The following is a 56,910-nucleotide window of genomic DNA, read 5'->3' on the forward strand; positions in this document are numbered from 1 at the left end:
GGGCCGCGCGACGCTCGCCGGGATGGCGCTGTCGAACGCGCTCGTCGCGCTCGCCGGTGCGCTGTTCGCGCAGACCCAGGGCGGCGCCGACATCTCGATGGGGATCGGCACGATCGTGATCGGGCTGGCCGCGGTGATCATCGGCGAGACGCTGCTGCCCGCGCGCCGGCTCGTGCTGACGACGCTCGCCGTCGTGCTCGGCGCGATCGTCTACCGCTTCTTCATCGCGCTTGCGCTGAACAGCGAATTCATCGGCCTGAAGGCGCAGGACCTGAACCTCGTGACGGCCGCGCTCGTCACGATCGCGCTGGTGCTGCCGGCGACGCGCAAGAAGCTGTTCGCGCGCAAGAACGGAGGGGCATGACATGCTGTCCGCACAAGACCTGAAACTCACGTTCAACCCCGGCACGCCGATCGAGACGCGCGCGCTGCGCGGGCTGTCGCTCGAGATTCCCGACGGCCAGTTCGTCGCGGTGATCGGCTCGAACGGCGCCGGCAAGTCGACCTTCCTCAATGCGGTCAGCGGCGACCAGCGTGTCGATTCGGGACGCATCGCGATCGACGGCACGGACGTCACGCGGCAGCCCGCGTGGGATCGCGCGCACCTCGTCGCGCGCGTGTTCCAGGATCCGATGGCCGGCACCTGCGAGGCGCTGACGATCGAGGAGAACATGGCGCTCGCGATGGCGCGCGGCGCGCGGCGCGGCTTTCGCGCGGCACTCGACCGGCCGTCGCGCGAGCTGTTCCGCGACAAGCTGCGTCTGCTGAACCTCGGGCTGGAAAACCGGCTGACCGACCGGATCGGACTGCTGTCGGGCGGCCAGCGGCAGGCGGTGAGCCTGCTGATGGCGTCGCTGCGGCCGTCGCGGATCCTGCTGCTCGACGAGCACACGGCCGCGCTCGACCCGAAGACGGCCGCGTTCGTGCTGGAGCTGACCGCGCGCATCGTCACCGAGAGCAAGCTGACGACGATGATGGTCACGCACAGCATGCGGCAGGCGCTCGACTACGGCGACCGCACGGTGATGCTGCACCAGGGGCAGGTCGTGCTCGACGTGTCGGGCGACGCGCGCCGCGGGCTCGACGTGCCGGACCTGCTGCAGATGTTCGAGAAGGTGCGGCACGAGCAGCTCGACGACGACGCGTTGCTGCTCGGCTGACGCGCGGCGGGCGGACCGGCGCGGTGTGCGGGGCGTGGCATCGTGCCGGTTTGCTTGCGGGTTTGGCCGCGCGATCCGGTTCGCCGGCGTGGCCTCGGGGCCGGATGGTTGCGGCGGGTGGCCGTTCGGCCGGCGCGCGCCGGCCACGCCCGGGGCGGCGCGCCGTAACATGATGGATGTGCCGGCTTTTCCCGCGTTTTTCCTCTGACGAAAAGCCGGTTTCGTACCAATACTGTGCGACGCGAGCGCATTGCCATATACTGTATATCCATACAGTTGTGGGTGGCGTCATGCTCGCATCCTCCATTTCTCCCGAATCCCTTCATCCATCGCTCTGGCGCGGCTCGCAGCTCGCGCGCGGCGGTTTGCGCACGATCGACACCGGGTTTGCGCCGCTGTCGGCCGAGCTGCCGGGCGGCGGCTGGCCGGTCGGCGGGCTCGTCGAATTGCTGGCCGCACAGCCGGGCTGCGGCGAGATGCGGCTGCTCGCGCCCGCGCTCGCGCGCACCGTCAGCGCGCGGCGTCCGCTCGCGCTCGTCGCGCCGCCGCAGTCGCCGCATGCGACCGCGCTGGCCGGTCTCGGCGTGCCGTCCGACGCGCTGCTGTGGCTGCGTGCCGGCAGCCGCACCGACGCGTTGTGGGCCGCCGAGCAGGCGCTCAGGACGGGCTGCTGCGGTGCGCTGCTGCTCTGGCAGGACGCGCGGCCCGATGCGTTGCGGCGCCTGCATCTCGCGGCCGCGCGCACCGGCGACACGCTGTTCGTGATGCTGCGCCCGCTGTCGGCCGCGCGGCAGCCGTCGCCGGCCGTGCTGCGCGTCGCACTGCATCCGGTGCCGGGCGGCGTGTCGCTCGACATCGTCAAGCGACGCGGGCCCGCGCGCAGCGAGCCGCTGGCGCTCGATCTGCCGTCGCCCATCGTGGAGAGCCGCTATGCGCGTCTTGCTCGGCATCCATCTGCCGCGCCTGCCGCTCGACGTGTGCGCCCCGCCGCCGTCTGACGGCGCGGCGGACGACACAGACGACGCAGGCTGCGCGGTGCTCGAGCAGGGTGTCGTGCTGATTGCCGACGCGCCCGCGCGGCGGCAGGGCGTGCGCGCGGGCATGAAGCGCGGCGGCGTGCTGACGCTCGCGCCCGACACCCGGCTCGTCGAACGCGATCCCGCCCGCGAGGCCGATGCGCTGCGCGCGGTCGCGCTCGCGTTGCTGCGCTTCTCGCCGTGCGTCGCGCTCGACGACGAAGCGACGCTGATCGTCGACGTCGGCCCGAGCCTGCGCCTGTTCGGCGGCCTGCCGTCGCTGTGCCGCCAGGTGCGCGCGACGCTCGCGGCGCTCGGCTATGCGGCGCGCCTGTCCGCCGCGCCGACCGGGCGCGGCGCGTGGCTGCTCGCGCGCACGGCGGCGCGTGCACGCATCCGGCGCCGCGTGGCCGGGCCGGCTTCGCTCGTCAGGACGCTCGATCGGCTGCCGTGCGTGCTGCTGCCCGACGCGCGCCCGTATGCGGGCTGGCTCGACGGCCTCGGCTGCCGCACGCTCGCCGATCTGCGCGGCCTGCCGCGCGCGGGGCTGCAGCGCCGCTGCGGTCCGGCGCTGCTCGCCGCGCTCGATCGCGCGTACGGCGAGGCGGTCGAGCCGCTCGCGTGGATGGCGGTGCCGCCCGTGTTCGACGTGCGGCTCGAATTGCCGGAGCGCGTCGAATACGCGGAAGCCGTGCTGTTCGCCGCGCGGCGGCTCGTCGTGCAGCTCTGCGGGTGGCTGGCCGCGCGGCAGCTGTCGCTGGCCGCGATGACGTTCGATCTCGAGCACGAGCGCGGCCGCCAGGCCGTGCCGCCGACGCCGCTCGAGCTCGCGTTCGCCGCGCCCGTGCGCGACGAGACGCACTTCATGCGGCTGCTCGGCGAGCGGCTCGCGCGCGTCGAGTTGCCGGCCGCGGTGATCGCGGTGCGGCTGAAGGCCACGCGCGTCGAATCGGTCGCGCCGCCGGCCGACGATCTCTTTCCCGAGCCGGGCGGCACGCGCGAGTCGCGCGCGCGGCTGTTCGAACTGCTGGTCGCGCGGCTCGGCGCGGAGAACGTGCTGCGCGCGGCACCCGTCGCCGATCATCGTCCGGAGGCCGCGAACCGCTGGCTGCCGCTCGAGGCGCAAGCGGGCAAGCCGGCCGGCGGGCTGCCTGCCGTGCCGCCGCGTCCCACGTGGCTGCTGGCCGAGCCGCAGCCGCTCCTGATGCGCGAGAACCGGCCGGTGTTCCATACGCCGCTCCGGATGATGTCGTCGGCCGAGCGGATCGAAGCCGGGTGGTTCGACGGGCAACTGGCCGCGCGCGATTACTACGTCGCCCAGGACGAGGTCGGCGCGTGCTACTGGGTGTTCCTGGAGCGCTCGGGAAGCCAGGTCGAGCCGCGCTGGTTCCTGCACGGCTTGTTCGGGTGAGCGGAGATGGTTGCGGAATTCAGCTGGCTGCCCGATTACGCGGAGTTGTTCTGCCGTTCGAACTTTTCGTTCCTGCATGGCGCGTCGCATGCGGACGAGCTGGTCGAGCGGGCCGCCGAACTCGGCTATCGCGGGATCGCGATCACCGACGAATGCTCGCTGGCCGGCGCGCCGCGCATGCATGTCGCGGCGCAGGCGCAAGGGCTGCCGCTCGTCATCGGTTCGTATTTCGACGTCACGCCGGATGACGTCGCACCGGGCCACGATCCGGGCCCCGGCGCGTTCGGGCTCGTGCTGCTCGCGCAGAACCGCGAGGGTTACGGCAATCTTTCCGAGCTGATTTCGTGGCGGCGGATGGCCGCGCCGAAGGGCACCTACACGTTGACGTCGCGGATGCTGTCGGCACCGCCCGCGGAGTTCGCGCACCTGCGCGGCATGCCCGACTGCTTCGCGATGCTCGTGCCCGCGTATCCGGTGCGCGCCGACGTACTCGATGCGCAGGTCGCATGGTTTCGCGCGACCTTCGGCGAGCGCGCGCGGCTCGGGCTCGTGCAGCTGCAGCGCGCGCTCGATGGCGCGCAGCGCGAGGAGATTCGTGCGGCCGGCGAGCGGCGCGGCGTGCGCATCGTCGCGCTCGGCGACGTGACGATGCACCGGCGCTCGTGCAAGCCATTGCAGGACGTGATGACGGCGATCCGGGTCGGCATGCCGGTCGCCGAGTGCGGGTATGCGCTGGCGCCGAATGCGGAGCAGCACCTGCGTTCGCGGCAGCGTATCGGGCAGTTGTACGCGTCGGACGAGATCGCGGAGACGTGCGCGATTCTCGACGCGTGCCATTTCGAACTGAGCTCGCTGCGCTACGAGTATCCCGACGAGATCGTGCCGACGGGGCTGACGCCGACGAGCTATCTGGAACAGGAAACCTTCGCCGGGGCGGCCGGGCGTTATCCGCACGGGCTTCCGGAAAAGGTCGAGAAGCAGATCAGGCATGAACTCGACCTGATCGCGAGGCTGAGCTACGAACCGTTCTTCCTGACCGTCTACGACATCGTCAAATACGCGCGCAGCCGGAACATCCTGTGCCAGGGCCGCGGCTCGGCCGCGAACTCGGTCGTCTGCTATTGCCTCGGCATCACCGAGGTGAACCCCGAACAGAGCACGATGCTGTTCGAGCGCTTCATCAGCGAGGAGCGCGGCGAACCGCCGGACATCGACGTCGACTTCGAGCACCAGCGCCGGGAAGAGGTCATCCAGCATATCTACGAAAAATACGGCAAGGATCGCGCCGCGCTTGCGGCGGCCGTCTCGACGTATCGCCCGCGCGGCGTGTTGCGCGAAACCGGCAAGGCGCTCGGCGTCGATCCGATGCTGGTCGATCGCGTCGCGAAGGGGCATCGCTGGTTCGACGGCAGCCGCGACCTGCTGCAGCAATTCGCGACGACCGGGCTCGATCCCGACACGCCGCTGATTCGCGCGTGGGCCGAACTGGCGGGACGCTTGCTCAACTTCCCGCGTCACCTGTCGCAGCACTCGGGCGGCTTCGTGATCAGCCGCGGCAAGCTCACGCGGCTCGTGCCGGTCGAGAACGCGGCGATGGACGGGCGGCGCGTGATCCAGTGGGACAAGGACGATCTCGAATCGCTCAAGCTGATGAAGGTCGACGTGCTCGCGCTCGGCATGCTGTCGGCGCTGCATCGCGCGTTCGACCTGCGCACCGCGTGGCGCGGGCCGCGCGAGGACGGCCAGCCGTTCACGCTGAAGCACATTCCGCAGGATGACGAAGCCACCTACGACATGATCTGCCGCGCCGATACGGTCGGCGTGTTCCAGATCGAATCGCGCGCGCAGATGTCGATGCTGCCGCGCCTGAGGCCGCGCGACTACTACGATCTCGTCGTCCAGGTCTCGATCGTGCGGCCCGGGCCGATTCAGGGCGGCGCCGTGCATCCGTACCTGAAGCGGCGCAGGATCGTGGCCGGCGAAGAGGAGGGCGAAGTCACGTATCCGAGCGAGGCGCTCAAGGCAGTGCTCGTTCGCACGCTCGGCGTGCCGATCTTCCAGGAGCAGGTGATGCAGATCGCGATCGTCGCGGCGGGCTTCACGCCCGGCGAGGCCGACGAGCTGCGCCGCGCGATGGCCGCGTGGAAGCGCAAGGGCAATCTCGAGAAGTATCACGACAAGATCGTCGACGGGATGCTCGAGCGCAACTACACGCGCGAATTCGCCGAACAGATCTTCGAGCAGATCAAGGGCTTCGGCGAATACGGCTTTCCCGAGAGCCACGCGGCCAGCTTCGCGAAACTCGCCTATGCGAGCAGCTGGCTCAAATGCCACGAACCCGCGATCTTCGTCGCGTCGCTGCTGAACAGCCAGCCGATGGGGTTCTACGCACCCGCGCAGCTCGTGCAGGACGCGAAACGCCACGGCGTGAAGGTCTTGCCGGCCGACGTCGCGCGCAGCGGCTGGGAAGCGTCGCTCGAAGCGCTGCCCGGCCAGCCGCCGCCGCACGGCCAGCCCGCGGTGCGGCTCGGTCTGTCGCTCGTGCGCGGGCTCGGCGAGGCTGCCGCGCGGCGCATCGAGGCCGCGCGCGCGGCCGGCCCGTTCGAGAACGTCGACGCGCTCGCGCGCCGCGCGCAGCTCGAACGGCGCGATCTCGAAGCGCTCGCCGCCGCGAACGCGCTTGCGACGCTCGCCGGCCATCGCCGCGATGCACTGTGGCAGGCCGTCGCCGCGGCCCCCGAACGCGATCTGCTCGCCGCCGCGCCGATCGACGAAACGGAGCAGCCCGTGCTCGGCGCGCCGTCGGAAGCCGACGACATCCTCGCCGACTATCACACCACCGGCCTCACGCTGAACCGCCACCCGGTCGCGCTGCTGCGGCCCGCGTTGCGCGCGCAGCGGCTGTCGTCCGCGGCCGAGTTGCGCGACCGTCCCGACGGCCGGCTCGCGCGCGCGTGCGGGCTCGTGATCGCGCGGCAGATGCCGGGCACCGCGAAGGGCGTGATGTTCATGACGCTCGAGGACGAGACGGGCTGCGTGAACGTGATCGTGCGGCCCGAACTGCTCGCGCGGCAGCGCCGCGAAACGCTCGATTCGCGGCTGCTCGCGGCGTCGGGCGTGTGGCAGGTCGTCAGCGACGTGAGGCATCTCGTCGCGCAGCATTTCGAGGATCTGACGCCGCTGCTCGGCGGCCTGCGCACGTCGAGCCGCGAGTTCCACTGACGCGGCGCGCCGGCACGCCGCCCGCGCGCTGCCGCCGGATGCATACCAGTCGATCGAACTGGTTCTATCCCGGTATCGTTTTCGGCGCTCCAAACCCGGCAAATCCGGCACCGGAACTGTCCCCTTGCAGACCAATCCGGGTAAATCCCTATCCCGCATCGCGTTGTAAACAAAGGCTTTCCCGTGACTAAAACACTTGACGGGCAAGGCTTCCGGCGATTTTTGCACCGCTAATACCAGTTCGTTGACTGGTATTATGGTGGTTATATAATGCGTTCACTTTCGACGGTCCGAGATCGTCGTCCGACACCCGGAGGCACATGGAAACCGGCTGGTCCGAACTGGCGCCCGATCCCCTCGACGACACGCCGCTGTATCTGCAGCTCGCCCGCAACCTGGCGTGCGCGATTCACGCCGGCGCGTGGCGGGCCGGGGAGGCGCTGCCGTCGGAGCGGCTGCTGTCGGGGTCGGTCGGCGTGTCGCGGATCACGGCCCGCCGTGCGCTCGCGCTGCTGGTCGAGCAGGGGCTGATCAAGCGGGCGCGCGGGGCGGGCAGCTTCATCACGCCGCGGGTGGCCGATCCGCTGTCGCGTCTCGTCGGCTTCACCGCGAAGATGCAGCAGCGCGGGTTCGTGCCCGATTCGGTGTGGCTGTCGCGCAAGCTGCGCGCCGCGCGCCGCGACGAGATCACGCGTCTCGGTCTCGCGCCGGGCGCGACGGTCGCGCGGCTCGAACGGCTGCGCCGCGCGGACGGCATCGTGATGGCCGTCGAGCATTCGACGCTGCCGGCCGCGGTGGTGCCGGATCCGCAGGCGCTCGGCGCGTCGCTGTACGAATACCTCGACGCACGCGGGATGACCGTCGTGCGCGCGCTGCAGCACTTTCGCGCGGCGAACGCGACGCACGAGATCGCGAAGTGGATGGCGGTGAAGCCGGGCTCGGCCCTGCTCGTGATCACGCGCATCGGCTACGGCGCCGACCAGCGCGCGATCGAAGTGACCGAAACGTATTGCCGCGACGACTATTACGACTTCGTCGCCGAACTGAAACGCTGACGCGCGAGACTGCCCGCGCGCCACGCGCAACGGAACGCAACGCAACGGATTTGCAAATCGCGACGCGGATGTCCGCGTCACCAGATCATCAAGAGAAACGTCATGCTGACTGGAAACATCCTTACCCCCGACGGCTGGATTCACGGCTCGCTCGACAGCGAGAACGGCCGCATCACCACGCTCGACGGCACGCCCGCCGATCCCGCGAAGAACGACGCGCCGTACATCCTGCCCGGCTTCATCGACCTGCACGTGCACGGCGGCGGCGGCGCCGACGTGATGGAAGGCGGCGACGCGATCGAGACGATCGCGCGCACGCACGCGCAGTTCGGCACGACGAGCCTGCTCGCGACGACGATGACCGCGCCGCGCGACGAACTGATGCAGGTCGTCGCGAACCTCGGCACCGTCGCCCGCACCCGCACGCCCGGTGGCGCGCGCGTGCTCGGCGTGCATCTCGAAGGGCCGTACATCAACCCCGGCAAGCTCGGCGCGCAGCCGGACGCGGCCGTGTCGGCCGTGCTCGACGAAGTGCTGAAGTACCTGTCGATCGCGCCGATCCGCGTCGTCACGCTCGCGCCGGAAATCGCCGGCCACATCGAGATCATCGGCGAGATGGCCGCGCGCGGCGTGCGCGTGCAGCTCGGCCACTCGCTCGCGACCTACGACGACGCCGTCTCCGCGCTCAAGCACGGCGCATGCGGCTTCACGCACCTGTTCAACGCGATGTCGCCGCTGCATCACCGCAACCCGGGCCTGGTGGGCGCGGCGCTGGCTCATGCCGAGTACGCGGAAATCATCCCCGACCTGCTGCACGTGCACCCGGGCGCGATTCGTGCGGCGCTGCGCGCGATCCCGCGCCTGTACGTCGTGACCGACAGCACGTCCGCCACCGGCATGCCCGACGGCGAATACCGGCTCGGCAGCCAGCACGTGACCAAGTGCCTCGGCGGCGTGCGGCTCGCCGACGGCACGCTCGCCGGCTCGACGCTGACGATGGACCAGGCGCTGCGCAACCTCGTGTCGCTCGGCCTGCCGATCGCCGACGTGTCGAACCGGATGTCGCGCTATGCGGCCGACTACCTCGGCGTCACCGATCGCGGCCGCCTCGAGCGCGGCGCATGGGCCGACCTCGTCGTGTTCGATCGCGACCTGAACCTCACCGCGACCTACGTCGAAGGAGAATCGATTGTCGAATATGCTTAAGGAAGCGCGCGAGTCCGCCCAGGTCGTCGCCGCGCAACTCGCCGACACCACGCGCGTCGAAGCGCTCGCCGGCCAACTGCTCGATCACCCGCCGGCCGTCGCGCTGACGGTCGCGCGCGGCAGCTCGGATCACGCCGCCAGCTATTTCGCGAGCCTGACGATGAGCCGCCTCGGCGTGCCCGTCGCGTCGCTGCCGATGTCGGTCGCGACGCTGCAGCAGGCGCCGCTGAAGGTGCAGGACCAGCTCGCGCTCGCATTCTCCCAGTCGGGCAAGAGCCCCGACCTCGTCAACACGATGGCCGCGCTGCGCGAAGCCGGCGCGCGCACCGTCGCCGCCGTCAACGTGCTGCCGTCGCCGCTCGCCGACGCGTGCGAGCACCAGCTGCCGCTCCTGGCCGGCCCCGAACTGTCGGTCGCCGCGACCAAGAGCTATATCGCGATGCTGTCGCTGTCCGCCCAGATCGTCGCGTACTGGCAGCGCGACGCCGCGCTGATGACGGCATTGCGCGGCCTGCCCGACGCGCTCGCGCAGGCCGGCCGGCTCGACTGGTCGCCGGCGGTCGCCGCGCTCGCGGGCGTCGAGCGGATGATCGTGATCGGCCGCGGCCTCGGTCTTGCGATCGCGCAGGAAGCCGCGCTGAAACTGAAGGAAACCTCCGGCATCCAGGCCGAGGCATTCTCGAGCGCCGAAGTCCGTCACGGCCCGATGGAGCTGATCGACCGCGACTATCCGCTGCTCGTGTTCGCGCCGCCGGGACCCGAGCAGGCCGGGCTGCTGCAGCTCGCGCAGGACATGCGCGCACGCGGCGCCGCCGTGCTGCTCGCGGCGCCCGCCGGCACGCCCGGCGCGACCTTGCCGCTCGCGCAGTCCGCCCATTCGGCGCTCGACCCGATCGCCGCCATTCTTTCGTTCTACGTGATGGCGGCGGATCTCGCCGTCGCGCGCGGCCGCAATCCCGACACGCCGCGCCACCTGAACAAAGTCACCGAAACGCACTGATAGCCGAGACCGCCGATGAGACGCGCCGAGGAGTCCCAGTTGAAGAGTTCCACCCATGATCAGATCGTCCTGCTCAGTCCCTTGACCGGGCCGATCGTCGCGCTGGCCGATGTGCCCGATCCGGTGTTCTCCGGCGGGATGTTCGGCGACGGCATCGGCATCGACCCACTCGCGGGCCAGCTCGTCGCGCCGTGCGCCGGCATCGTGTCGCATCTCGCGCGCACCGGTCATGCGGTGACGATCACGACGCCGCAAGGCGCGGAAGTGCTGCTGCACATCGGCATCGATACCGTCGAGCTGAACGGGCAGGGCTTCACCGCGCACGTCGAAGCCGGCGCGCGTGTCGAGGCGGGCGACCTGCTGATCGAGTTCGACCAGGACGCGGTCGCGCGCAGCGCGCATTCGCTGGTGTCGGTGATCGCGATCGCGAACTCCGACGCGTTCGACGTGGTCGAGCGCGCGAGCGGTTTCGCGACCGCCGGCGAGACGCCGCTGCTGACGCTGCACGGCAAGGGCGAAGCCGCCGCGCAGGCGGCGCAGGCCGGCGCCGCGGCGATGCACGAGGTGCGCCGCGAGATCGTGCTGACGCAACCGGGCGGCCTGCACGCACGCCCGGCCGCGCGGGCGCGTGAGTCCGTGCGCGGCTTCGACGCGACGGTCGACGTGCAGTTCGACGGCCGCAAGGCGTCGATCGCGAGCGTCGTGGGCCTGCTCGGCCTCGGCGCCGGCGAAGGCGCGACGATCGAACTGATCGGCCGCGGCGCGCACGCGCAGCAAGCCGTCGAAGCGGTCGAGCATGAGCTGCTGCGCGAAGCGCACGGCGAAGTCGAGGAGCAGCCGGCGCGGCTGCGCTCGCCTGCACCGCAGGCGATCGTGCACAACACCGCCGCAAGCCTCGATCCGAACACGCTCGCGGGCGTGTGCGCGGCGCCCGGCATCGCGGTCGGCACGCTGGTGCGGCTTGACGATACGGACATCGTGCCGCCCGAACAGGCGACCGGCACGCCCGCGTCGGAAAGCCGCCGGCTCGACCAGGCGCTGAAGGCGGTCGACGCCGAACTCGACGAAACGGTGCGCAACGCATCGGCGCGCGGCGCGGTCGGCGAGGCGGGGATCTTCGCGGTGCATCGCGTGCTGCTCGAAGACCCGACGCTGGTCGACGCGGCGCGCGACCAGATCAGCCTCGGCAAGAGCGCGGGCTTCGCTTGGCGCGCGACGATCCGCACGCAGATCGACACGCTGTCGAAACTCGACGACGCGCTGCTCGCCGAGCGCGCGGCCGACCTGCGCGACATCGAGAAGCGCGTGCTGCGCGCGCTCGGCCACACGAGCGGCGCGACGCGCACGCTGCCCGACGAGGCCGTGCTCGCCGCCGAGGAATTCACGCCGTCGGACCTGTCGTCGCTCGATCGCCAGCGCGTGACCGCGCTCGTGATGGCGCGCGGCGGCGCGACGTCGCATGCGGCGATCATCGCGCGCCAGTTCGGCATTCCGGCGCTCGTCGCGGTCGGCGACGCGCTGTACGCGATTCCGGACGGCACGCAGGTCGTCGTCGACGCGAGCGCGGGTCGTCTCGAACACGCGCCGACCGCGCTCGAGGTCGAGCGCGCGCGCCACGAACGCCAGCGTCTGGACGGTGTGCGCGAAGCGAACCGGCAGCAGGCGCGCGAAGCCGCCGCGACGGTCGACGGCCGCGCGATCGAGGTCGCCGCGAACATCGCGACGCTCGACGACGCGAACACCGCGGTCGACAACGGCGCGGACGCGGTCGGCCTGTTGCGCACCGAGCTGATGTTCATCCATCGCCAGGCCGCGCCGAGCGTCGTCGAGCACCAGCAGAGCTACCAGTCAATCGTCGACGCGCTGCAGGGCCGCACCGCGATCATCCGCACGCTCGACGTCGGCGCCGACAAGGAAGTCGACTACCTGACGCTGCCGCCCGAACCGAACCCGGCGCTCGGCCTGCGCGGCATCCGCCTCGCGCAGGTGCGCCCCGACCTGCTCGACGATCAGCTGGAGGGCCTGCTCGCGGTGAAGCCGTTCGGCGCGGTGCGCATCCTGCTGCCGATGGTGACGGATGCAGGCGAGCTCGTGCGGCTGCGCAAGCGCATCGACGAATTCGCGCGTGCGCAGGGCCGCACCGAGCCGATCGAGGTCGGCGTGATGATCGAGGTGCCGTCGGCGGCGCTGCTCGCCGATCAGCTCGCGCAGCACGCGGATTTCCTGTCGATCGGCACCAACGACCTGACGCAGTACACGCTCGCGATGGACCGCTGCCAGGCCGATCTGGCCGCGCAGTCCGACGGCCTGCATCCGGCCGTGCTGCGCCTGATCGACATCGCGGTGCGCGGCGCGGCGAAGCATGGCAAGTGGATCGGCGTGTGCGGCGCGCTGGGCGGCGATCCGCTCGCGGTGCCGATCCTCGTCGGCCTCGGCGTGACCGAACTGTCGGTCGACCCGGTGTCGGTGCCGGGCATCAAGGCGCGCGTGCGCCGTCTCGATTACCAGCTGTGTCGCCAGCGTGCGCAGGATCTGCTCGCACTCGACTCGGCACAGGCGGTAAGGGCAGCAAGCCGCGAGGTCTGGCCGCTCGACTGAACGTCGACGGCGGGCACGCGACCCGTTTCACTACGAAAGCAATTAGGTCAACGACGCTTAATGACGAGACATGGATTGGAGGACTGAATGGACGGGAATCCGTTTCTGAAGATACAGGGCCTGGGCCGGGCGCTGATGCTGCCGATCGCGGTGTTGCCGGTCGCCGGCATCCTGCTGCGACTCGGGCAGCCGGATGTGTTCAACATCAAGATGATCGCCGACGCCGGCGGCGCGATCTTCGACAACCTGCCGCTGCTTTTCGCGATCGGCGTGGCGGTCGGTTTCGCGAAGGACAACAACGGCGTGGCGGCACTCGCGGGCGCGATCGGCTATCTGATCGAGACCGCGATCATGAAGGACATCGATCCCAAGCTGAACATGGGCGTGCTGTCCGGGATCATCGCGGGCGTGGTCGCGGGCTTGCTGTACAACCGCTACAAGGACATCAAGCTGCCCGACTACCTCGCGTTCTTCGGCGGCAAGCGGTTCGTGCCGATCATCACCGGGCTGGTGTGCGTGATACTCGGCATCGTGTTCGGCTACGTGTGGCAGCCGGTCCAGCATATGATCGACGCGGCCGGCCAGTGGCTGACGACGGCGGGCGCGATCGGTGCGTTCGTGTTCGGCTTCCTGAACCGCCTGCTGCTCGTCACGGGCCTGCATCACATCATCAACTCGCTCGCGTGGTTCGTGTTCGGCAACTTCACGCCGCCGGCCGGCGGCGAGCTCGTGCACGGCGACCTGCATCGCTTCTTCGCGGGCGATCCGACCGCGGGCACCTTCATGGCCGGCTTCTTCCCGATCATGATGTTCGGCCTGCCGGCCGCGTGTCTCGCGATGCTGCACGAAGCGCCGAAGGAGCGCCGCGCGATGGTCGGCGGCCTGCTGTTCTCGATGGCGCTCACGTCGTTCCTGACCGGCGTGACCGAGCCGATCGAATTCAGCTTCATGTTCCTCGCGCCGGTGCTGTACGTGATCCACGCAGTGCTCACCGGGCTGTCGCTCGCGATCTGCCAGATCCTCGGCGTGAAGCTCGGCTTCACGTTCTCGGCCGGTGCGATCGACTACGTGCTGAACTACGGGCTGTCGACGAAGGGCTGGATCGCGGTGCCGCTCGGCATCGCGTACGGTGTCGCGTACTACGGACTGTTCCGCTTCTTCATCCGCAAGTTCAACATGGCGACGCCGGGCCGCGAGCCGGCCTCGGCCGATGCGGCGACCGAGTCGTACGCATCGGGCGGCTTCGTCGCACCGGCGGCCGGTGCTGCCGCGGCAGCACCGCGAGCGCAGCGCTACATCGCCGCGCTCGGCGGCGCGGGCAACCTGACGGTCGTCGACGCCTGCACGACGCGCCTGCGCCTGAGCGTCGTCGATCCGGAGAAGGTGTCGGAACCGGAACTGAAGTCGATCGGCGCGCGCGGCGTGCTCAAGCGCGGCGGCAACAGCGTGCAGGTGATCATCGGGCCCGAGGCCGACATCATCGCCGACGAGATGCGTTCGGCGATCGGCAGCGGTGCGGCCGGTGGCGCGGCGACAGTGACGGCCACGGCTGCAGCCGCGCAGCCGGTCACGGGCGCGGCGGCCGGTCCGCTGGATCCCGATCCGCTGCGCTGGCTCGCGGTGTTCGGCGGCGCGACCAACGTGGCAGCGCTCGACGCGATCGCGACCACGCGCCTGCGTGTCGTCGTGCGTGACGCATCGGCGGTCGATCGCGTTCGACTCGGCGCGCTCGATGTCGCATGGGTGTCGCCGGACACGTTCCACATCGTCTGCGGCAACGCGGCGGCACGCTATGCGGAACAGCTCGGCGCGCGCCTGACGTCGACGGGCGGCGGGGCGGCCCCGCAACCGGCCTGATCCGGCATGATGCGATGAGGCAGGTCCGGTCCGCGTAGCGGGTTCGGGCCGCCGGGCGGTAAAACGAAAACGGCTTGCGATGCGTCGCAAGCCGTTTTTCGTTGGCGCGGCGGACGGCAACGGGTTGCCGTATCGCCGGGACGAAAAAAAACCTCGCGCGACGCGAGGTTCGTTCCGGACGGCACGGGCGGTGCGATCCACCGCCCGCGCGGCGTCAGTCGCGGCGTGCGCGTGCCGGCGCTTCCTGCGGCTTCTGCCGCGCTTCGAGCCACATCGCGTTGACGATGCCGAACGACAGCGCGACGCCGATACCGAGAATCCAGCTGAAATACCACATGATCCGACTCCTTGCGAAACGGTGGGCGAGGGCGCGTGCGCGCCCCGGCCGGGTTCAATACATCGAGTGCTTGTTCTCTTCGAGCGACTGATGCGTGACCTTGCCGCGCATCACGCGATACACCCAGCTCGTGTAGAGCAGGACGATCGGCAGGAACACGATCACCGCGAACAGCATCACCTGCAGCGTCATGTGGCTCGACGTCGAATCCCACACGGTCAGGCTGCTGCGCGGGTCGAGCGACGACGGCATGATGAACGGGAACATCGAGAAGCCCGCGGTCAGGATCACGCCGGCGATCATCAGGCCGGTGCAGAAGAACGCCGTCTTTTCCTGCTTCGAGCCGGCGAGCAGCAGCGCGAGCAGGCCGCCCGCGATCCCGACGACCGGCGCCGCGATCATCCACGGATACTCGCCGTAGTTCGCGAGCCACAGGCCCGAGCCGGCGGCGACGTCCTTGAGCAGCGGGTTCGCGACCGTGTCGGTCGGGGCGGCGTGCGTGATGTGGAAGCCGCCGATGGTCGACGCGATCAGCACGCCGGCCAGCACGAACAGCACGACCGCGAGGAGCGCCGACACGCGCAGCGCGATCGACGCGCGGCGTGCGATCACGCCGTCGGTCTTCATCTTGATGAACGCGGCGCCGTGCGCGACCAGCATCGTGAGGCTGACGAGCCCGCAGAGCAGCGCGAACGGGTTCAGCAGCGCCCAGAAGCCGCCGTAGTAGGTCACGCGCAGGTCGCTGTCGAACTTGAACGGCACGCCCTGCAGCAGGTTGCCGAACGCGACGCCGAACACCAGCGCCGGCACGAAGCCGCCGACGAACAGGCCCCAGTCCCAGCCCGCGCGCCAGCGCGGGTCGGGCCGCTTGCTGCGATAGTCGAAGCCGACCGGCCGGAAGAACAGCGCGAACAGCACGAGCAGCATCGCGAAGTAGAAACCGGAGAACGACGCGGCGTAGACGAGCGGCCACGCGGCGAACATCGCGCCGCCGGCCGTGATCAGCCACACCTGGTTGCCTTCCCACGTCGCGCCGACCGTGTTGACGATGATGCGGCGCTCGTCGTCGGTCTTGCCGAGGAACGGCAGCAGCGCGGTCGCGCCCATGTCGAAGCCGTCGGTGACGGCGAAGCCGATCAGCAGCACGCCGACGAGCAGCCACCAGATCAGCTTGAGAGTTGCATAGTCCATAGCGATTCCTTGTTCCGTTGCGGGGGCGTGCTCAAACCGCGGCACGCTCGCCGGCTGCGGCGAGTTCGTGGTGATAGCGGCCGGTATGCAGCGACGACGGCCCGAGGCGCGCGTACTTGAACATCAGCTTGATCTCGATGACGAACAGCGCGGTGTAGAACAGGATGAAGCCGGCGAGACTCAGGTACAGGTCGCTCGGCTGCAGGCTCGACGCGGACAGGTGCGTCGGCAGCACGCCCGCGATCGTCCACGGCTGGCGGCCGAGCTCGGCGACGATCCAGCCGAATTCGATCGCGATCCACGGCAGCGGGATCGCCCACACCGCGTAGCGGAGGAACCAGCGGCGGTTGTCCTGCAGCAGTTCGCGGCGCGCGCAGAACCAGAACGCGGCAACGAACGTCGCGACGAACAGGAAGCCCAGGGCCACCATGATCCGGAACGAGAAGAACACGGGCGCGACCGGCGGGATTGTCTTCTTCGCGGCGGCCTTGATCTGCTCCGGCGTCGCGTCCGTCACGTTCGGCGTGAACTGCTTGAGCATCAGCCCGTAGCCGAGATACTGCTTGTGCTGGTCGAACAATGCGCGGGTCGCCTCGCTCGTGTCGCCCTGCTTGATCTTCTGCAGCGCGCCATACGCGACCATCCCGCTCTGGATGTGCTCCTCGCTGTGCTTCGCGAGCTCGCGCAGGCCGATCACCGGTTCGTCGATCGAGCGCGTCGCGATCAGGCCGAGCGCGTACGGGATCTTGATCGCGTAGTCGGTGCGCTGCGCTTCCTGGTTCGGGATGCCGATCAGCGTGAACGATGCGGGCGCCGGCTGCGTTTCCCATTCGGACTCGATCGCGGCGAGCTTCATCTTCTGCACTTCGCCGGTCGTATAGCCCGATTCGTCGCCGAGCACGATCACGCAGAGCGTCGCCGCGAGGCCGAAGCCGGCCGCGACCGCGAACGAGCGCAGCGCGAAGTCGACGTCGCGTTTCTTCAGCAGATACCACGACGACACGCCGAGCACGAACATCGCCGCCGACACGTAGCCGGCCGACACGGTGTGGACGAATTTCACCTGCGCGACCGGGTTGAACAGCACGTCGAACAGGCTCGTCATCTCCATGCGCATCGTCTGGTAGTTGAACTCGGCGCCGACCGGATTGTTCATCCAGCCGTTCGCGACCAGGATCCACAGCGCGGACAGGTTCGAGCCCAGCGCGACGAGGAACGTGACCATCAGGTGCTTGACCTTCGACAGGCGGTTCCAGCCGAAGAAGAACAGGCCGACGAACGTCGATTCGAGGAAGAACGCCATCAGGCCTTCGACCGCGAGCGGCACGCCGAAGATGTCGCCGACGTAGTGCGAGTAGTACGACCAGTTCGTGCCGAACTGGAATTCGAGCGTGATCCCGGTCGTCACGCCCATCGCGAAGTTGATCCCGAACAACTTGCCCCAGAACTGGGTCATGTCCTTGTAGACCTGTTTGCCGGTCATCACGTAGACGGCTTCCATGATGACGAGCAGCCAGGACAGGCCGAGCGTCAGCGGCACGAACAGGAAGTGGTAAAGCGCCGTGATGCCGAACTGCAGACGTGACAGATCGACGACTTCGCTACTTATCATGGTGGTCTCCCTCGGTAGATGCAGGCGCCGGCACCGAGAGCAGCTTCTCGGCGACGACGGCAGGCGGCAGCGACATGTGCTCGGCCTGCGGATGATTGAAGAATGCGTATTTGAGCGACATCAGGAGGATCAGCTTGACGATCAGCACCAGCGTGATGTCGCGCATGAGGGTCGGCCCGCGCGCCCACGCGACGATGCGTGCACGCCAGGTGCCTGCGGCCTGCGGGGGAGGCGGCGCAGGCTCTTTATTGATCGAGATCAAGGCGATTATCCTGAATCGATTTACATCGGTTTTGGGGTGACTTTACGTCGGATTTATGACGGCAGTTAAGCTGTTTTAATCCTTTTAAGCCGACATGCCAATTTTAAAATGCCGGCTTTCCGATGCCGAGTGCTGCGCTGCGGCAGACCGTCGCTAAGTGCGTGTCGAAACTTGATGCAGGTCAAGGTTATGCGGAAGGGGCCGGAATCCGCCCGATACCCGATCAATAAGGTCGATTAATAAGCGAAGAGAGAGGCGAAACGACAGACGAAAAAAAACCGCTGCCGGTCAGGCAGCGGTTTTGGGTGAAATGCTCTAGATCGCGGCGTTATGCGTATTCGGCGAGTGCCGTGCGCATCTTCTTCATGGCGCTCGCTTCGATCTGGCGGATGCGTTCCGCCGATACACCGAACTCGGCCGCGAGATCGTGCAGCGTCGAGCCGCCCGAGCCGTCGTCGTCGACGTTCAGCCAGCGCGCCTCGATGATCCGGCGGCTGCGTGCGTCGAGCGCCTCGAGCGCCTGCGCGATGCCGTCCGTCTGCAGCATGTCGCGCTGACGTGCGGCGAGCACGGCGGTCGGCTCGTTGTGCGAATCGGCCAGGTACGCGATCGGCGCGTACGACTCCTCGCCATCTTCCACTTGCCCTTCGAGTGCGATGTCGCCGCCCGACAGACGCGTTTCCATCTCGGTCACGTCTTCGCGCTTGACGTTGAGCTCCTGCGCGAGGCCGTCGATTTCCTCGGGCGTCATCGCCTGCATGCTCTTCTTGTGGCTGCGCAGGTTGAAGAACAGCTTGCGCTGCGCCTTCGTCGTCGCGACCTTCACCATCCGCCAGTTGCGCAGGATGTACTCGTGGATCTCGGCCTTGATCCAGTGGATCGCGTACGACACCAGACGCACGTTTTGCGCCGGGTCGAAACGCTTTACCGCCTTCATCAGGCCGATGTTGCCTTCCTGGATCAGGTCGCCGTGCGGCAGGCCGTAGCCGAGATAGTTGCGCGCGATCGACACGACGAGCCGCAGATGCGACAGCACGAGCCGGCGTGCCGAGTCGAGGTTGTTGTCTTCGCGGAATTCGGTCGCGTACTGGCGTTCCTCTTCGGCGGTCAGCAGCGGGATCCGGTTGACGGCCTGGATATACGCGTCGATGTTGCCAAGCTGGCCCGGCAACATCGATTGAGTTGCGAGCGCCAGCGAGCCTGCCGATTCGGCCTTGGCCGGCGTCGGGCTCAGGGTGTTCGGAAGGGTCAGGGCGTGGCTCACTAAAAAAACTCCTTTGGAATCAGGGACAAACCCCTAGTCTCGGATGAGATTCCGGGGCCCATCTTAGCACTCCCGTAATCCGAGTGCTAATTCCTTAGAGGATGCGTGGGCATCCAAGTTCCCGATATTCTATCGAACTTGTCGAGCCGATAGTCTAATTTGCGACCGGGCTGGCTGGAGGAAGTTCCGTAAGCCCTTGTTTCTGATGGTAATCAGTAGACGATTTCGATTTTTGTCGTTTTGGAAGCAAACAATTTCGCTTCGTGATGCCGATCCGAAAAGTCCTTTACCATACCATTCAGTTCGCTCGGGCCCGGCCGCTGCGGCAAGGCTCCATTCAACCCACAAAGTTGGAGTGTCAGATGAACAATAAGAAGAATCGCCGGCCGCGTAGCCGGCTTGCGCTGCAGGCATTTCTGGCGGCGTCGTTGCTGGGCGGATCGGGTGCCGCGTTGGCGGATCGATGGGGGATCCAGGCGGGCGGCGGGTTTTCCGATCGCCACGGGATCGACAAGGGCGATCTCGGCGTCGTGTGGGATCCGGGCTGGAACTGGTGGGAAATCGGCGGCTGGCACTTCGCGTTCGTCGTCGAAGGGCACGTGGGCTACTGGCACACGGGCGGCAACGTCCACAGCAGCATCGGCGAATTCGGGGTGACGCCGATGTTCCGCTTCATCAAGAGCGCGGGAGAGGTTCGCCCGTTCATCGAAGCCGGCGGCGGCGTCCGGCTTCTGACGCACCCGACCATCTCGAACAATTTCTCGCTGTCGACGGCATTCCAGTTCGCGCCGACCGCAGGCGTCGGCGTGCAGTTCGGCCAACGGCAACAGTATCAGGTCGGCTACCGTTTCGAACATGTGTCTAACGCGGGTATCAAAGAGCCGAATCCTGGTATAAATTTCCACCAGTTCTACGTGCAGTACAACTTCTGATCCGCACGCCCGCGCACGGCGGGCGCGTTGCCGAGGAGTCAGGCGATGGCGAAGGTGGTCGATGCGATTCGCGCACTCGAGCGCGATCGGTTCCGGGCGATGGTCGACGGAGACGGCGAGGCGCTCGATGCGCAATTGTCGGACAAGGTGTTCTTCGTGCACACCAACGGCAAACGCGAAACCAAGCAGCAGTTCATCGACGCCATCGTCGCCGGCCGCCGCCGCTATCGTCAGATCGAAATCCAGTCGCAGGACCTGCTGCCCGTCGGTGACGCAACCTGTGTCGTCACCGGGCGCGCGCTGATCGAGATGGAAACGAACAACGGCGGGCTGGTGTTTCCGATCGCCTATACCGCCGTCCATACCCATGAGCAGGGGCAGTGGCGCCTGCTGGCATGGCAGGCGACGCGATGCGCGACCGAGACATGAGCGCGCGTGGCGCTCGTTTTCGTGTCCCGACCGAAGCGGCCTTCCGGGCCGCTTTTTGTTGGCCCGTGCGACGCGGATCGCGCGGCGCACGGGCGGTCACGCACCGCTCGCTGACGTTCGAACCCTGAAGCGAAACCTGGCGGTCAGGCCGCCGCGCGGTGGTCGGCGCAATGCCAGGCCGAGCGGTTGATCGCGCTGACGACCGCATCGAGCGCGGCGCTTGCCGCATCGTCGTGCACCCCGACGCCATGCCGCAGCGGCGCATCGCCGACCCGGCAGCCGACCGATACCGCGATCCGGCCGTCCGTCGTGCGCGCGTGTTCGCACGAGGCGACGTCGATCGCTGCGCCGGCCGCCGTCGCGAAGGCCGCGGCCACGCGTTGCACGGCGTCTTCGGGCGTCGCGTCGGCCGGCGGTGCGCCCGCGATGTCGCGGTTTTGCCAGCGTGCCCCTTCGCCGTGGCGTTCGGCCGGGCCGTCGGTCTCGAAGAATTCGCGGGCGAACAGCGCGCAGATCGCGTCGCCGGTCACTTCCTCGCCGGACGCGTCGGCGAGCGTCTGCACCGCGTGGCTGAATTCGATCTGCACGCGTCGCGTCGGCGTGAAGCCCATCCCGCGTTCGAGCAGGAACGTCGCGCCGCCCTTGCCGGACTGGCTGTTCACGCGGATCACCGCGTCGTAGCTGCGGCCGAGGTCGGCCGGGTCGATCGGCAGGTACGGCACTTCCCACACCGCGTCGGGGCGTTGCTGCGCGAAGCCCTTGCGGATCGCATCCTGGTGCGAACCGGAGAACGCGGTGAACACGAGGTCGCCCGCGTACGGATGGCGCGGATGCACCGGAATCTGGTTGCAGCGCTCGACCACGCGGCGCACCGCGTCGATGTCGGAGAAATCGAGGCCCGGGTCGATGCCCTGCGTATAGAGGTTCAGCGCGAGCGTGACGAGATCGACGTTGCCGGTGCGCTCGCCGTTGCCGAACAGGCAGCCCTCGATGCGGTCGGCGCCCGCGAGCAGCGCGAGTTCGGCGGCCGCGACCGCGGTGCCGCGATCGTTGTGCGGATGCACGGACAGCACGATGCTGTCGCGATACGCGAGGTTGCGGTCCATCCACTCGATCTGGTCGGCGAACACGTTCGGGCTCGCGGCTTCGACGGTCGCCGGCAGGTTGACGATCATCTTGTGATCGCGGGTCGGCCGCCACGCCTGCGCGACCGCATCGCACACTTCGCGCGCGAACGTCAGCTCGGTCATGCTGAAGGTTTCCGGCGAGTACTGGTAGGTCCAGTGCGTGTCCGGGCGGGCCGCCGCGTGTTCCTTGATGAGTCGCGTGCCCTCGACCGCGAGCGCCTTCACGTCATCCTTCGACATCCCGAACACGATGCGCCGGAACGACGGGCAGATCGCGTTGTACAGGTGCACGATCGCGCGCGGCACGCCTTCGAGCGCGTCGAAGGTGCGTGCGATCAGGTCTTCGCGCGACTGCACGAGCACTTCGATCGTCACGTCGTCGGGAATGCGCTTGTCGTCGATCAGCTTGCGGACGAAATCGAAGTCGGTTTGCGACGCCGACGGAAAACCGACTTCGATCTCCTTGAAACCGATCGCGACCAGCATGTCGAAGAATTCCAGCTTCTGCTCGATGCTCATCGGCTCGATCAGCGACTGGTTGCCGTCGCGCAGGTCGGTGCTCATCCAGACCGGCGCACGCTCGATGGTGCGGGTCGGCCAGCGGCGGCCATTGATGCGGACGGGTTCGAACGGACGGTACTTGTCTTGCGGGTTGCGCTTCATCTTCTGGACCTCGGGTCTCAAGTCGCGAGCGAAGACGGGCGGCATGGGCGACGGTTGGCGCTGCCTCGCACCGTGGCGCCGGAAACGCGCTGCGGATGCGGATGATCTTCGCGAATCGACCGACGGATAGACGGACGAATGCTGACGACTTCGGATTGTAAAAACTGCGAGAAGGGTGCTGCGAGGAACTGCAGGGAGGGACCGTGCGGACAGCACACGGCGCTAAGACAGCCTTAGGCTAGTCGTAGCGATAGCGACCGCGTTAGGCGGCCGGAGGTAATTCGGAGGGTGTTCGGAAAGGAACGCATGGCGACAACTCTATGCCAGGATGCGTGCGCGTGTCAAATGGTCGGTTGAAAGGCCGGCGCGACAGCATGCCGGCCCGGGCGATCGGTCACGCCGCGATCCGGGCGATCCGCACGATCGTCGCGACCTGCCGCGCCAGCGTGTCGGGCACCGGAATTTCGCCGCGCAGCACGGCGTCCGTCCACGCGGCCGTGGTCGCCGCGTCGCGCGATTCGGGCAGCGCGACGGGCGGCGCATCGCTCGACGAGCGCTCGGGCTCGATCAGCGTGTCGCACACGCCGTCGTGCAGCCAGTCGACCTGCACCTGGCGCCGCGTGTCGGCCACCGCTTCGCCTTCGGTGCCGCGCGCGAGCAGCGCACCGCCGAGCGCGGCGTCCGGATGATCGCGGAACAGTTGCGCGAGGCTGTCGCGGTACGGCGGATGCGTGTAGTTGACGAGCCGCAGCCCGGCCGGTGCGAACGGCTGCAGGATCTTCACGAGCGTGTGCGTGGAGTTGCGCACGCCGAGCACGCCGCGCAGCGACAGCAGATGCGCGATGCGCGGCGCCAGCGCTTCGATCGGCGCGAACGCGACGCGGCGCTCCGCGAGCGTGTCCTCGATCGCGTCGTGCGACGTCGACGGCGCGATCGACAGCGCCGAGAAGATCTCCGCGCTCGTCACGCGGCCCGGATCGCGCTCGACGCCGTGCACGAGCACCGGCACGCCTTCGCGCGCGAGCAGCAGCGCGAGCAGCGGCACCAGGTTCGGCTGCTTGCGCGCGCCGTTGTAGCTCGGGATCGACACCGGGCGGAACGCGGCATCCTGCACGTGCACGGGCTCGAACGACGCCTGCGCGGCGGCGAGCATCGCGGCCAGTTCGTCGGCGCTTTCGCCCTTCAGGCGATACGCGATCAGGATCGCGCCGAGTTCGACGTCCGACACGCGCGCGGCGAGCATCGCGCGATAGAGCTCGAACGTGTCTTCGGCGGACAGCGCGCGTGCGCCGTGCGGGCCGCGGCCGATTTCCTTGATGAAGCGGGCGCAAGGGAACGGCGAGGCTGCGGAGTCGTGGGGAGCGGTCATCGGGGCGTGGGGCGGCGGCCGGCATCGGGCCGCGCGGTGAGCGGTAAGGAATGCCCCGAGTATCGCACGGGTGCGGCTCGCCCAAGCGCGGCCGCGCGCGCCGCCGCCGCGCGGCGCGCTAAACTCGGGTTCCCGGCGGTGCTGCGCGTGCGCTGCAGGTCCGTTGCCGGCCGAATACGACCAAAAGAGAGACATCCCATGAAGCTCTACAGCTATTTCCGCAGTTCCGCGTCGTACCGCGTGCGGATCGCCCTGAACCTGAAGCAGTTGCCGTACGACACGGTCCCCGTGCACATGTTGCGCGACGGCGGCGAGCAACTGAAGGACGCGTATCGCGCGGTGAATCCGGATGCGGTCGTGCCGACGCTGATCGACGGCGATGCCACGCTGCAGCAATCGCTCGCCATCATCGAATATCTCGAGGAAACGCATCCCGAACCGGCGCTGCTGCCGCAGCAGCCGGTCGACCGCGCGTATGTGCGGGCGATCGCGCTGCAGGTCGCGTGCGAGATTCATCCGCTGAACAACCTGCGCGTGCTCAAGTACCTGAAGCACACGCTGAAGGTGCCCGAGGAAGCGAAGAACGAATGGTACCGGCACTGGATCGAGGCGGGTTTCGCATCGCTCGAGACGCGCCTCGCGAACGATCCGCGCACCGGCAAGCTGTGCTTCGGCGACACGCCGACGCTCGCCGATATCTGCATCGTGCCGCAGGTGTTCAACGCGAACCGTTTCTCGATCGACACGACGCGCTTTCCGACGATCCAGCGGATCGCCGATCATGCGTCGACGCTCGATGCGTTCAAGGCCGCCGAGCCCGGCGTGCAGCCCGACGCGGAATGACGTCGAATGGCGCCGCGGAGCCGCCAGCTAATGGCTGACGGCCGCGCATGAAAAAGGGCGCCCGAAGGCGCCCCGAGCGGTGCGGACCGGCGGCGTTCAGCCGAGCAACGCGTCCGCGAATTCCACCGCGCTGAACGGCTGCAGATCCTCGACCTTTTCGCCTACGCCGATGAAGTAGACGGGCACCGGGCGCTGCCGCGCGATCGCGGCGAGGATCCCGCCCTTGGCGGTGCCGTCGAGCTTCGTGACGATCAGGCCCGTGAGGCCGAGCGCATCGTCGAAGGCCTTCACCTGCGTGAGCGCGTTCTGGCCCGTGTTCGCGTCGATCACGAGCAGCACCTCGTGCGGCGCGCCGTCGTGCGCCTTCGAGATCACGCGCTTCACCTTCTTCAGCTCTTCCATCAGGTGCAGCTGCGTCGGCAGGCGGCCGGCCGTGTCGGCCATCATCACGTCGATCCTGCGCGCGCGCGCGGCGCTGACCGCGTCGAAGATCACCGCGGCCGGGTCGCCGCTTTCCTGCTGGACGACCGTCACGTTGTTGCGCTCGCCCCAGACCGCCAGCTGTTCGCGCGCCGCCGCGCGGAACGTGTCGCCGGCGGCCAGCAGCACCGACTGGTCGAAGCTCTGCAGGTGCTTCGCGAGCTTGCCGATGCTGGTCGTCTTGCCCGCGCCGTTCACGCCCGTGATCATCATCACGAGCGGCTGCGCGCGGCCGAGCATCAGCGACTTCTCGAGCGGCGTCAGCAGTTCGACGAGCAGGTCGTGCAGCGCGCCCTTCACCTGTTGCGGATCGGTCAGCCGGCCCGCGCGCACCTTCTCGCGCAGCGCGCCGAGCAGGTACTCGGTCGCATCGACGCCGGCGTCGGACATCAGCAGCGCGGCTTCGAGTTCTTCGTACAGGTCCTCGTCGATCTTCGTGTTGACGAACACGCCGGTGATGTTCGAGCCCGTCTTCGCGAGCCCCGACTTCAGGCGCGCGAGCCACGATTTCTTCGCGGAAGCGTCCTGTGTCGGCGGCGGCACGATCTCGACCGCTTCGACGACTTCGTCGCTGCCGTCGTTGGTCGGCGTGACCGTCATCACGACAGCCGGCGCGGCCGGCTGCGGTTGCACGGGGGCTTGCGGCGCTTCGATTGCCTGGCGGGCGTCGGCGGCGGGCGCGTCGGACGGTTCGTCCGGTTGCGGCGCGTCGATCGATTGCGATTCCGCGGAGTCGGGCTCCTGCGTTTTCTTGAATCGTTTGAAGAAGCTGAACATGGTCTGACGTCGGGAAGAGGGCGGGGCGCCGCCGGGGCGGAGCGCCGGAGGGGCCGTCGCGCGTGCGCACGGCGGCCGAAACCGTGCATTTTATCAGTGCGGCGAGGCACTCGCGTCAGCCGGTGCCGCCGCTGTGGTAACGTGCGCCTGTTTGGCGGTGCGCCCGCGTGCGTACCCGGTCCCTCCGTTGTCGATATTCCGTATGTCCCGTTCCTCTTCCGGCCGCCCGGCGGCCCCCTCCAGCCGCGGCAAGCCGCACACGATCCGCATCATCGGCGGTGACTGGAAACGCACGCCGCTCGCCGTGCTCGATCTCGACGGCCTGCGGCCGACGCCCGACCGCGTGCGCGAGACGCTGTTCAACTGGCTCGGCCAGGATCTCGAAGGCCGGCGCTGCCTCGACCTGTTCGCGGGCACCGGCGCGCTCGGGTTCGAGGCCGCGTCGCGCGGCGCGACGAGTGTCGTGATGGTCGAGCGCCACCCGCGCGCGGCGCAGCAACTGCGCGCGATCAAGGACAAGCTCGGCGCACGCTCGGTCGAGGTTGCGGAAGCCGACGCGCTGCGGCTCGCGGCCGGGCTGACCCCGGGTGCGTTCGACGTCGTGTTCCTCGATCCGCCGTTCGGCGAGTCGGCCGTGCTCGATCGCGCGATCGCGCTGGCGGCGCCGCTCGTCGCGCCGGACGGCGCGCTGTACGTCGAGACGGGGGCGGAGCTCGACCCGGCCGCGCACGAAATGCTGGCCGGCTGGCAGGTGGTGAAGCACGGCAAGGCAGGCGCGGTTCACTATCATTTGCTGCGGCGCGAAAATGATGAATAATGCGCGTTCCATACGAGGCGGCGCGCTGCAAAGGCGACGCATGCCCATCTCGGCAGTGGCGTGCGCGTCGCACGGCTGCCACCCCGTTGGCGTGATGACAGGAGGAGCGACATGGTAGTCGCCGTGTATCCCGGTACGTTCGATCCGCTGACGCGCGGGCACGAAGACCTCGTGCGGCGTGCGTCGAGCATTTTTGATACGCTGGTGGTCGGTGTGGCCGACAGCCGCGCGAAGAAGCCGTTCTTCTCGCTGGAAGAACGTCTGAAGATTGCGAACGAGGTGCTCGGCCATTATCCGAACGTGAAGGTGATGGGTTTCAAGGGCCTGTTGAAGGACTTCGTCCGCACCAACAACGCGCGCGTGATCGTGCGCGGCCTGCGTGCGGTGTCCGATTTCGAATACGAGTTCCAGATGGCTGGGATGAACCGCTATCTGTTGCCCGACGTCGAGACGATGTTCATGACGCCGTCCGATCAGTACCAGTTCATCTCGGGGACGATCGTGCGCGAAATCGCGCAGTTGGGCGGCGATGTCAGCAAGTTCGTGTTCCCGTCCGTCGAGAAGTGGCTGACCGAGAAAGTCGCTGCGATGGGAGGCCCTGCCGCGTGACGCGGCGCCGGCCGGTTTCATCGCGAAGCCGGCCGCCGGCCTGAAGAAGTGAGATCAGTATGTCTTTGATGATTACCGACGAGTGCATCAATTGCGACGTGTGCGAGCCCGAGTGCCCGAACGGCGCGATTTCGATGGGCCCGGATATCTACGTGATCGACCCGAACAAGTGCACCGAGTGCGTCGGCCATTTCGACGAACCGCAGTGCCAGCAGGTGTGTCCGGTCGAATGCATTCCGCGCGATCCGCAGCATGACGAATCGCACGCGCAGTTGATGGCGAAGTATCACGCGTTGACTGCCGCGAAGGGCGACGACGCGCAGTGATCCTGCGCTGACGCGCGTGTTGCGACGTCACGCATTCCTTGGCCGGCGCCGTTCGGCGCCGGTTTCGCTTCAGCTTCCGCTACCGTTTCAGCCGATCAGGTCGCGCAATGCCGCGACGAGCGCGTCGCATTCGGCGTCGGTGCCGACCGTGATGCGCAAGTGCTGGTCGATGCGCGGCGCCCGGAAGTGCCGCACGAAAATTTCCCGATCCTTCAGCTTTGCCGCGATCGTGCCCGCATCGTGCGCCGGATGGCGCGCGAACACGAAATTCGCGGCCGACGGCACGACGTCGAAACCGAGCGCCTCCAGCGCGTGCGTGAGCCGCGCGCGGCTGTCGATCACGCGCCGGCAGGTTGCGCCGAAATAGTCGGTGTCTTCGTATGCCGCCTGCGCGGCGACCTGCGCGAGCCGGTCGAGCGGATAGGAATTGAAGCTGTCCTTCACACGATTCAGTGCGTCGATCAACGCCGCATCGCCGAACGCGAAGCCGACGCGCATGCCCGCGAGCGAGCGCGCCTTCGACGTCGTGTGCACGACCAGCAGGTTCGGATGGCGGTCGATCAGCGTGATCGCGGATTGCGCGCCGAAATCGACGTACGCCTCGTCGATCAGCACCACCGACGACGGGTTCGCGGCCGCGATCCGTTCGATGTCCGCGAGCGGCAGCGCGCGCCCGGTCGGCGCGTTCGGGTTCGGAAACAGCACGCCGCCGGCGTCGTCGAGGTAGTCTTCGACGCGGATCGAGAAGTCGTCCGCGAGCGGCACGACCGCGGTCTGTACGCCGTACAGGCGCGCGTAGGTCGGGTAGAAGCTGTACGAGATGTCGGGAAAGCGCAGCGGCCGGTCATGCTTGAGCAGTGCCTGGAATGCGTGCGCGAGCACTTCGTCGGAGCCGTTGCCGACGAAGACTTGCTCGGGCTTGATGCGGTGATGGGCCGCGACCGTCTCGCGCAGTGCGCGCGCGAGCGGATCGGGATAGCGGCGCAGCGTGTCGCCGGTGTCGCCGAGTTCGCGTGCGATCGCCGCGACGACGCGCGGCGAAGGCGGATAGGGATTCTCGTTGGTGTTCAGCTTGACGGGGTGTGCGAGCGCGGGCTGTTCGCCCGGCACGTAAGGCACGAGTTGCTGAACGACGTCGCTCCAGTAACGGCTCACCGCTTGGCTCCTGACGGGCAAAAGCGACCAGATTACCGCATGTGGACGTTGCAGTGCGCAATTGAGCGGGCAGGCGGGGCCGCCCGGCGCAACCGGGCGGCACATTGCACCGCGCCGGTGCGGCGGATGTTCAGTTGCGATGCAGCTGCATCGTCGCGCGGTCGAGTTCGCCCTTGACGACCATCGGCATCACGGCGAGCGCGCGCTCGATCGATGCGTCGATCACGTCCTGCTCCTCGCGGCGCGGCGGCTTCAGCACGAAGTTCGCGACGTCGGGCTTCGCACCGGCGCGCGCGCCTTCCGGGATCAGGTCGCGCGGATGGCCGATACCGATGCGCAGGCGCCAGTACTGCTGCGACGACAGATGCGCGGAGATGTCCTTCAGGCCGTTGTGGCCGCCGCTGCCGCCGCCGAGCTTCAGCTTCACGGTGCCGGGCGGCAGATCGAGTTCGTCGTGGGCGACGAGGATCTGGTCGGGCAGGATCTTGAAGAAACTCGCGAGCGCGACGACCGACTGGCCGGAGCGGTTCATGTAGGTTTGCGGCTCGAGCAGGTGGACTTCCTCGCCGTGCAGGCGCGCTTTTGCGTAGAAGCCATGGAAGCGGCGTTCGTCGCGCAGCGTCGTGCCGGCTTCGCGGGCGAGCTGGTCGATCAGCCAGAAGCCGGCGTTGTGGCGCGTCGCGGTGTATTCCGCCCCGGGATTGCCGAGGCCGACGATCAGTTTGATCATGACGTTTCGTAGGCGGCAGCGCCCGCCTGGGCGCAGAAAAAGAAAAACCCGCCGGGCAAGCCGCGGCGGGTTGCGTCGACCGTTTCGAGAAACGGATCGAATGGCGCGTGGGCAGCCGCTTAGGCAGCCGGCGTTTCGCCTTCGCCTGCTGCGTCCGACACGGCACCAGCCGGGACCGTCGCCGATGCGACAACCGGGTTTTCCGCGTCGACGTGCGCGACCAGCGCGACGCCGTTCGGCAGTGCGATGTCCTTCGCGTGCAGCGACTGACCTGCTTCGATCTTCGACAGGTCGACTTCGAGGAATTCCGGCAGGGCCGACGGCAGGCACTCGACTTCGATTTCCGTCGCGACGTGCGAGACGATTGCGCTCGACAGCTTCACTGCCGGGCTGACTTCAGCGTTCAGGAAGTGCAGCGGCACCTTCGTGTGCAGCTTCTTCTTCGCGTCGACGCGCTGGAAGTCCACGTGCAGCACGAGTTGCTTGAACGGGTGGTATTGCACGTCGCGCAGCAGAACTTGTTGCGACTGGCCGGCCACTTCGAGGTCGAGGATCGACGAGTGGAAGGCTTCCTTCTTCAGTGCGTGCCACAGCGCGTTGTGATCGAGTTCGATCTTTTGCGGGGCTGCTTCGCCACCGTAGACGATACCCGTGGTCTTACCGGCGTTGCGCAGGCGGCGGCTCGCACCCGTACCTTGCTCTTGGCGCTCGAAAGCGACGACTTTCATGTGATTCTCCATTAGCTGCCCGCGACCAGGCAGTAAAACGGGGCCGGCGAAATGGCGGCCCCCGATGAAACGGACGGGGTTTCGTCTATCCCGTCCGATTGTGCAAAAAGCGAAGCGTTGCCGCTTCGCTTTCTGCGCATGCCATATCGTGTCGTTCGGCGATCAGGATTCCGCGAACAGCGACATCACCGAGTCGCCGCGGCGGATCCGCGAGAACGTTTCGGCCAGCAGGCTCGCGCTCGTCAGCGAGCGGATCTTCGAGCAGGCCAGCGATTCGGCCGACAGCGGGATCGTATCGGTGACGACCAGCTCGTCGAGTGCCGATGCGGCGATACGCTCGGCGGCGCCACCCGACAGAACCGGGTGCGTCGCGTAGGCGAATACCTGCTTCGCACCGCGATCCTTCAGCACTTGCGCGGCCTTGCAGAGCGTGCCGGCCGTATCGACCATGTCGTCCATGATCACGCAGGTGCGGCCTTCGACTTCACCGATGATGTTCATCACTTCGGCGATGTTCGCCTTCGGACGACGCTTGTCGATGATCGCCAGATCGCAGTTGAGCTGCTTCGCGAGTGCCCGGGCACGGACCACGCCGCCGACGTCCGGCGACACGACGAGCAGATCCGAGTAGTTCTGCTTGCGCAGGTCACCCAGCAGGATCGGCGTTGCGTAGATGTTGTCGACCGGGATGTCGAAGAAGCCTTGAATCTGGTCGGCGTGCAGATCCATCGTGATGATCCGCTCGACGCCGGCGATTTCCAGCATGTTCGCGATGACCTTCGCCGAGATCGCGACACGCGCCGAGCGCGGGCGACGGTCCTGGCGCGCATAGCCGAAGTAGGGGATGGCGGCAGTGATCCGGCCGGCGGACGCACGCTTGAGCGCGTCGACCATGATCATCAGTTCCATCAGGTTGTCGTTCGTCGGCGCGCACGTGGATTGCAGGACGAAGACGTCCTTGCCGCGCACGTTTTCCTGGATCTCGACCTGGATCTCGCCGTCGGAGAAACGGCTGACCATTGCTTTGCCGAGGGGGATTCCAAGGATATTGACGACTTCCTGGGCGAGCGCGGGATTCGCGTTGCCAGTAAAGACCATCAAGCCATCATGGCTGTGGCTGCTCATCGTGCACCTGCTTCAGGCTTAGGCGGGAAATGCGGGAAAATTTTTGGCAGGGGAGGAAGGACTCGAACCCTCGCATGCCGGAATCAAAATCCGGTGCCTTGACCAACTTGGCGACTCCCCTACACTCAACTGATAACTTCACCGGACTTGTAGGCCATCCGGCAAAGTAAAACTTCATGACGCGAAAGCGAAGAGCGGATGCTCGTTCAGGCTCTCGGCAACTGCACCGTTCCAACCGGTGGGCAGCTTGGCTTTCGCCGCTTCTGCCTCGTGCTTGCTATGAAACGCTGCAAACACGCTTGCTCCGGAGCCGGTCATCCTCGCGGGGGTCACATTATACAACCATTTGACCACCTGCGCAACTTCCGCGTACTTACTTGTCACAACTTGCTGCATGTCGTTCCGGCCGAAGCTGTCTGGCCATCCCGCATCGCTGTTTTGCTGTGCAAGAAAGTCCGTAATTGTGACTCGCTTCGTATCTCTTGTCAACAACTCGTCTGAAAAAATTTCAGCGGTGGGGACATGAACTCGTGGCGTCACAACCAAGAACCAGCGAGTCGGCAATTCTACCTCAGCTAATTCTTCTCCGATACCCTCTGCGAACGCATTTTTTCCAAAAACAAAAAACGGGACGTCCGCGCCGAGTTTCACCGCGAGCGATTGCAGTTCCGTGCGCGGCAGGTCGAGTTGCCACAGGCGGTTCAGCGCGAGCAGCGTCGTCGCCGCGTCGGAGCTGCCGCCGCCGAGGCCCGCGCCCATCGGCAGGCGCTTGTCGATCTCGATGTCGACGCCGGCCGCGGTGCCCGCGTGCGTTTTCAGCAGGTTGGCCGCGCGCACGACGAGGTCGCTTTCCGCGGGCACGCCCGGCACGTCGGTGACGCGTGCGACGCGACCGTCGTCGCGCAGCGTGAAGTGCAGCGTGTCGCCCCAGTTCAGCAACTGGAATACGCTCTGCAGATCGTGATAGCCGTTCGGGCGGCGGCCGGTGATGTGCAGGAACAGGTTGAGTTTCGCGGGCGCGAGGCAGTTGCGCAGCGAGCGGGTCGAATCGGTCATGCGGTTGTCGGGGCTAGGTTCACGTGCTTACTGGTCGAGCACGAGCTTGATGTCGAGCGGCGGCGTCGCGCGCACGAGGTTGACGCGTTTGACGCCCGTGGCCGGTGCGTCCGCGTAGGCGAGGTAGTCGATCGTCCAGCCGTCCTGGCGGATCTGCTTGACGCGCGTCGTGTCGGCCGGGTCGCGCACCGTCTGCGCGGGCGTCGCGGGCGCGGGCGTCGGCAGCAGCCAGTAGCGCAGGCCGGCCAGCGGCAGCGCGAAGCCGAGCGTGTTCTGCATCAGCTCGCCGACGTCGGTCGCGTATTGCGGCTGGCGGTTCGGCAGTTCGAGCGACGCGGCCTGCGGCGTCGATTTCACGACCGCGAGCGTCTGGCCGAGCGGGCTGCGCAGCTCCAGCGACACGTCGTCGCCGTGCTCCTGCCAGTCGAAGTTGCCGTACACGTTCTGCGGTCGGCCGAGGCGGTCGCTGTACTGCACCGCGAAACGGCCGTGGTATGCATGCGTCGCGGACGTCTGCAGCACGGCGCCCGCCGGCGCGTTCGCCGACGGCGGCGTGCTCGCGCAGCCGGCGAGCGCGAGCGCGGCGCCGGCCGCGGCCAGCGTGCGCAGCGCGCGGGAAGACGGGGAAAGCATCGGGAACATCCGCATCAGAGGCCGTTGATCTGCAGGCGCTTGAGCGTCTGCACGAGCGTGTCGTTGTCGGGCTCGAGCTTCTGCGCGGCACGCCACGCGGTACGCGCGTCGTCCTGCGCGCCGCTCTTCCACAGCACTTCGCCGAGGTGCGCGCCGATCTCGGCGTTCGGCTGCAGCTCGTACGCGCGCCGCAGCACCTTCGCCGCGCCGGCCGCGTCGCCCATCCGGTACTTCACCCAGCCGAGGCTGTCCATGATGTACGCGTCGTTCGGCGCGAGCGACAGTGCCTTGTCGATCAGCTTGCTCGCCTCGGGCAGGCGCTGGTTGCGATCGGCCAGCGAATAGCCGAGCGCGTTGTACGCCTGCGGGTTGTCGGGCTGCGTGCGGATCAGCTCGCGCAATTGCTTTTCCATTGCCGCGTAGTGGCCCGTCTTCTCGGCCGCCATCGCGTAGTCGTAGCGCAGGTCGGGATCGTCCGGGAAGTCCTGGACTGCCTGCGCGAGTCGCGCCTCGGCTTCCGGATAGCGCTTCGCGGTGAACAGGATCGACGCGTCGGTGCGTGCGACCACGGCCGCATCGCGCGGATCGCTGATCGGCAGGTCGTCGAGCACCTTGCGGGCCTCGTCGGTCTTGCCCTGTTTCTGCAGCAGCTGCGCGCGCGTGATCTGCGCGGGCAGGTAGTGCTGGCTCGTCTGGTCGACCCTGTCGAGCCATTGCGACGCCTGCGCGTCATTGCCCTGCTCGATCGAGATCTGCGCGAGGTAGATGTAGCCCTGGCCGACGTCGAGGTTCGGCTGCTTGTCGCCGAGCTGCACGTACTGCTTCAGGTACGCGCTCGCGTCGTCGAGCTTCTTCTGCTGGATCTTGATCAGCGCGAGCGCCATCAGCGGCGTCGGGTCCTTCGAGTCGAGCTTGCGCATCGTCTCGAACTGCTTCTGCGCGTCGTCGAGGCGGTCGTCGGCGAGGTAGAGCTGCGACAGCGCGAGCCGCGCATCGCGCGACTTCGGATTCTGCTGAACATATTTCTCGAACGACGCGATGCCGGTCGCGCGCTCGGCGGGCCCCATCTGCGACAGCATCAGCGCCGCCGGCAGATAGTCGGGGCGGATCTGCAGCGCCCGCTTCAGCGACTGCGCAGCACCTTCCTTGTCGTCGACCGCGAGCTGCTGCCGCGCGATCGCGAGCTGCGCCTCGGGGCGGTTCATGTCGTTCTTCAGCATGTCCTTCAGCACCGCGAGGCCGCCGACGCGGTCGGCGCCGCGCACCAGCAGCGCCTGCAGCGCGAGGATCGCGGGACCGCGCGTTTCGCCGGTCGCGCGGGCCAGCTCGCGCGCGAGCATCGGCTGCGCGTCGGCCGGCTTGCCGGCGAGCACGAGCAGCGCGGCGTCGACTTGCGATGCGCGGTTCGAATCGGGCGCGTACTCGCGCCACAGATTGGCCGCGGACAGCGCGTCGGCCGGGCTTTGCGCGCCGAGCGCGATCTCGGTCGCGCGCTGCGCCATGCGCGGATCGCGCGTGTCGCGGGCGAGCGCGAGGTAGGTCTGGTAGGCCGGCGCCGGCTGGTTGCGCTGGAGTGCAACTTCGGCGGCCAGCACCTGGTAGACGATCTGGCTCGTCAGCGGGACGCCCGGGAGATCCTTTTTCTCGTCCGGCATCACGTGCTCGAACGCGCCCTGCGGCTCCGCGTCGTCCGATGCCGGATCCTGCGCGTGAGCCGGGAAGGCGGTGAGGGTCCAGGCGGCGAACAGCGCGGCGCCGAGCGCACGGCGGACCGGGAAGGCACGCGCGCCGCACTTGGCGGCGGGGCGCTTCAGAAGCAGCTTCGAGGGCAGGGTCATGGAAATCCGTTCGATGTTTCAACCGATTGTAACGCGCTCGCTACAATACACGCACGATCCTGAATCCAGCCTAAGACCCGCAAAACATGCCAGAGTTGCCAGAAGTCGAAGTCACGCGCCGGGGCATCGAGCCCTTTGTCGCGGGCCGCCGCGTCGAGCGTGTCGACGTCCGTACCGCGATGCTGCGCTGGCCCGTGCCGGCAGGGCTCGCCGAGCAATTGCGCGCGCGCGAGGTGCTCGCCGTCGAGCGTCGCGGCAAGTACCTGTTGTTCGAGATCGACGCGGGCTGGTTCATCGTTCATCTCGGGATGACGGGCACGCTGCGCGTGCTGCCCGCGGATGGCGTGCCGGTCGCCGCGAAACACGACCACATCGACTGGATCTTCGACGAATTCGTGCTGCGGTTCCGCGATCCGCGCCGTTTCGGCGCCGTGCTGTGGCACCCGCGCGAAGCGGGCGACGTGCATGCGCATCCGCTGCTCGCGAGCCTCGGCGTCGAACCGTTCTCGCCGGCGTTCACTGGTGCGCTGCTGCACGCGCGCACGCGCGGCCGCACGGTGTCGGTCAAGCAGGCGCTGCTCGCGGGCGACATGGTCGTCGGCGTCGGCAACATCTATGCGTCGGAGAGCCTGTTTCGCGCGGGCATCCGGCCGACGACCGCCGCCGGCAGGGTGTCGCTGCCGCGCTACGAGCGGCTGGCCGACGCGGTGCGCGCGACGCTCGCCGACGCAATCGAGCGCGGCGGCAGCACGCTGCGCGATTTCGTCGGCAGCAACGGCGAAAGCGGCTATTTCCAGCTCGACTGCTTCGTCTACGACCGTGCGGGGCTGCCTTGCCGCGTATGCGGCACGCCGATCCGCCAGATCGTGCAGGGTCAGCGCTCGACCTATTACTGCCCGACCTGCCAGCGTTGAGTCCCGCGTTGTAACCTTTTTTCAAAGATTCGAACACTTGAAGCCGCCCCGCATTGCTCCCGCTCCGTTCCCCGTCACGCCGCTGCACCGCACGTTCGCCACGCGCCTGATCGCCTGGCAGCGCGCGCACGGCCGCCACGACCTGCCGTGGCAGAACACCCGCGATCCCTACTGGATCTGGCTGTCGGAAATCATGCTGCAGCAGACCCAGGTCTCGACCGTCGTTCCGTATTACATGCGCTTTCTCGAGCGCTTTCCCGACGTCGCCGCGCTCGCGGCCGCGCCGTCCGACGACGTGATGGCGCTGTGGGCCGGGCTCGGCTACTACTCGCGTGCGCGCAACCTGCACCGCTGCGCGCAGGTCGTCGTCGCCGAGCATGGCGGCGTATTCCCGTCGACGCCGGAAGCGCTCGCCGAACTGCCGGGGATCGGCCGCTCGACGGCCGCGGCGATCGCGTCGTTCGCATACGGTGCGCGCGCAACGATCCTCGACGGCAACGTGAAGCGCGTGCTGGCGCGGGTGTTCGGCGTCGAAGGCTTTCCGGGCGAGAAGCGGGTCGAGAACGACATGTGGGCGCTGGCCGAATCGCTGTTGCCGGATGCCGCGAACGCGGCCGACGTGAGCGCCTATACGCAGGGGCTGATGGATCTCGGCGCGACGCTGTGCGTGCGCGGCAAGCCGGATTGCGCGCGCTGTCCGTTCGCGGGCGACTGCGTCGCGCAGTCGACGGGCCGGCAGCGCGAACTGCCGGCCGCGCGGCCGAAGAAGGCCGTGCCGACGCGCAAGACCTGGATGCTCGTGCTGCGCGACGGCGACGCCGTGCTGCTCGAGCGGCGTCCGCCGGCCGGCATCTGGGGCGGCCTGTGGTGCCTGCCGCAGGCGGACGGCGATGCGGCGCTCGCGGAACTCGCACGCGGCTTCGGCGGCGGCGGCCCGGTGCCGCTTGCGCCGTTCACGCACACGTTCACGCATTTCCGGCTCGAGATCGAGCCGCGACTGAGCGACATGACGAACGGCGGGCTGCCGCTCGCGCATGCGCAGGACGCCGAGACGGCGTGGGTGCCGCTCGCCGGGCTCGATGCGTACGGCGTGCCGGCGCCCGTGCGCAAGCTGCTCGATGCGCTGAGCGGGCCGCTGCTGTAACGAAGGGGGGAAGGGCGCGGCGCGGGCCGCGCTTGCGCAAGCACTGGGCCGACGCGGGCGTTTCTCCCGTCAGGAGGATCCGCCCGGTGACGCCGGTGCGATGCGACACGGCCGGCCGCGGCTTACAGCCAGCCGTGCCGGCCGAGCACGTGGTGCACGGCGTCGATCCGCGCGCCGACGTCCGGAAATTCCATCAGCTTCTGCCGCGCGCGCAGGTCGAGCGGCAGCAGTTCCGCGAGGCGGTTCGACACCCAGCTCGGGTCGTCGAGGCGGAACGGTTCGCCGAACGGCATCTTGTCCGGTTCGGATTTCTTCAGCGCTTCGATGATGCGCTCGAGCACCTCGGCGCACGAGCCGAATTGCGCGAGCGCCTGTTCGCCTTCGAGCGGGATGTCGTCGGGCAACGGCTCCGCGATCCCGACCAGCAGCCCGTTGCCTTCGACGCGATACGACAGCAGCTCGAATCGCTGCGTGCCGATCGCCTGCAGGTACAGCATTCCGAATTCGCCGGTGTCGCACTCGGTGATGCGTGCCATGCAACCGATCGTCTCGGGCACCGACACGGCGCCGTCCTGCGCGACCTCGGGCCCGCTCTTCAGGAGACACACGCCGAACGGTGCGTCGTCGCGCAGGCATGCGCGGGACATGTCGAGATAGCGCGCCTCGAACACCTTGAGCGGCAGCCAGCCACCGGGGAACAGCACCGTGTGCAGCGGAAACAGCGGCAGGTCGATCAGGGTGGTCGATAAGGTGGACATGGCGCGCTGGCGAGAGGGCGGTGTCGCTAAGGTCGTTCGACCTCGGTGACGAGCCGCGACGACGCGTCGACATCCACGGGCGCGTCACGATGCCGCACGATCACGTTCGCATCGTGCGCGAGGCGCGCGGCGAGCGTTTCCGCGATGAACACCGAGCGATGCTGACCGCCCGTGCAGCCGATGGCGACGGTCAGGTAGCTGCGGTTGTCTTCGCGAAAGTGCGGCAGCCATTTCATCAGGAACGCATGGATGTCGTCGATCATCTGGTGGACGATCGGCAGTGCGTCGAGAAAGGCAATGACCGGCTGGTCCAGCCCGGTGAGCGGGCGCAGCTCATGGTCGTAGTACGGGTTCGGCAGCGCGCGCACGTCGAACATCAGGTCGGCATCGAGCGGCACGCCGCGCTTGAAGCCGAACGACTCGAACATCACCATCAGGTCGTTGTTCTTCTGCTCGATGAAGCGCTTGACCCACGTGCGCAGCACGTTCGCGCGCAGCGTGCTCGTATCGATCTGGTGACCGAATTCGGCGAGCGGCGCGACCAGCTCGCGTTCGCGCTCGATCGCTTCCTCGAGCGACGACAGCAGCCCGACGTTCGCGTCGTGCGAAGGCGAGCCGGACAGCGGGTGGCGCCGGCGTGTTTCGGAGAAACGCTGGATCAGCGCCTGCGTGCTCGCGTTGAGGAACAGCACGCGGACATCGTGCTCGAGCGACAGCGCTCGGATCAGGCCGGGCATTTCGTCGAGCGATGCGCTCGAACGTGCATCGATCGCGACGGCGAGCCGGTGCTGGCCGCCGTCGGCCAGGTAGCGGGCGAGTTCGGGGAGCACGTGCGGCGGCAGGTTGTCGACGCAGTAGTAGCCTGCGTCTTCAAGCGCGTTCAGCGCGACGGACTTGCCTGAGCCGGAGATGCCGGTGATGAGGACGATGCGCATGGGAAGCAGAGAATCCTGACATTTCATCATAGCACCGGCTCGACGCGTCGGCGCTGCGAGGCCGGCGCGGGGAAGTTACACGAGCTTGCCGGGGAACTGACTGTCGGGATCTTGCATCGCGAGTCGTTGCCGATCCATGAAATCGCGCAACGTGTCGATTCCGCGCAACTGCAGGATCGTGTTCCGCACGGCCGCTTCGACGAGCACCGCGAGGTTGCGGCCGGCCGCAACCTGGATCGTGACCTTGCTGATCGGCAAGCCGAGCACGTCGACCGTCTGGCTTTCCAGCGGCAGCCGCTGGAATTCGCCGTCCGGGCGGCGCACGAGCTGGACGATCAGCTTCAGCTTCATTTTCCGGCGCACCGCGGTTTCACCGAAGATCGTCTTGATGTCGAGCAGGCCGAGGCCGCGCACTTCGAGCAGGTTCTGCAGCAGCGGCGGGCAGCGGCCTTCGACGAAATCGGGGCCAAGTCGGACGAAGTCGACGGCGTCGTCGGCGACGAGGCCGTGGCCGCGGCTGATGAGTTCGAGGCCGAGTTCGCTCTTGCCGAGCCCGGAGTCGCCGGTGAGCAGCACACCCATCCCGAGGATGTCGAGAAACACGCCGTGCAGCGTCGCGCGCGGCGCGAGGATGCGCGACATGTAGAGCCGCAGGCTGTCGATCACCGCAGCGGCCGACATCGGCGTCGTGAACAGCGGCGTGGACGAGCGCGTGCAGCGCAGCACGAGTTCGGGCGGTGCGGCGGCGCCGCCGGCGACGACGAGGAACGGCGGTTCGAGGGCGATCAGCTCGGCCATGTGGCGCGAACGGTCTTCGTCGGTCTGCCGCTGGTAGTAGTCGATTTCGGCTTCGCCGAGCACCTGGATCCGGTTCGGGTGGATCAGGTTCAGGTGGCCGACGAGGTCGGCGCTCGACGTCGCGTTGCCGACGGTGTCGGCCGAAAAACCGCGCTCCCAGCCTTCATGCCCCGTCAGCCAGCTCAGTTTCAGCGTGGCCGCGTTGTCGTCGAAGATGCTCTGGGCGTTGATGCTGGACGTATCCATGACTCTCGTCACTCCAATGAGCCGGTGCATGCGCGCGGCGACGGGCGTCGCCATGCCGGACCGGCGCCGGGCGGCCCTGGACGGCGGCAGGTGCCGCCTCGTTCGGGAAAATATTCCGCCCGGATCAACTCAAGGTTGCCACTGAGTGAGCAGGCGATGCAACTCGGCGAGATCCGTTTCGTTGTGCAGACGCTCTCGCGCGTCGCGATCGGACAGCAGTTGCGCGATTTCCGACAGGATCTCGAGGTGCTGCTGGGTGGCTTGCTCGGGGACGAGCAGGAAAATCAGGAGACCGACCGGCTGGCCGTCGGGCGCTTCGAACGGGATCGCGTCGGCGAGCCGCACGAACGCGGCGAGCGGGTGCTTGAGCCCCTTGATGCGGCCGTGCGGAATCGCGACGCCTTCGCCGAGCCCGGTCGAGCCGAGGCGCTCGCGCGCGAACAGGTTGTCCGTGACGGTGCTGCGGGCGATGCCGTTCTGATTCTCGAACATCAGCCCGGCTTGTTCGAAGACGCGTTTCTTGCTGGTGACTGAGAGGTCGATGACGACGTTCTCTATGGGCAGGATTTTGGCTAGGCGATTCATGTTGGCAGGCGGTTGGGCGGCCTGGGGTCTCCTTGCGGCGGCAGACTGATTTTCCATGTTCGGCGATATCAAGGCGTTCGGCATCGGCAACCTGCAAGGCAGCTACCGCACCCAACGCCCCCCGGCGATAACCGGAACATTATAGAGCACAGCCGCGTGCGTGGCGCGGCATGGACGGACCGGTCGCACCACTGCCGCTCGGACACAAAAAAAACGCCCGGCGAACCGGGCGGCGTGTGTATTGCGGTGAGCGTTATTGCGGCGGCAGTTCGATCTGGTCGATCGACGGCTGCAGCTTGATCGGGTCGTGCGCATGGGTCTGCAGACGCTCCATGTGCTTGACGACCTGGCGATCCAGCTTGTCGATCAGCAGATCGATCGCCGCGTACAGGTTGCCGTTCGCGCTTTCGACGAAGATGTCCTTGCCCTTCAGGTGCAGGTTGATTTCCGCGCGCTGCTGCTTGTCCTTTTCCTTGTGGTTGTCGACCGAGAGGATCACAGTGCCATCGATCACCTGATCGCTATGCCGTAGCACCCGGTCCAGCTTGGTGATCACGTATTCGCGAATTGCAGGCGTGACTTCGAGATGATGTCCACTGATCTTCAGGTTCATAGTGCTTCTCCAAGCGAGTGACCACCCGGCCGCATCGAGGCGGCGCTCCGGTCGACTTGCCCCTGCCGCACGTGGCGGCAAATTCGCGGACAGGTCGCCCGGCCTGTTCCCCGTGTGCGCGGTGGCCGGAACACGCCTGCCGCCGGGCAGGCAGCAGGCTTAAAGAGACTTGCGCAGATTCACTGCCGGGATTTTGAGGGCTTCGCGATACTTGGCGACCGTGCGGCGCGCAACCACGAATCCCTGTTCTGCCAGCAGCTCGGCAATGCGGCTGTCCGAAAGTGGCGATTTTGGGTCTTCAGCTCCTATCAGTTGCTTGATCAGGGCTCGGATGGCGGTCGACGATGCGGCGCCTCCGGTGTCGGTCGAAACGTGTGATCCGAAGAAGTACTTAAATTCAAGCGTCCCGAACGGGGTCAGCATGTACTTGCCAGTTGTCACACGGCTGACAGTCGACTCGTGTAGGCCCAGCGTATCAGCTATTTCCCGCAAAACCAAGGGGCGCATGGCAATTTCGCCATGCGCAAAGAAATTCTTCTGACGTTCGACAATAGCCTGCGCGACACGCAGGATCGTGTCGAATCGCTGCTGGATGTTCTTGATCAGCCAGCGTGCTTCCTGGAGCTGTTGTTTCAACGATCCGGCCGATGGATCGCCGCGGCTGTTGCGCAGGATGTTCGCGTACAGGTTGTTGATCCGCAGGCGCGGCATCACTTCCGGATTGAGTTCCGCGAGCCAGCCCTGGCCGGCCTTCTTCACGATGATGTCGGGCACGACGTAGTCGGCCTCGGCCTTGCCGTAGGCGGCGCCGGGGAACGGCTCCAGCGAGCGGATCAGCGCGTGCGCGTCGCGCAGCGCGTCGTCGCTCGCCTTCAGGTGCTTGCGCAGGCGCGTGAAGTCGCGCGCGGCGAGCAGTTCGAGATGCTGCGACACGATCTCCAGCGCGAGCGTGCGGGTGGGGGACGGATCGAGGCGCAGCAACTGCAGCTTCAGGCATTCGGACGCCGAGCGGGCCCCGACCCCGGCCGGGTCGAAACTGTGCAGCAGCGCGAGCGCCGCATTCAGTTCGTCGCAGTCGATTTCCAGTTCCGGCGGCAGGTCGGCGAGCACTTCGTCGAGCGAGGCGGTCAGGTAGCCGTCGTCGTCGAGCGATTCGATCAGGAACATCACGAGCGCGCGGTCGCGCGGGCCGGCCTGCGTGACGCGCAACTGCGCGGACAGATGGTCGCGCAGCGACGTCGCGGCTTCCTGCACCTGCAGCGGCGGGAGGTCGTCGTCGTCCGAGGCGCCGCTCGAGCGGCCGAACTCGTCGAGATTCCACTGCGGGCCGTCGCCGGTGTCGCCCGATGCGTAGCCATCGTATTCGTCGGCGCCGGCCGGCTCGTCGCGCTCGGTGCGATCGCTCGACTGGCCGCCGCCGTTCGCGATGCCCGGTTCGGTGTTTTGTCCGGGCGGCGTCTGCGCGATCAGCGAGCCGTCCGCCGCGACGCGCAGCGGGCTCGCGATCCATTCGTCATCGTTCTCGAGCAGCGGATTCTGCGCGACGGCCATCGCGACCTCCTGCTGCAGTTCGAGCGTCGACAGCTGCAGGAGCCGGATCGACTGCTGCAGTTGCGGTGTCAGCGCCAGATGTTGCGACAGGCGGAGTTGAAGGCTGGCTTTCATGGCAGAGAGGGAGTCATACCGGCAGTTTGCCACGACCCAGGCGCCTTGAGCCATTCGCGATTACGCGCGGCGCGACGCCCGGCCGCGGGCAGGGCCGCCGCGCGGGACACGCGGGCGCGCCCCGCGCGGCGAAGCCGGGCGGGGGCGGCCAGCCACGGGGGGACTTACATGCGGAAGTGTTCGCCGAGGTACACGCGGCGCACGCTTTCGTTTTCGATGATTTCGCTCGGCGCGCCGGCGGCGAGCACCGAACCGTCGCTGATGATGTAGGCGTGGTCGCAGATGCCGAGCGTTTCGCGGACGTTGTGATCGGTAATCAACACGCCGATGTTGCGCTGCTTCAGGAACTTGACGATCTTCTGGATCTCGAGCACCGCGATCGGGTCGACGCCGGCAAACGGTTCGTCGAGCAGGATGAAGTTCGGATTGGTCGCGAGCGCACGCGCGATCTCGACACGCCGGCGTTCGCCGCCCGACAGCGACAGCGCCGGGTTCTCGCGCAGGTGGCCGATCTGCAGCTCGTCGAGCAGCGCCTCGGTGCGCGATGCGATCGCGTCCTTCGACAGCCGCTTGCCGTCTTCGCCGTGCTGGAGCTCGAGCACCGCGCGGATGTTTTCCTCGACGGTCAGCTTGCGGAACACCGACGCTTCCTGCGGCAGGTACGACAGGCCGAGCGACGCGCGCTTGTGGATCGGCAGCAGGCTGATCGAGCTGCCGTTCAGCGAGATTTCGCCGGCATCGGTCGGCACGAGGCCGACGATCATGTAGAACGACGTCGTCTTGCCGGCGCCGTTCGGGCCGAGCAGGCCGACGACTTCGCCGCTCTTCACGTCGAGCGACACGTCCTTGACGACGGTGCGCGAGCCGTAGCGCTTCTTCAGGTTGCGGACGACGAGCGAGCTCGTCGTGCCGGCCGGCTGGCGGTTCGGAAGCGCGTTCATTGGCCCGGTGCTCCCTGGATCGTGGTCGACGGCGACAGTTTCGCCGGCGCGCCGTTCAGCTGCCCGGGGCCGCCGTTCTTCGGCGACAGCATCGCGCGCACGCGGCCGTTCGGGTTGCCCGGCGCCGCGACGTCCTTGCCGCCCTTCGCGGTGTAGAAGTCGCGCTGGCCGTCGTACGTGATCACGCTGCCGTGCACGGTGTCGGCGATCGTCGACGTGCCCTGCAGACGGCGGACGGTGGCGGCGGTCGTCAGCGTCGTCAGGTCCTGCTTGCCGTCGTAGTCGATGCGCTCGGCGTCGCCGTCGATGTATTCGTCGAGGCCTTCGCGCTTCTGGCGGAACGTCGCGTGCTTCTTGCCGCTGCCGAACGACGTCGCGTACTGATAGCCTTCCGGGTCCTGGCGCACTTCGACGCGGTCACCCTTGATGATGATCGTGCCCTTCGTGATCACGACGTTGCCGGTCGCGACCGTCACCTGCTTCAGGTCGTCATAGGTCAGGTTGTCTGCCTCGACGTTGATCGGCTTGTTCTGGTCGGCCTTCTCGGCATGGGCGAGCGGCGCCAGCCCGACGAGCGGGAGCGCCACGAGCGTCGCGGCGAGCGCGGCGCGGACGGCGCGCGCAGCGCCGCCGGAATTCTGTCGAGGGAACGGTTCGTTCATGCAGTCACGTGAGGGAAGCGTCACTTGGGTTGACCTTTCGAGCCGCCGGACGTGTCCGCCGCGGCGATCGTGCCGCGCACGTTGCCGTAAAGCTCGATGACCCGGGTGACGTTGTTGTACTTCATGCCGTCGGTCGCGTTGACGAGCGACAGGCCGCGCTGAAGTTTAACCGGCTTTTCGGTCTGGATCACATCGTCATTGACGAAGATCCGGAAATGCTGGGAATCGGCCTGCATCTGCGGATCGCCGCCGCCGGCCACGCGCAGGATGCGCGCGTCGTCGTACAAATCGACGATCGACACGTCGCCGTTGACGGTGCCGCGCTTCGCGGTGGTCGTCACGACCGGCTTGCCGGGCTGGAAGGCGCGCATGGCCGGGTCGGTCAGGTCGCTGTTGTCGGTGTCTTCGTAATGGACCAGCTTCGCGGCCGTCAGCCGGTACTGGGTCGTGCCCGACTGGTCGAGCTCGGTGACCGAGAAGTTGTCCGCGAAATAATCGGGCGTGTGGCGCTTCGGCTGCACGGTGCCCTCGCCGGGCGGCGGCAGCGTCGCCTGCAGCAGCCACCACGTGATGCCCGCGAGCGCGGCGACCGCGACGAGCGGCAGCAACTGGGTCCAGCGGAAATGCGTGTTCATCCGTCAGGCTCCGCAGGCAGCCGCGAGCAGCGCGTCGTAGCGGCGCTGCGCGCGCAGGATCGCGTCGCAGACTTCGCGCACCGCGCCGTGGCCGCCGCGGGCCTCGGCCACCCAGTGCGCGCGGGCGATCACCTCGGGGTGCGCGTTGGCCGGTGCCGTCGCGAAGCCGCAGCGCAGCATCACCGGCAGGTCGGGCCAGTCGTCGCCCATGTAGCCGCAGGCGTCGGCGGCGATGCCGAGCGACGCGATCAGGTCGGCGAACACGGTGAGCTTGTTCTCGACGCCCTGGAACAGGTGCGCGATCTTCATTTCCTTCGCGCGCGCCGCGACGATTTCCGAGCGGCGGCCGGTGATGATCGCGGTTGCGATACCGGCTTCGCCGAGCAGCTTCACGCCGTGGCCGTCGAGCGAATTGAACGACTTCATCGCGTCGCCGGCCGCGGTAAACAGCAGGCCGCCGTCGGTCAGCACGCCGTCGACGTCGAAAATCATCAGCTTCACGCGGCTCGCGCGTTCGGCCGCAGTCAGCGCTGCGCTCATCAGATCACCTTCTTCGAAAACAGGTCGTGCATGTTCAGCGCGCCGATCAGCGCGCCGTCGGCATCGACCACCAGCATCTGGTTGATCCGGTGGCGCTCCATCAGTTCCACGGCTTCGACCGCGAGATGGTCGGGGCCGATCGTGCGCGGTTCGCGCGTCATCACGTCGACGATCGGCAGCGTGCGGAAATCGCCGTCGCGCGCGAGCACGCGGCGCAGGTCGCCGTCGGTGAAGATGCCGGCCACGCGGCCGTCGGGGCTGACCACGGCGGTCATGCCCAGCCGCTTCGCGGTGATCTGGAACAGTGCGTCCGACAGCGTCGCGTCGAGCCCGACGCGCGGAATGTCGTCGCCCGAGCGCATCACGTCGCGCACGTGCGTGAGGAGGCGCCGGCCGAGCGCGCCGCCCGGATGCGAGCGCGCGAAATCCTCGGAGCCGAAGCCGCGCGCGTCGAGCACCGCGACGGCGAGCGCGTCGCCGAGCGCGAGCGCGGCGGTCGTGCTCGCGGTGGGGGCGAGGTTCAGCGGGCAGGCTTCCTTCGACACCGCGGCGTTCAGGTTCACGTCGGCGAGCGTGCCGAGGCTCGATTCCGCGCGGCCCGTGATCGCGATCAGCTTCGCGCCGATCCGCTTCACGAGCGGCAGGATCGCGACGAGTTCTTCCGACTCGCCGGAATAGGAGATGCCGATGAAGACGTCGTCCGACGTGACCATGCCGAGGTCGCCGTGGCTGGCCTCGGCCGGGTGGACGAAGAAGGCCGGCGTGCCGGTGCTGGCCAGCGTGGCCGCGATCTTGCGGGCGATATGCCCCGATTTGCCGATGCCGGATACGACGACGCGGCCGCGGCAGCCGAGCAGCAGCGCGACGGCCTGGACGAAGTCGCCGTCGAGCTGGTCGCGCAGCGCGCGCACGGCGTCCGCCTCGATGTCGAGCACGTCGCGGGCGAGCGCGAGCGCCCGATCATCATTGATTTTCGCTATCATGCGCGGAGTATAGCAAAGGCGTTTGTTCGCCGCGCCGCGCCTTCGGACACGTCCGACGTCGCTTGCCCACCGCCACCACCCGCGCCCGCATTGCCGTGGCCCCGACGAACGAGGACGCTTCGCCTGTGATTTCCCCGCTCGAAATGACCCTGCTGCTGCTGCTGGCCTCGGTGGTGGGCGTCGTTGTATTTCGCTCGTTGAACCTGCCGCCGATGCTCGGCTACCTGACCGTCGGCATCCTGGTCGGCCCGCACGCGTTCGGCGTCGCCGCGGATCTCGAACGGGCCGAGCATCTCGCCGAGTTCGGCGTGGTGTTCCTGATGTTCTCGATCGGCCTCGAATTCTCGCTCGCGAAGCTGCGGGCGATGCAGCGGCTCGTGTTCGGGCTCGGGCTGATGCAGGTGGTCGCGACGCTGCTGCTCGCGGTGGCGCTCGGCGCGCTGTTCGAGCGCTGGGTACACATCACGTGGCAGGGCAGCATTGCGCTCGGCGGCGCGCTCGCGATGTCGTCGACGGCGATCGTGTCGAAGATGCTCGCCGAGCGGCTCGAGATCGAGACCGAGCACGGCCGCAACATCTTCGGCGTGCTGCTGTTCCAGGATCTCGCGGTCGTGCCGCTGCTGATCGTGATCGCCGCGTTCGGCGCGGAATCGTCGAAGGATCTCGCGCTGACGCTCGGCGTCGCGGCGGTCAAGATCGTGATCGCGCTGGCGCTGCTGCTGATCGTCGGCCAGCGCTTCATGACGCGCTGGCTCAACGTCGTCGCGCGGCGCCGCTCGCAGGAACTGTTCGTGCTGAACCTGCTGCTCGTCACGCTCGGCGCCGCGTTCATCACCGACCGCTTCGGCCTGTCGCTCGCGCTCGGCGCGTTCATCGCGGGGATGCTGATCTCCGAGACGCCGTTCCGCCACCAGGTGGAAGAGGACATCAAGCCGTTCCGCGACGTGCTGCTCGGCCTGTTCTTCGTGACCACCGGGATGCTGCTCGATCCGCGCGTGATCTGGGAGCACCCGTTGCTCGTGCTCGGCTTCTTCGTCGGGCAGATCCTGTTCAAGGGCACGATGATCGCGGGGCTCGCGCGGCTCTTTGGCGCCACGCCGGGCGTCGCGATGCGCACCGGCATCGGGCTCGCGCAGGCCGGCGAATTTGGCTTCGTGCTGCTGAACCTGATCCTCGACCGGCATCTCGTCGATTCGACGCTGCTGCAGGCGATCCTCGCATCGATGCTGCTGTCGATGCTCGCCGCGCCGTTCCTGATCCAGAACGCCGACCGGATCGTGATGCGGCTGTCGTCGACGGAATGGATGCAGCAGTCGCTGCAGATGACGCGGATCGCGACGCAAAGCCTCAAGCAGCGCGGCCACGTGATCATCTGCGGCTACGGCCGCGCGGGCCAGAACCTGGCGCGGATGCTCGAGCAGGAAGGCATTTCGTACGTCGCGCTCGACCTCGACCCCGATCGAGTGAGCGCGGCCGCGACGGCCGGCGAATCGGTCGTGTTCGGCGACGCGGCGCGGCGCGAGTCGCTGCTCGCGGCCGGTATCCATCGCGCGGCGGCCGTCGCGATCACGTATGCGAACACGCCGTCGGCGCTGCGCGTGCTGCACCACGTGCACGAACTGGAGCCGACGCTGCCCGCGATCGTGCGCACGGTCGACGACGCCGATCTCGAGAAGCTGCTCGCGGCCGGTGCGACCGAGGTGATTCCGGAGATCGTCGAGGGCAGCCTGATGCTCGCGTCGCACACGCTGGTGCTGGTCGGCGTGCCGATGCGCAAGGTCGTGCGGCGCGTCGAGGAGATGCGCGACGAGCGCTACAGCCTGCTGCGCGGCTATTTCCGCGGCGCGGACGATGCGGACGACGACGATCACGAGCAGGTGCGGCTACAATCGGTGCCGGTCGATGCGCGCGCGGACGCGGTCGGGCGCTCGCTGGAGGAACTCGGGCTGTATGCGCTCGGGCTGGAAGTCACGGCGATCCGCCGGCACGGCATCCGCGGAGTCGAACCCGACCCGCAGACCAAGCTGCGCGCGAGCGACATCGTCGTGCTGCGCGGGCTGCCCGAGGCGCTCGCGCTCGCGGAGGAGCGGCTGTCGCGCCATCGGCGCGAGCCGCCGACCGTGGTCGCGTGAGTCGCGTGAGTCGCGATTCGATAACCTGACCCGTATTTATTCGAAACGGTGCCCGATCTTCGCGCACCGTTTTTTTCGGAGAGTTTCATGCCGCATTCGTCGTCGGGCGCACCGCTCGATCCGGTCGCCTTCATCCACAGCCAGATCCGCACCGTGCCCGACTGGCCGCAGCCGGGCGTGATGTTCCGCGACATTACGACGCTGCTGCAGAGCCCGAAGGCGCTGCGCATCCTCGTCGACCTGTTCGTCGAACGCTATGTCGATGCGAAGCTCGACTACGTCGCGGGGCTCGACGCGCGCGGCTTCATCATCGCGCCGATCGTCGCGTACGAGTTGAGCGTCGGCTTCGTGCCGATCCGCAAGGTCGGCAAGCTGCCGTACAAGACGTGCTCGGAATCGTACGACCTCGAATACGGCAGCGCGACGGTCGAGATCCACGAGGACGCGTGCCGTCCCGGCGATCGCGTGATCATCATGGACGACCTGATCGCGACCGGCGGCACGATGATGGCGGGGCGCAACCTGCTGCAGCGGCTCGGCGCGGTCGTCGTCGAAGGCGCGGCGATCATCGACCTGCCCGATCTCGGCGGCTCGACGCTGCTGCGCGACGCGGGGCTGCCCGTCTATACCGTCACCGAATTCGCCGGCCACTGAACCCCTGGACGCCGGCCCACGCCGCGAGGTCACGATGCCCAACTTCATGCTGTTTCTCGCCACGTCGATCGCGATCACGTTCGCGCCCGGCCCCGACAACCTGCAGGTGCTCGCGCGCGGCATCTCGCAGGGCCGCGCGGCCGGCTTCGTCGCCGCGCTCGGCTTCACGGCCGGGATCCTGTTCCATACGACGCTCGCGGCGCTCGGCGTCGCGGCGGTGCTGCGCTCGTCGCCGGTCGCGTTCCAGACGCTGAAGCTCGCGGGCGCCGCGTACCTCGTGTGGATCGGCATCAAGGCGCTGCGCAGCCAGGGCCTCGCGAACGCGCACGCACGCCCGCCGCAGCCGCTTGGCGCGATCTTCCGGCAGAGCGTGATCGGCAACCTGATGAACCCGAAGGTCACGCTGTTCTTCGTCGTGTTCCTGCCGCAGTTCGTCGATCCGCACGGCGTGCAGAGCGTGACGCTGCAGATGTTCGAACTCGGCGCGCTGTTCATGCTGCAGACGGCCGCGGTCTTCTCGCTGTTCGGCATCGGCGCGGGCGCGATCGGCACGTGGCTGAAGCGCCGCCCGAAGGCCGGCGTGTGGCTCGACCGGATCGCCGGCGCGACCTTCATCGCGATCGGCATCCGCGTCGCGCTGAAGGACTGACCCCGATGACGTTTCCGTGCATTGCGGCCGCGCGCCGCTTCGATCCGGCCGCGCACCTGCGTTTCGAGATCGCCGGCGTGGCCGTAGGCTGGGTGCGTCGCCAGGACGTCGCGAAGCTCGCCCGCTGGCCCGACGTGTTCGAGCTGACGGACGAGCGCGTCGTGCTGTCGGCGCGCTACGACACGGTCGACGCGCGCAGCATGGCGCTCGCGAGCGCGATCGGCGCGCTGGCGGCCGAAGGCGCGATTCCCGGCTGGCGGGACGAGATCTATGCGATCCGCAACTGCTTCGACGATCCGCCGCTCGCGTATATCGAGCGCGCCGCGTCGCGCTTCTTCGGCACGCAGACTTATGCGGTGCACCTGAACGGCATCGTAGAATATGCGGCTGCGCCAGGTTCGCCCGCCGCGCCGCAGATGTGGCTCGGCCGCCGCAGCGCGACCAAGGCCACCGACCCCGGCATGCTCGACAACGTCGTCGCGGGCGGCATCGGCTGGGGCCTGGGCGTTCACGAGACGCTCACGAAGGAATGCTGGGAAGAGGCCGGCATGCCGGCCGAACTGGCGGCGCGCGCGATCGCGGGCCGCGCGGTGCAGGTGCTGTGCTCGCTGCCGGAAGGCACGCAGTCCGAACTGATCTTCGTGTACGACCTGCCGCTGCCGCGCGACTTCGCGCCGTACAACCAGGACGGCGAAGTGGCCGAGCACCTGCTGGCCGGCGTGCCCGAGGTGATCGGCTGGCTGCGCGAAGGCCGCGCGACGATGGATGCGAGCCTCGCGATGCTCGACACGCTGCTGCGCCATCGCTGGCTCGCGGCGGCCGACGCGGCGGGCATCGACGCGCTGTTCGTGCCGGCCGCCTGACGCGCCACCTGACGTGCTACCTGCCGGCCCGGGCCTGGCCCCGGGGGCGGCCGAACGAACGGCCTATTTGACGAATACCGAAACGAAGGGAGTAGCGGTCATGTCGACCGATCACAGCTTTATCTTGAAACTGTCGTGCCCCGACCGGCATGGCATCGTCCACGCGGTCTCGGGCTTCCTGTTCGAGCGCAGCAACAACATCCTCGATTCCGCGCAGTTCGGCGACAGCCGCACCGGCGAGTTCTTCATGCGCGTGCACTTCGAGCAGGATGCCGACGGCGCGGATGCCGCGTCGGCGCTCGACACGCTTCGCAACGAATTCGCGCCGCTCGCCGAGCAGTTCGGGATGCGCTGGGAACTGCACGACGCGGCCGTGAAGCCGCGCGTCGTGATCATGGTGTCGAAGATCGGCCACTGCCTGAACGACCTGCTGTTCCGCTATCGCACCGGCCAGCTGCCGATCGAGATTCCGGCGATCGTGTCGAACCACAAGGAGTTCTACCAGCTCGCCGCCGGCTACAACATCCCGTTCCATCATTTCCCGCTCGTCGGCGGTTCGTCCGATGCGGCGAAGGCCGCGCAGGAAGCGCGGGTGCTGGAAGTGATCGACGAACACCAGGCCGATCTCGTCGTGCTCGCGCGCTACATGCAGATCCTGTCGCCGAACATGTGCCAGCAGCTCGCCGGCCGCGCGATCAACATCCACCATTCGTTCCTGCCGAGCTTCAAGGGCGCGAAGCCGTACTACCAGGCGTTCGACCGCGGCGTGAAGCTGATCGGCGCGACCGCGCACTACGTGACGACCGACCTCGACGAAGGCCCGATCATCGAGCAGGAAGTCGAGCGCGTCGACCACAGCATGACGCCCGACCAGCTCACCGCGATCGGCCGCGACGTCGAGTGCGTGACGCTCGCGCGCGCGGTGAAGTGGCACGTGGAGCACCGGATCGTGCTGAACGGGACCAAGACGGTCGTGTTCCGCTGATCGGCGGTTCGCGTCGGCCGGCCCGCGCCGGCCGTCGGTTGCCGCAAACAAGAACGCCGCGCCCTTGATGGGGCGCGGCGTTTTTTTACCTGCGACGCGTGTGGCGTGTGTGGCGTGCGGAAGCGGGGTGCGTCAGATCAGCCGCAGCATGTACAGCTCGCGCTTCAGGTATGCGTAGAAGATCGGTGCGGCGATCACGCCCGGCAGCCCGAACGCGGCTTCCATGATCAGCATCGCGAGCAGCAGCTCCCACGCGCGCGATTCGATCTGGCCGCCGATGATCTTCGCGTTCAGGAAGTATTCGAACTTGTGGATCACGACGAGGAACGCGAGCGACGCGATCGCGGTGCCCATGCTGACCGACAGCGACACCGCGACGATCAGCGTGTTCGAGATCAGGTTGCCGATCACCGGCAGCAGCCCGACGATGAACGTGACGAGCACGAGCGTCTTCGACAGCGGCAGCCGCTGGTGGAAGATCGGCAGCGCGACGAGCAGGTAGATGCCGGTGAAGGCCGCGTTGATCGCCGAGATCTTGATCTGCGCGAACACGATCCGGCGGAACGACTCGGCGAAGCGCGACACGCGCGTGACGAGGGCGGTCGACAGCGGCCGGCGCACCTTGCCGTGCTCGACGCCGATCGCGATCATCGCGCCGATGATCATCCCGAACAGCACGTGGCCGAAGCCGCGCGCGACGCTCTTGCCGCCTTGCTGGAGCTGATCCATGTGCGAGTGCATCAGCAGCGCCGCCTTGGTCTTCATCTGTTCGACGTCGACCGGCAACAGGCTCGCGATCCAGGCCGGCGTGCGTGCGCGGGTCTGCTCGACGATCTGCATCAGCTGGTCGAGCAGGCTCTGCAGGTTCGGCACGGTGCGCTCGAAGTGATCGATGATGCCGATCGTCAGGCCCGTGAGCCCGCCGACGATCACGATCGACAGCAGCACGACGGCGACCCAGCGCGCGCGCATGCTCGTGGTGTGGCGTTCGATCGCCGGCGCGATCGTGTGGATCAGCTGATAGACCAGCATGCCGGCCAGCAGCCCGCCCAGCAGCTTGAGCTCGATGACGAGCACCATCGCGATCAGGGCGAACAGGTAGCTGCCGATCTCGATCGCCGACAGCTTCGGCAGGCTGAAGTCGCTCGTCAGCCGCACGCTGCGCAGGTGCGGCTCGCGGTTCTGCGCGTCGCGCGACTCTTGTTGCTTCTCCATCATGGATTCCTGTCGTTCGTGTGTCGTGCCGCGCGGTGGGCGGCACGACGGCGGTCGCCCGGCGACGCACCGGATTGGTGCGGATGGCGAACCTTACGACCGTAAAGTATAGCTGCCATTATGGTCCGCCACGGGGCAGTTTGGCTCGTGGTGTAAACGCAGAGGGAGAACAGCCGCGGAAGGGAAAGCGAGGGGGCCGGCGCCGCCGCGGGCGCCGGGGGCGCGCACGGCCGGGCGGCCGTGCGCGGGAGCGCAGGCGGTCAGCCGGCCGCCGCCTTGCGTGTCGGACGCTTGAGCAGCGGCGCGAGGTACCTGCCCGTGAAGCTCGCCTTGGTCTTCGCGACCTGCTCGGGCGTGCCCTGCGCGATGATCTGGCCGCCGCCGGCACCGCCTTCGGGGCCGAGGTCGATCACCCAGTCGGCCGTCTTGATCACGTCGAGGTTGTGCTCGATGATCACGACCGTGTTGCCCTGGTCGCGCAGCCGGTGGATCACCTCGAGCAGCAGCGCGATGTCGTGGAAGTGCAGGCCGGTGGTCGGCTCGTCGAGGATGTACAGCGTGCGGCCCGTGTCGCGCTTCGACAGTTCCAGCGACAGCTTCACGCGCTGCGCCTCGCCGCCCGACAGCGTCGTGGCCGACTGGCCGAGGCGGATGTAGCCGAGGCCGACGTCGAGCAGCGTCTTCAGCTTGCGGGCGATCACCGGCACCGCGCTGAAGAATTCGTACGCGTGCTCGACCGTCATGTCGAGCACTTCGCTGATGTTCTTGCCCTTGTACTGCACTTCGAGCGTTTCGCGGTTGTAGCGCTTGCCGTGGCACACGTCGCACGGCACGTAGACGTCCGGCAGGAAGTGCATCTCGACCTTCAGCACGCCGTCGCCCTGGCACGACTCGCAGCGGCCGCCCTTCACGTTGAACGAGAAGCGGCCCGGATCGTAGCCGCGCTCCTTCGCGGTCGGCACGCCCGAGAACAGCTCGCGGATCGGCGTGAACAGGCCCGTGTAGGTGGCCGGGTTCGAACGCGGCGTGCGGCCGATCGGCGACTGGTCGACGTTGATCACCTTGTCGAAGTGCTCGAGGCCCTCGATCGCCTCGTGCGGCGCCGGCTCGGCCGACGAGCCGTACAGGTGGCGCGCGACCGCGTGATACAGCGTGTCGTTGATCAGCGTCGACTTGCCGGAACCCGACACGCCGGTGATGCAGGTCAGGAGGCCGACCGGCAGCTCGAGATCGACGTGCTTCAGGTTGTTGCCGTGCGCGTCGACGATGCGCAGCATCCGCTCGGCATCGGGCGCGATCCGCTCGTCCGGATACTCGATCGTGCGCTTGCCGACGAGATACTGGCCCGTCAGCGACTGCGGGTTCGACTGCACCTGCTTCGGCGTGCCTTCGGCAACCACCACGCCGCCATGCTCGCCGGCGCCGGGGCCCATGTCGACGACGTAGTCGGCCGTGCGGATCATGTCCTCGTCGTGCTCGACGACGATCACCGAGTTGCCGAGGTCGCGCAGGTGCTTGAGCGTCGCGATCAGGCGGTCGTTGTCGCGCTGGTGCAGGCCGATCGACGGCTCGTCGAGCACGTACATCACGCCGGTCAGGCCCGAGCCGATCTGCGACGCGAGCCGGATCCGTTGCGCCTCGCCGCCGGACAGCGTTTCGGCGCTGCGCTCGAGCGACAGGTAGTCGAGGCCGACGTTGTTCAGGAAGGTCAGGCGCGCGACGATTTCCTTGATCACCTTGTCGGCGATCTCGCGCTTCGCGCCGTCGAGCGACAGGCCGTCGAAATAGCCGAGCGCGTCGCGCAACGGCCAGCCGCTGATTTCATAGATGCCGCGCGCGTAGTCGCCGGTGCCGACCCGCACGTGGCGCGCCTCGCGGCGCAGCCGCGTGCCGTCGCACGACGGGCACGGCTGGTTGTTCTGGTACTTCGACAGTTCTTCGCGCACCGCGACCGAATCGGTCTCGCGGTAGCGGCGCTCGAGGTTCGGGATGATCCCTTCGAACACGTGCTCGCGGATCGTCGTGCGGCCGCGCTCGTTGATGTACGAGAACGGGATCGTCTGCTTGCCCGAGCCGAACAGCAGCACCTTGCGGATCTTTTCCGGCAGGTCCTCGAATGCGGCGTCGATATCGAATTCGTAGAACGCCGCCAGGCTCTGCAGCATCTGGAAGTAGAACTGGTTGCGGCGGTCCCAGCCCTTCACGGCGCCCGCCGCGAGCGACAGCGACGGGTGCGCGACGACCCGCTTCGGGTCGAAGAACGTGATCTGGCCGAGGCCGTCGCATTCCGGGCACGCGCCCATCGGGTTGTTGAACGAGAACAGGCGCGGCTCGAGCTCCTGCAGCGAGTACGAGCAGATCGGGCACGCGAACTTCGAGCTGAACAGGTGCTCGTGGTCGGTATCCATCTCGAGCGCGATCGCGCGGCCGTCGGCCAGGCGCAGCGCGGTCTCGAAGGATTCCGCGAGGCGCTGCTTCATGTCCGGGCGCACCTTCAGGCGGTCGACGACGACGTCGATCGTGTGCTTGTCGTTCTTCTTGAGCTTCGGCAGCGACTCGACCTCGTAGATCTTCGCGACGCCTTCGTTCGCGGTGCCGCCGCCCGAGCGCACGCGAAAGCGCACGAAGCCCTGCGCCTGCATCTCCTCGAACAGCTCGGCGTGCTCGCCCTTGCGGTTCGCGACGACGGGCGCGAGGATCATCAGCTTGGTTTCCTCGGGCAGCGCGAGCGCGGCGTCGACCATCTGCGACACGCTCTGCGCCTCGAGCGGGATGTCGTGGTCGGGGCAGTACGGCGTGCCGACACGTGCGAACAATAGTCGCAGGTAGTCGTGGATCTCGGTGACCGTGCCGACGGTCGAACGCGGGTTGTGGGACGTCGCCTTCTGCTCGATCGAGATCGCGGGCGACAGGCCCTCGATCAGGTCGACGTCGGGTTTCTCCATCAACTGCAGGAACTGGCGGGCGTACGCGGACAGGCTTTCGACGTAGCGGCGCTGGCCTTCGGCATAAAGGGTGTCGAACGCGAGCGACGACTTGCCCGACCCGGACAACCCGGTAATCACGACCAGCTTGTGGCGCGGCAGGTCGAGATTGACGTTTTTCAGGTTGTGGGTGCGTGCCCCACGGATACGGATCTGTTCCATGAACCTGGCGAAAATGGAGGGAACCAAACCTGCTACTATAACGGCTTTTCGAGGCCGTCGTTGGGGGCCCCCAGCCTTTGCAGCAGCTGGCAGCAAGGCGGTGTCCGCGCCGGGAGGCGGCCGCGCCGCACGGCTCGAGGCGGCCCGCAGGCTGCCTGCGCGAGGTCCCGGAAAGCGGCCCCGGAAAGCGCCTGCCCGGCCTGCCGGGCCGGTGGCCCTGATCTTCCGCCGCCCGCCGCCGGGCGGACATTCCGATCATTCGAAATTCATTCCCGATGTCCAATCCGTCCGCCACGTCTTCCCGCATGAGTGCGCCCGAACTGCGCGCGACCACGTCGCTCGCGGCGATCTTCGCGCTGCGCATGCTCGGCCTGTTCATGATCATGCCGGTGTTCTCGGTCTACGCGAAAACCATCCCGGGCGGCGACAACGTGCTGCTCGTCGGTCTCGCGCTCGGGGCCTACGGCGTCACGCAGTCGCTGCTGTACATCTTCTACGGGTGGGCGTCGGACAAGTTCGGCCGCAAGCCCGTGATCGCCACCGGCCTCCTGATCTTCGCGCTCGGCAGCTTCGTCGCCGCGTTCGCGCACGACATCACGTGGATCATCGTCGGCCGCGTGATCCAGGGGATGGGCGCCGTGTCGTCCGCGGTGCTCGCGTTCATCGCCGACCTGACCTCCGAGCAGAACCGCACGAAGGCGATGGCGATGGTCGGCGGCTCGATCGGCGTGTCGTTCGCGGTCGCGATCGTCGGCGCGCCGATCGTGTTCCACTGGGTCGGGATGAGCGGGCTGTTCGCGATCGTCGGCGTGCTGTCGATCCTCGCGATCGGCGTCGTGGTGTGGATCGTGCCCGATGCGGCGAAGCCCGTGCACGTGCCGGCGCCGTTCGGCGAGGTGCTGCACAACGGCGAGCTGCTGCGCCTGAACTTCGGCGTGCTCGTGCTGCACGCGACGCAGACGGCGCTGTTCCTCGTCGTGCCGCGCCTCCTGGTCGACGGCGGGCTGCCGGTCGCCGCG

Annotated in this window: 52 protein-coding genes and 1 tRNA gene (2 of these 53 cut by a window edge); 24 read left to right on the forward strand and 29 right to left on the reverse strand. The window is 67.7% G+C overall.

The features are described from left to right. From U5771_RS06860 to nagE, 10 genes are all read left to right on the forward strand, one after another. Positions 1-364, forward strand: partial view of an ABC transporter permease gene (locus tag U5771_RS06860; RefSeq protein WP_322023274.1) — the 3' end only. Its footprint begins 533 nt before the window's first position; 364 of the gene's 897 nt are visible here — the last part of the coding sequence; the start codon falls outside the window, past its left edge; its stop codon occupies positions 362-364. A 1-nt stretch (position 365) separates the two neighbouring features. After that, positions 366-1,160 (forward strand): ABC transporter ATP-binding protein, encoded by a 795-nt coding sequence (locus tag U5771_RS06865; protein ID WP_322023275.1) that lies wholly within the window; start codon positions 366-368, stop codon positions 1,158-1,160. A gap of 290 nt (positions 1,161-1,450) precedes the next feature. Continuing rightward, positions 1,451-2,158 (forward strand): translesion DNA synthesis-associated protein ImuA, encoded by a 708-nt coding sequence (gene imuA, locus U5771_RS06870; RefSeq protein WP_322023276.1) that lies wholly within the window; start codon positions 1,451-1,453, stop codon positions 2,156-2,158. Further along, positions 2,091-3,587 carry a DNA polymerase Y family protein gene (locus U5771_RS06875; RefSeq protein ID WP_322023277.1) on the forward strand — a complete coding sequence of 499 codons (1,497 nt, stop codon included), beginning with the start codon at positions 2,091-2,093 and terminating at the stop codon, positions 3,585-3,587. The genes imuA and U5771_RS06875 overlap by 68 nt, the downstream gene beginning before the upstream one ends. Positions 3,588-3,593: 6 nt before the next feature. Further along, positions 3,594-6,809 carry an error-prone DNA polymerase gene (locus tag U5771_RS06880; protein WP_322023278.1) on the forward strand — a complete coding sequence of 1,072 codons (3,216 nt, stop codon included), beginning with the start codon at positions 3,594-3,596 and terminating at the stop codon, positions 6,807-6,809. A 320-nt stretch (positions 6,810-7,129) separates the two neighbouring features. Beyond that, positions 7,130-7,864, forward strand: a complete 735-nt coding sequence (locus tag U5771_RS06885) for a GntR family transcriptional regulator (RefSeq protein ID WP_322023279.1) — start codon at positions 7,130-7,132, stop codon at positions 7,862-7,864. Positions 7,865-7,966: 102 nt separating this feature from the next. Next, positions 7,967-9,070 (forward strand): N-acetylglucosamine-6-phosphate deacetylase, encoded by a 1,104-nt coding sequence (nagA, locus tag U5771_RS06890; protein WP_322023280.1) that lies wholly within the window; start codon positions 7,967-7,969, stop codon positions 9,068-9,070. Beyond that, entirely contained in the window at positions 9,063-10,070 is a 1,008-nt protein-coding gene (locus U5771_RS06895; protein WP_322023323.1) for an SIS domain-containing protein, read from the forward strand. Before nagA ends, U5771_RS06895 begins: the two co-directional genes overlap by 8 nt. Before the next feature lie 15 nt (positions 10,071-10,085). Further along, the gene (gene ptsP / locus U5771_RS06900; protein ID WP_322023281.1) at positions 10,086-12,668 is read left to right on the forward strand and encodes a phosphoenolpyruvate--protein phosphotransferase; all 2,583 of its coding nucleotides are present in this window, start codon (positions 10,086-10,088) and stop codon (positions 12,666-12,668) included. Between the two features lie 87 nt (positions 12,669-12,755). Further along, positions 12,756-14,525: an N-acetylglucosamine-specific PTS transporter subunit IIBC gene (gene nagE / locus U5771_RS06905; RefSeq protein ID WP_322023282.1), complete on the forward strand. Its 1,770-nt coding sequence runs from the start codon at positions 12,756-12,758 to the stop codon at positions 14,523-14,525. 214 nt (positions 14,526-14,739) lie between these two features. Here the strand turns inward: nagE and cydX are convergent, their stop codons facing one another. From cydX to rpoH, 5 genes are all read right to left on the reverse strand, one after another. Next, on the reverse strand, positions 14,740-14,862 hold the full coding sequence (gene cydX / locus U5771_RS06910; RefSeq protein WP_124615840.1) for a cytochrome bd-I oxidase subunit CydX: 123 nt from the start codon (positions 14,860-14,862) through the stop codon (positions 14,740-14,742). 54 nt (positions 14,863-14,916) lie between these two features. Then, positions 14,917-16,053: a cytochrome d ubiquinol oxidase subunit II gene (gene cydB / locus U5771_RS06915; protein WP_322023283.1), complete on the reverse strand. Its 1,137-nt coding sequence runs from the start codon at positions 16,051-16,053 to the stop codon at positions 14,917-14,919. A 31-nt stretch (positions 16,054-16,084) separates the two neighbouring features. Beyond that, positions 16,085-17,665 (reverse strand): cytochrome ubiquinol oxidase subunit I, encoded by a 1,581-nt coding sequence (locus U5771_RS06920; RefSeq protein ID WP_322023284.1) that lies wholly within the window; start codon positions 17,663-17,665, stop codon positions 16,085-16,087. After that, the gene (gene cydP, locus U5771_RS06925; protein WP_415859392.1) at positions 17,655-17,927 is read right to left on the reverse strand and encodes a cytochrome oxidase putative small subunit CydP; all 273 of its coding nucleotides are present in this window, start codon (positions 17,925-17,927) and stop codon (positions 17,655-17,657) included. Before cydP ends, U5771_RS06920 begins: the two co-directional genes overlap by 11 nt. A 328-nt stretch (positions 17,928-18,255) precedes the next feature. Next, on the reverse strand, positions 18,256-19,191 hold the full coding sequence (rpoH, locus tag U5771_RS06930) for an RNA polymerase sigma factor RpoH (RefSeq protein WP_059464472.1): 936 nt from the start codon (positions 19,189-19,191) through the stop codon (positions 18,256-18,258). Between the two features lie 362 nt (positions 19,192-19,553). Here rpoH and U5771_RS06935 point away from each other — a divergent pair, with 362 nt between their 5' ends. Together U5771_RS06935 and U5771_RS06940 are read left to right on the forward strand one after the other, a co-directional pair. Next, positions 19,554-20,123 (forward strand): acyloxyacyl hydrolase, encoded by a 570-nt coding sequence (locus U5771_RS06935; protein WP_322023325.1) that lies wholly within the window; start codon positions 19,554-19,556, stop codon positions 20,121-20,123. A 45-nt stretch (positions 20,124-20,168) separates the two neighbouring features. Beyond that, a complete protein-coding gene (locus U5771_RS06940; protein ID WP_059464474.1) occupies positions 20,169-20,552 on the forward strand; it encodes a nuclear transport factor 2 family protein in 384 nt (127 codons plus the stop codon). Between the two features lie 143 nt (positions 20,553-20,695). Here U5771_RS06940 and leuA read toward each other — a convergent pair whose 3' ends face one another. Next, complete coding sequence (gene leuA / locus U5771_RS06945) at positions 20,696-22,342, reverse strand: 2-isopropylmalate synthase (RefSeq protein WP_322023285.1); 1,647 nt, start codon at positions 22,340-22,342, stop codon at positions 20,696-20,698. 394 nt (positions 22,343-22,736) lie between these two features. Then, positions 22,737-23,711, reverse strand: a complete 975-nt coding sequence (gene ybiB / locus U5771_RS06950) for a DNA-binding protein YbiB (protein ID WP_322023286.1) — start codon at positions 23,709-23,711, stop codon at positions 22,737-22,739. Between the two features lie 198 nt (positions 23,712-23,909). On the opposite strand from ybiB, the gene maiA reads away from it, so the two are divergent. Continuing rightward, on the forward strand, positions 23,910-24,554 hold the full coding sequence (gene maiA / locus U5771_RS06955) for a maleylacetoacetate isomerase (RefSeq protein ID WP_322023287.1): 645 nt from the start codon (positions 23,910-23,912) through the stop codon (positions 24,552-24,554). A 96-nt stretch (positions 24,555-24,650) separates the two neighbouring features. On the opposite strand, the gene ftsY is transcribed toward maiA, so the two are convergent. Beyond that, a complete protein-coding gene (ftsY, locus tag U5771_RS06960; protein ID WP_322023288.1) occupies positions 24,651-25,811 on the reverse strand; it encodes a signal recognition particle-docking protein FtsY in 1,161 nt (386 codons plus the stop codon). A 202-nt stretch (positions 25,812-26,013) separates the two neighbouring features. Here ftsY and rsmD point away from each other — a divergent pair, with 202 nt between their 5' ends. From rsmD to U5771_RS06975, 3 genes are all read left to right on the forward strand, one after another. After that, a complete protein-coding gene (rsmD, locus tag U5771_RS06965) occupies positions 26,014-26,628 on the forward strand; it encodes a 16S rRNA (guanine(966)-N(2))-methyltransferase RsmD (RefSeq protein WP_322023289.1) in 615 nt (204 codons plus the stop codon). Positions 26,629-26,739: 111 nt separating this feature from the next. Further along, positions 26,740-27,237, forward strand: coding sequence for a pantetheine-phosphate adenylyltransferase (gene coaD, locus U5771_RS06970; protein WP_006398238.1), 498 nt, complete (start codon positions 26,740-26,742; stop codon positions 27,235-27,237). A gap of 59 nt (positions 27,238-27,296) precedes the next feature. Further along, a complete protein-coding gene (locus U5771_RS06975) occupies positions 27,297-27,563 on the forward strand; it encodes a YfhL family 4Fe-4S dicluster ferredoxin (RefSeq protein ID WP_044847475.1) in 267 nt (88 codons plus the stop codon). An 87-nt stretch (positions 27,564-27,650) separates the two neighbouring features. On the opposite strand, the gene hisC is transcribed toward U5771_RS06975, so the two are convergent. The 8 genes from hisC to U5771_RS07015 form a co-directional block, all read right to left on the reverse strand. Then, positions 27,651-28,718, reverse strand: a complete 1,068-nt coding sequence (gene hisC, locus U5771_RS06980) for a histidinol-phosphate transaminase (RefSeq protein WP_322023290.1) — start codon at positions 28,716-28,718, stop codon at positions 27,651-27,653. 130 nt (positions 28,719-28,848) lie between these two features. Further along, positions 28,849-29,448: an aminoacyl-tRNA hydrolase gene (gene pth / locus U5771_RS06985; RefSeq protein WP_096507367.1), complete on the reverse strand. Its 600-nt coding sequence runs from the start codon at positions 29,446-29,448 to the stop codon at positions 28,849-28,851. 119 nt (positions 29,449-29,567) lie between these two features. Continuing rightward, positions 29,568-30,176, reverse strand: coding sequence for a 50S ribosomal protein L25/general stress protein Ctc (locus tag U5771_RS06990; RefSeq protein WP_322023291.1), 609 nt, complete (start codon positions 30,174-30,176; stop codon positions 29,568-29,570). Positions 30,177-30,338: 162 nt separating this feature from the next. After that, on the reverse strand, positions 30,339-31,301 hold the full coding sequence (locus tag U5771_RS06995) for a ribose-phosphate pyrophosphokinase (RefSeq protein WP_322023292.1): 963 nt from the start codon (positions 31,299-31,301) through the stop codon (positions 30,339-30,341). A 44-nt stretch (positions 31,302-31,345) separates the two neighbouring features. Then, positions 31,346-31,422: transfer RNA gene (locus U5771_RS07000), tRNA-Gln, on the reverse strand. Between the two features lie 53 nt (positions 31,423-31,475). Further along, the gene (ispE, locus tag U5771_RS07005) at positions 31,476-32,357 is read right to left on the reverse strand and encodes a 4-(cytidine 5'-diphospho)-2-C-methyl-D-erythritol kinase (protein WP_322023293.1); all 882 of its coding nucleotides are present in this window, start codon (positions 32,355-32,357) and stop codon (positions 31,476-31,478) included. A 27-nt stretch (positions 32,358-32,384) separates the two neighbouring features. Continuing rightward, a complete protein-coding gene (gene lolB, locus U5771_RS07010; RefSeq protein WP_322023294.1) occupies positions 32,385-33,005 on the reverse strand; it encodes a lipoprotein insertase outer membrane protein LolB in 621 nt (206 codons plus the stop codon). Then, complete coding sequence (locus tag U5771_RS07015) at positions 33,005-34,828, reverse strand: tetratricopeptide repeat protein (RefSeq protein ID WP_322023295.1); 1,824 nt, start codon at positions 34,826-34,828, stop codon at positions 33,005-33,007. The genes lolB and U5771_RS07015 overlap by 1 nt, the downstream gene beginning before the upstream one ends. Before the next feature lie 86 nt (positions 34,829-34,914). On the opposite strand from U5771_RS07015, the gene mutM reads away from it, so the two are divergent. Beyond that, a complete protein-coding gene (gene mutM / locus U5771_RS07020; protein ID WP_322023296.1) occupies positions 34,915-35,742 on the forward strand; it encodes a bifunctional DNA-formamidopyrimidine glycosylase/DNA-(apurinic or apyrimidinic site) lyase in 828 nt (275 codons plus the stop codon). A gap of 37 nt (positions 35,743-35,779) precedes the next feature. Further along, the gene (gene mutY / locus U5771_RS07025; RefSeq protein ID WP_322023297.1) at positions 35,780-36,886 is read left to right on the forward strand and encodes an A/G-specific adenine glycosylase; all 1,107 of its coding nucleotides are present in this window, start codon (positions 35,780-35,782) and stop codon (positions 36,884-36,886) included. Between the two features lie 122 nt (positions 36,887-37,008). On the opposite strand, the gene U5771_RS07030 is transcribed toward mutY, so the two are convergent. The 11 genes from U5771_RS07030 to kdsD all read right to left on the reverse strand — a co-directional run bounded on the left by U5771_RS07030 (position 37,009) and on the right by kdsD (position 46,247). Beyond that, positions 37,009-37,644 (reverse strand): LON peptidase substrate-binding domain-containing protein, encoded by a 636-nt coding sequence (locus U5771_RS07030; protein ID WP_322023298.1) that lies wholly within the window; start codon positions 37,642-37,644, stop codon positions 37,009-37,011. A 26-nt stretch (positions 37,645-37,670) separates the two neighbouring features. Continuing rightward, the gene (rapZ, locus tag U5771_RS07035; RefSeq protein WP_322023299.1) at positions 37,671-38,579 is read right to left on the reverse strand and encodes an RNase adapter RapZ; all 909 of its coding nucleotides are present in this window, start codon (positions 38,577-38,579) and stop codon (positions 37,671-37,673) included. A gap of 75 nt (positions 38,580-38,654) precedes the next feature. Further along, positions 38,655-39,623: an HPr(Ser) kinase/phosphatase gene (hprK, locus tag U5771_RS07040; RefSeq protein ID WP_006483133.1), complete on the reverse strand. Its 969-nt coding sequence runs from the start codon at positions 39,621-39,623 to the stop codon at positions 38,655-38,657. Positions 39,624-39,752: 129 nt separating this feature from the next. Beyond that, positions 39,753-40,292, reverse strand: a complete 540-nt coding sequence (locus U5771_RS07045) for a PTS sugar transporter subunit IIA (RefSeq protein WP_322023300.1) — start codon at positions 40,290-40,292, stop codon at positions 39,753-39,755. A 169-nt stretch (positions 40,293-40,461) separates the two neighbouring features. Next, entirely contained in the window at positions 40,462-40,821 is a 360-nt protein-coding gene (gene hpf, locus U5771_RS07050; protein ID WP_006477786.1) for a ribosome hibernation-promoting factor, HPF/YfiA family, read from the reverse strand. Positions 40,822-40,980: 159 nt separating this feature from the next. Then, positions 40,981-42,486, reverse strand: a complete 1,506-nt coding sequence (locus U5771_RS07055; RefSeq protein WP_322023301.1) for an RNA polymerase factor sigma-54 — start codon at positions 42,484-42,486, stop codon at positions 40,981-40,983. Between the two features lie 164 nt (positions 42,487-42,650). After that, a complete protein-coding gene (gene lptB, locus U5771_RS07060; RefSeq protein WP_044847462.1) occupies positions 42,651-43,427 on the reverse strand; it encodes an LPS export ABC transporter ATP-binding protein in 777 nt (258 codons plus the stop codon). Next, complete coding sequence (lptA, locus tag U5771_RS07065; protein ID WP_059464489.1) at positions 43,424-44,089, reverse strand: lipopolysaccharide transport periplasmic protein LptA; 666 nt, start codon at positions 44,087-44,089, stop codon at positions 43,424-43,426. The genes lptB and lptA overlap by 4 nt, the downstream gene beginning before the upstream one ends. Before the next feature lie 20 nt (positions 44,090-44,109). Beyond that, positions 44,110-44,724, reverse strand: coding sequence for an LPS export ABC transporter periplasmic protein LptC (lptC, locus tag U5771_RS07070; RefSeq protein ID WP_322023302.1), 615 nt, complete (start codon positions 44,722-44,724; stop codon positions 44,110-44,112). A 3-nt stretch (positions 44,725-44,727) separates the two neighbouring features. Next, positions 44,728-45,264 (reverse strand): HAD family hydrolase, encoded by a 537-nt coding sequence (locus U5771_RS07075; protein WP_322023303.1) that lies wholly within the window; start codon positions 45,262-45,264, stop codon positions 44,728-44,730. Beyond that, positions 45,264-46,247: an arabinose 5-phosphate isomerase KdsD gene (kdsD, locus tag U5771_RS07080; protein ID WP_322023304.1), complete on the reverse strand. Its 984-nt coding sequence runs from the start codon at positions 46,245-46,247 to the stop codon at positions 45,264-45,266. Before kdsD ends, U5771_RS07075 begins: the two co-directional genes overlap by 1 nt. Positions 46,248-46,372: 125 nt before the next feature. Between kdsD and U5771_RS07085 the strand changes: the two genes are divergently transcribed. From U5771_RS07085 to purU, 5 genes are all read left to right on the forward strand, one after another. Continuing rightward, positions 46,373-48,379: a cation:proton antiporter gene (locus tag U5771_RS07085; RefSeq protein WP_322023305.1), complete on the forward strand. Its 2,007-nt coding sequence runs from the start codon at positions 46,373-46,375 to the stop codon at positions 48,377-48,379. An 87-nt stretch (positions 48,380-48,466) separates the two neighbouring features. Next, positions 48,467-49,033: an adenine phosphoribosyltransferase gene (locus U5771_RS07090; protein WP_322023306.1), complete on the forward strand. Its 567-nt coding sequence runs from the start codon at positions 48,467-48,469 to the stop codon at positions 49,031-49,033. Positions 49,034-49,067: 34 nt separating this feature from the next. Further along, on the forward strand, positions 49,068-49,682 hold the full coding sequence (locus tag U5771_RS07095; RefSeq protein WP_322023307.1) for a LysE family translocator: 615 nt from the start codon (positions 49,068-49,070) through the stop codon (positions 49,680-49,682). Positions 49,683-49,687: 5 nt separating this feature from the next. After that, entirely contained in the window at positions 49,688-50,545 is an 858-nt protein-coding gene (locus U5771_RS07100; protein ID WP_322023308.1) for an NUDIX hydrolase, read from the forward strand. A 100-nt stretch (positions 50,546-50,645) separates the two neighbouring features. After that, positions 50,646-51,530, forward strand: coding sequence for a formyltetrahydrofolate deformylase (gene purU / locus U5771_RS07105; RefSeq protein WP_322023309.1), 885 nt, complete (start codon positions 50,646-50,648; stop codon positions 51,528-51,530). Positions 51,531-51,662: 132 nt separating this feature from the next. On the opposite strand, the gene U5771_RS07110 is transcribed toward purU, so the two are convergent. Together U5771_RS07110 and uvrA are read right to left on the reverse strand one after the other, a co-directional pair. After that, on the reverse strand, positions 51,663-52,745 hold the full coding sequence (locus tag U5771_RS07110) for a hypothetical protein (RefSeq protein ID WP_322023310.1): 1,083 nt from the start codon (positions 52,743-52,745) through the stop codon (positions 51,663-51,665). A 260-nt stretch (positions 52,746-53,005) separates the two neighbouring features. Further along, positions 53,006-55,891 carry an excinuclease ABC subunit UvrA gene (uvrA, locus tag U5771_RS07115; RefSeq protein ID WP_322023311.1) on the reverse strand — a complete coding sequence of 962 codons (2,886 nt, stop codon included), beginning with the start codon at positions 55,889-55,891 and terminating at the stop codon, positions 53,006-53,008. Between the two features lie 275 nt (positions 55,892-56,166). On the opposite strand from uvrA, the gene U5771_RS07120 reads away from it, so the two are divergent. Then, a protein-coding gene (locus U5771_RS07120) for an MFS transporter (RefSeq protein WP_321806862.1) crosses the window boundary here: on the forward strand, positions 56,167-56,910 show its 5' portion. The gene runs 444 nt beyond the window's last position; the window shows 744 of its 1,188 coding nt (coding positions 1-744); the start codon lies at positions 56,167-56,169; its stop codon lies off the right edge, out of view.

Origin of the sequence: Burkholderia sp. BCC1977 (genome assembly GCF_905339595.1) — a bacterium.
Lineage (GTDB): Bacteria > Pseudomonadota > Gammaproteobacteria > Burkholderiales > Burkholderiaceae > Burkholderia.

Coding starts and splice junctions, on each gene's coding strand:
- U5771_RS06865 (WP_322023275.1), top strand. CDS start 366: ATGCTGTCCGCACAAGACCTGAAACTCACGTTCAACCCCGGCACGCCG.
- imuA (WP_322023276.1), top strand. CDS start 1,451: ATGCTCGCATCCTCCATTTCTCCCGAATCCCTTCATCCATCGCTCTGG.
- U5771_RS06875 (WP_322023277.1), top strand. CDS start 2,091: ATGCGCGTCTTGCTCGGCATCCATCTGCCGCGCCTGCCGCTCGACGTG.
- U5771_RS06880 (WP_322023278.1), top strand. CDS start 3,594: ATGGTTGCGGAATTCAGCTGGCTGCCCGATTACGCGGAGTTGTTCTGC.
- U5771_RS06885 (WP_322023279.1), top strand. CDS start 7,130: ATGGAAACCGGCTGGTCCGAACTGGCGCCCGATCCCCTCGACGACACG.
- nagA (WP_322023280.1), top strand. CDS start 7,967: ATGCTGACTGGAAACATCCTTACCCCCGACGGCTGGATTCACGGCTCG.
- U5771_RS06895 (WP_322023323.1), top strand. CDS start 9,063: ATGCTTAAGGAAGCGCGCGAGTCCGCCCAGGTCGTCGCCGCGCAACTC.
- ptsP (WP_322023281.1), top strand. CDS start 10,086: ATGAGACGCGCCGAGGAGTCCCAGTTGAAGAGTTCCACCCATGATCAG.
- nagE (WP_322023282.1), top strand. CDS start 12,756: ATGGACGGGAATCCGTTTCTGAAGATACAGGGCCTGGGCCGGGCGCTG.
- cydX (WP_124615840.1), bottom strand. CDS start 14,862: ATGTGGTATTTCAGCTGGATTCTCGGTATCGGCGTCGCGCTGTCGTTC.
- cydB (WP_322023283.1), bottom strand. CDS start 16,053: ATGGACTATGCAACTCTCAAGCTGATCTGGTGGCTGCTCGTCGGCGTG.
- U5771_RS06920 (WP_322023284.1), bottom strand. CDS start 17,665: ATGATAAGTAGCGAAGTCGTCGATCTGTCACGTCTGCAGTTCGGCATC.
- U5771_RS06935 (WP_322023325.1), top strand. CDS start 19,554: ATGAACAATAAGAAGAATCGCCGGCCGCGTAGCCGGCTTGCGCTGCAG.
- U5771_RS06940 (WP_059464474.1), top strand. CDS start 20,169: ATGGCGAAGGTGGTCGATGCGATTCGCGCACTCGAGCGCGATCGGTTC.
- leuA (WP_322023285.1), bottom strand. CDS start 22,342: ATGAAGCGCAACCCGCAAGACAAGTACCGTCCGTTCGAACCCGTCCGC.
- ybiB (WP_322023286.1), bottom strand. CDS start 23,711: ATGACCGCTCCCCACGACTCCGCAGCCTCGCCGTTCCCTTGCGCCCGC.
- maiA (WP_322023287.1), top strand. CDS start 23,910: ATGAAGCTCTACAGCTATTTCCGCAGTTCCGCGTCGTACCGCGTGCGG.
- ftsY (WP_322023288.1), bottom strand. CDS start 25,811: ATGTTCAGCTTCTTCAAACGATTCAAGAAAACGCAGGAGCCCGACTCC.
- rsmD (WP_322023289.1), top strand. CDS start 26,014: ATGTCCCGTTCCTCTTCCGGCCGCCCGGCGGCCCCCTCCAGCCGCGGC.
- coaD (WP_006398238.1), top strand. CDS start 26,740: ATGGTAGTCGCCGTGTATCCCGGTACGTTCGATCCGCTGACGCGCGGG.
- U5771_RS06975 (WP_044847475.1), top strand. CDS start 27,297: ATGTCTTTGATGATTACCGACGAGTGCATCAATTGCGACGTGTGCGAG.
- pth (WP_096507367.1), bottom strand. CDS start 29,448: ATGATCAAACTGATCGTCGGCCTCGGCAATCCCGGGGCGGAATACACC.
- U5771_RS06990 (WP_322023291.1), bottom strand. CDS start 30,176: ATGAAAGTCGTCGCTTTCGAGCGCCAAGAGCAAGGTACGGGTGCGAGC.
- U5771_RS06995 (WP_322023292.1), bottom strand. CDS start 31,301: ATGAGCAGCCACAGCCATGATGGCTTGATGGTCTTTACTGGCAACGCG.
- ispE (WP_322023293.1), bottom strand. CDS start 32,357: ATGACCGATTCGACCCGCTCGCTGCGCAACTGCCTCGCGCCCGCGAAA.
- lolB (WP_322023294.1), bottom strand. CDS start 33,005: ATGCGGATGTTCCCGATGCTTTCCCCGTCTTCCCGCGCGCTGCGCACG.
- U5771_RS07015 (WP_322023295.1), bottom strand. CDS start 34,828: ATGACCCTGCCCTCGAAGCTGCTTCTGAAGCGCCCCGCCGCCAAGTGC.
- mutM (WP_322023296.1), top strand. CDS start 34,915: ATGCCAGAGTTGCCAGAAGTCGAAGTCACGCGCCGGGGCATCGAGCCC.
- U5771_RS07030 (WP_322023298.1), bottom strand. CDS start 37,644: ATGTCCACCTTATCGACCACCCTGATCGACCTGCCGCTGTTTCCGCTG.
- rapZ (WP_322023299.1), bottom strand. CDS start 38,579: ATGCGCATCGTCCTCATCACCGGCATCTCCGGCTCAGGCAAGTCCGTC.
- hprK (WP_006483133.1), bottom strand. CDS start 39,623: ATGGATACGTCCAGCATCAACGCCCAGAGCATCTTCGACGACAACGCG.
- U5771_RS07045 (WP_322023300.1), bottom strand. CDS start 40,292: ATGCCGAACGCCTTGATATCGCCGAACATGGAAAATCAGTCTGCCGCC.
- hpf (WP_006477786.1), bottom strand. CDS start 40,821: ATGAACCTGAAGATCAGTGGACATCATCTCGAAGTCACGCCTGCAATT.
- U5771_RS07055 (WP_322023301.1), bottom strand. CDS start 42,486: ATGAAAGCCAGCCTTCAACTCCGCCTGTCGCAACATCTGGCGCTGACA.
- lptB (WP_044847462.1), bottom strand. CDS start 43,427: ATGAACGCGCTTCCGAACCGCCAGCCGGCCGGCACGACGAGCTCGCTC.
- lptA (WP_059464489.1), bottom strand. CDS start 44,089: ATGAACGAACCGTTCCCTCGACAGAATTCCGGCGGCGCTGCGCGCGCC.
- lptC (WP_322023302.1), bottom strand. CDS start 44,724: ATGAACACGCATTTCCGCTGGACCCAGTTGCTGCCGCTCGTCGCGGTC.
- U5771_RS07075 (WP_322023303.1), bottom strand. CDS start 45,264: ATGAGCGCAGCGCTGACTGCGGCCGAACGCGCGAGCCGCGTGAAGCTG.
- kdsD (WP_322023304.1), bottom strand. CDS start 46,247: ATGATAGCGAAAATCAATGATGATCGGGCGCTCGCGCTCGCCCGCGAC.
- U5771_RS07090 (WP_322023306.1), top strand. CDS start 48,467: ATGCCGCATTCGTCGTCGGGCGCACCGCTCGATCCGGTCGCCTTCATC.
- U5771_RS07095 (WP_322023307.1), top strand. CDS start 49,068: ATGCCCAACTTCATGCTGTTTCTCGCCACGTCGATCGCGATCACGTTC.
- U5771_RS07100 (WP_322023308.1), top strand. CDS start 49,688: ATGACGTTTCCGTGCATTGCGGCCGCGCGCCGCTTCGATCCGGCCGCG.
- purU (WP_322023309.1), top strand. CDS start 50,646: ATGTCGACCGATCACAGCTTTATCTTGAAACTGTCGTGCCCCGACCGG.
- U5771_RS07110 (WP_322023310.1), bottom strand. CDS start 52,745: ATGGAGAAGCAACAAGAGTCGCGCGACGCGCAGAACCGCGAGCCGCAC.
- uvrA (WP_322023311.1), bottom strand. CDS start 55,891: ATGGAACAGATCCGTATCCGTGGGGCACGCACCCACAACCTGAAAAAC.